Origin of the sequence: Pseudoalteromonas sp. GW168-MNA-CIBAN-0100 (genome assembly GCF_040309225.1) — a bacterium.
GTDB lineage: Bacteria > Pseudomonadota > Gammaproteobacteria > Enterobacterales > Alteromonadaceae > Pseudoalteromonas > Pseudoalteromonas arctica.
In genome coordinates this window covers 1-57,671 of record NZ_JBEOOL010000022.1, presented here as the reverse complement: position 1 = coordinate 57,671, position 57,671 = coordinate 1, and the positions used below count along the sequence as shown (strand labels likewise).

Genomic DNA, 57,671 nt, shown 5'->3' with positions numbered 1-57,671 from the left:
TCTTCGCCCTCTTTTAGCGATATTGAGTTAACAATTGCCTTGCCTTGAATACACTTTAAGCCTGCTTCTATTACTTCCCATTTTGAGGAGTCGACCATAATTGGTACGCGAGAAATATCAGGCTCTGAGGCTATTAAGTTTAAAAACTTAACCATGGCGGCTTTTGAGTCCAACATGGCTTCGTCCATGTTTATATCAATAACCTGTGCGCCGTTTTCTACTTGTTCACGTGCCACTGTTAGCGCGGCTTCAAAGTCTTCTTCCATGATTAAACGTTTAAACATGGCAGAACCCGTTACATTGGTACGTTCGCCGACATTAGTAAATACTGCTATTTGTTGGGTCATGCTGGCTCCTTAATTTAAGTTACAGGCTTCAAGGCCTGATAAACGCATGCGTACTTCAAGCTCTGGTAGTTGGCGTGGTTTAACGCCCGCTAAACCTTTTGCAAAAGCGCGAATATGCGCAGGCGTGGTGCCACAGCATCCGCCTACTATATTAATAAAGCCCGATTTACCCCAATCGATAATTTCGGTTGCCATATCGTCCGCTTCTAAGTCGTATTCACCAAACTCATTTGGTAAGCCCGCATTAGGGTGTACCGATGTAAACGTTTCGCACACGCGCGACAACTCTTCTACATACTGGCGCAGTAAATCAGGACCAAGCGCACAGTTTAAACCAATCGAAATAGGCTTAATATGGCGAATAGAGTTATAAAATGCTTCGGTTGTTTGCCCCGAAAGCGTACGGCCTGAGGCATCGGTAATAGTCCCCGAAATCATAACTGGTAATTTACGCCCTGCTTGCTCAAAGGCTTCTTCTACGCCAAACGAGGCGGCTTTTGCGTTAAGAGTGTCGAATATAGTTTCGATTAGTATTAAATCGGCGCCGCCTTCCATTAATGCAAGTGTTGATTCAATATACGCAGTAACCAGCTTATCAAAGGTGACATTTCGGTAACCCGGATCGTTTACGTCTGGCGAAATTGAACACGTTTTAGATGTCGGCCCTAATACACCCGCTACATAGCGCGGTTTTTCTGGCGTTTTAGCCGTAAATTCATCACAAATGGCGCGCGCTAATTTAGCCGACTCTAGGTTTATTTCACGGCTTAGGTTTGCCATGTCGTAATCTTCCATCGAAATAGTGGTCGAGTTAAACGTGTTGGTTTCGATAATATCGGCGCCCGCTGATAAAAAACCACGATGAATATCAGTGATTAAATTGGGCTTGGTTAGGCTTAATAAATCGTTATTGCCTTTAATTAATACATGCCAGTCTTTAAAACGCTCTCCGCGATAGTCTTCTTCTTCTAGCTTATGATCTTGGATCATGGTGCCCATAGCGCCATCTAAAATTAAAATGCGTTCTTGTAATGCAGCGCTTATTTCGGCTTGCTTATTATTTGTAGGAGCGTTATTCGGCATAGTTGTTAGTCCTCACGTCTTGGCTAACTAAATTAATATCATACGGTGTGGTTTGGTACACGTAGTAATTTAACCAGTTCGAAAAAAGTAAAAAAGCATGGCTTTGCCATGTTTTTGAAGGTTGTTTGGTTGCATCGTCATCCGGAAAGTAATTTTCGGGCTTTGGTGCATTAGGGCTTTTTTTACAATCGCGCTCGTATTCTGCTTTTAGCGAGTCGGCGTCGTACTCTGGGTGGCCGGTTATAAACACTTGGCTACCTGATTTATTTTTAAGTAAGTAAGCCCCTACTCGCTCAGAACCTGCCAGTACAACTAGCTCGTCGCAGGCGTTTATTTTATTTATATCAATGTGGCCATAACGTGAGTGCGGTACTAAAAAGGTGTCGTCGAATCCGCGAGTCAGTGCACCGTGATCAAAGTAACATTGGTGAGTAAATACGCCACACAGTTTGTCGTCTTTTAAATCACGCTTTAAATTGTAACGGTGATATAGCGCTGCATGTGCTGCCCAGCACGAAAATAACGTAGAGGTAACATGTTGCTCAGCCCAATCAATAATAACCTTTAGCTCATCCCAATACGCTACATCGTCGTATTCTAAATGGGCAAGTGGCGCACCGGTTACAATTAACGCATCGTAATTGTTGTCTTTAACCTCAGAAAAATAACGATAAAAGGTATCAAGGTGCTCTTCTGAATTACTGCTACTGCGGTGAGTGTCGAGACGCAGTAGCTCTACGTTTACTTGCAAAGGCGAGTTGGCAAGCAAGCGAATAAACTGAACTTCGGTTTCTACTTTATTAGGCATTAAATTTAAAATAGCCAAACGCATTGGGCGTATTTCTTGCGTTTTTGCACGTGTTTTAGGCATTACAAATACGTTTTCTTGACGTAAACGCGCAATTGCCGGCAACTCGTCTTTTACTGTAATTGGCATATTTTTACTCCTGCTCATAAAAACCGAAGTTAATTATGAACTGAAAGTAAAAAATATCAACCTCTAGATGTATAGATGTCTAAATGAAATTTATTCATTCTATTAAATTAGGATTTACCGAGGTGGTATGTATGAGGAAAAACGCCTCTATTATAAAATAACCTGCTTTAATATTTTGAAGTAGCGCTACTAAAAACGAGTAGCACATATACAGTTAAAAACGGTAAACCACAGATAAATTAAGTGCGTAAATATCGCCTTCATCTGTATCAAAATATTGGTATTCAGCGCTTAATTGCCAGCGTTGAGTTAACCTAAAGTCAACGCCAGTTCCGTACGTTACGCCGCCTTCGTCGTAGTTTTGCTCAGTTATTAACGTAGAATTTGTATCTGTACCAGTTATTGATTCTGCAAGGTTTTTTAAGTCGCCTTCATTGTAACTTAATTTATTTCTACCATAGCCACCAAATAAAAACACATCAGCTCGAGATGAAATTGGATAATTAGCTTTTACAAATATACTTGTTTGCAAATCAAGGCTTGAATCGATTTCGCTCTTAATGAATTCTGAGCTAAGCGAACCGTCCTGTGGGTTCTGAGTGTAAACAATTCCGTTTAGAGGAGTTGACTCATCATTTAACCCAAAACCTATACGCCCTTCTAATGCAAAGTATCGCGAAAACTGATATCCAAACCGGCCGTAAAGCGTTGTAAACTGTATGCTATCACTCTCGTATACATCAATTTGCGTAGACCCTATCCCTATTCCTTGGTAATAACCATTTACATGGAGTATGTCTGCTTGGCTCGAAAATGAGTATAAACCTAAAAGTAATGCCCCTAACTTTGTAACTATTTTCATGTTCATTCCTTTAAATCTTTGTAATATTTAATAATATGATGTCTAACAACAAACTAAGTGTGGCCTGCCTATATAACTTGCTTATACTTTACAGCTTGTAAATATACTGTACCACTTTTGTTAAAAATGGAATGTATTTGAACAATATAAAACAATAGATTACAGAATTTTACATAATAGAAATCCTGTAATAGTAGTGTTTTAAACGAGCAATCAAAACAAAGTACCGCTTAGGTAAGCGTATTGTTCTATACAGCATTCGTTGACTGTTTCACCCGTCAGCCACTACAATACAACATTGAAATTTTTATTATTATTTGAAGGCTTTCCTCCATGGTTTTACCTGATAAATTTATATTCTCGATGAGTCGAGTATCTAAGGTTGTGCCACCTAAGCGCACTATCTTAAAAGATATTTCGTTACACTTTTTTCCTGGCGCTAAAATTGGTGTGCTTGGTTTAAACGGTTCTGGTAAATCTACGTTACTACGTATTATGGCCGGTGTTGACCAAGATTTTGAAGGTGATGCACATCCTCAGCCTGGTACAAAAATTGGTTATTTACCGCAAGAGCCTGTTTTAGACGAAAGCAAAACAGTTCGTGAAATTGTTGAAGAAGCTGTTGGCGAAGTTAAACACGCACTTAAACGTCTTGACGAAGTGTATAACGAATACGCCATGGAAGACGCTGACTTTGATGCACTTGCAAAAGAACAAGGCGAGCTTGAAGCTGTTATTCAGGCGCACGATGGTCATAACATCGACAACGTTTTAGAACGCGCAGCTGATGCACTTCGCCTGCCAGAGTGGGATGCTAAAATTGAGCACCTTTCAGGTGGTGAGCGTCGTCGTGTTGCTATATGTCGATTATTGCTTGAAAAACCAGACATGCTTATTCTCGATGAACCAACTAACCACTTGGATGCTGAGTCGGTTGCATGGTTAGAGCGCTTCTTACACGATTACGAAGGCACTGTTGTGGCGGTAACGCATGACCGTTACTTCCTTGATAATGTAGCGGGTTGGATATTGGAGCTTGACCGTGGTGAAGGTATTCCATGGGAAGGTAACTACTCTTCTTGGCTTGAACAAAAAGATGCGCGCTTACAGCAAGAACAAAAATCTGAAAAAGCACGTCAAAAATCAATTGCACAAGAACTTGAATGGGTTCGTTCAAATCCTAAAGGTCGTCAAGCTAAGTCAAAAGCACGTATGGCTCAGTTTACTGAAATGCAGCAGTCTGATTACCAAAAACGTAACGAAACTAACGAGATGTTTATTCCACCTGGCCCGCGTTTAGGCGACCAAGTACTTGAAGTAACAAATCTTCGTAAGAGTTTTGGCGATCGCGTTTTAATTGACGATTTAAGCTTTAGTATGCCAAAAGGTGCCATTGTGGGCATTATTGGTGCTAATGGTGCGGGTAAATCAACGCTGTTTAAAATGATCAGTGGTGAGCAAAAGCAAGACAGCGGTAGCATTACCGTTGGCGAAAGCGTACACCTTGCTACTGTTGATCAGTTCCGAGACGGTATGGACGAAAGCAAAACTGTTTTCCAAGAAATATCAGACGGCCAAGACGTACTAAAAATTGGTAACTTTGAGTTCCAAAGCCGTGCGTATGTAAGTCGCTTTAACTTTAAAGGTAACGATCAGCAAAAGTTTGTTAAAGACCTATCAGGTGGTGAGCGTAACCGTTTACACCTTGCTAAGTTATTAAAAGCTGGCGGCAATGTGTTACTACTCGATGAGCCAACCAATGACTTGGACGTTGAAACACTACGTGCACTAGAGAACGCTATTTTAGAGTTTCCTGGTTGTGTAATGTGTATCTCGCATGACCGTTGGTTCCTTGACCGTATTGCTACGCACATTTTAGATTACCGCGACGAAGGTCAAATTAACTTCTTTGATGGTAACTATACTGAATACGAAGAGTGGCTTAAAAAGACACTAGGTGCAGCAGCAACTGAACCTAAACGTATTAAGTACAAAAAAATTGGTTAATATTTACTGTAGCTAATTTATTACAGTAATACTAAGCCCTGCATTTATGCGGGGCTTTTTTATGCCACCAGCATTACAGGAGCATATCCTGCTAGCATGTAGAGAATTACCCGCTATGCTTAATTTATTATAAAAACAGTAAGGCTAAATTAGGTTATGCAAAATCGTCGTCAGTTTTCTCGTGTTTTATTTTCAACCGATGCACAAGTGATTTTTAATGATCACCAATACCCATGTAAATTACTTGATGTATCTTTGCATGGCGCATTAATCACTAAATGTGATGCTTTTATTGGCAACCAAAATAGCCAAGCTGTTCTGCGTTTTTCGCTGCCTCAAAGCGAAATAGAAATAAAAATGGAGGTTGTGGTGTGCCATATAGAAGCGGATCATATTGGTTTAAAATGCCACCATATTGATATAGACAGCATTACTTATTTAAAGCGTTTAATAGAGCTAAACTTAGCTGATGACGAACTATTACATCGCGAACTCGCTATGTTGATTCACGACACGCAAGAATAGACTCATTTGGATTAGTTGATTACCATAGTGCAAACTTTTTAACTTGTGCAAACATGACTTTAAATCCACATTTACCTTTGGTGTATCACCCTAACTACTCGTTTAATTTCGATCCAAAGCATCGTTTTGCAATGAGTAAGTTTGCACATTTATATCAGCATGTAGCAGAGCTGGGTTTGATTAGCGATAACCTGGTTGAGCCAATATTAGGCACGCCAGAGCCACTTGAGCTAATACACTGCGAAAATTACATACACGATTTGTGGAATAACCGCTTAGATGAAAAAGCAATGCGTCGCATTGGCCTACCTTGGTCAAAAGAGCTTATGGCACGTACCTTTACAGCACCTCAAGGTACGCTGCAAACAGCTCGTTTAGCACTTAAACATGGTATAGCGTGCCACTTAGCTGGTGGTACACACCATGCGCATACCGATTTTGGCTCAGGCTACTGCATGGTTAACGATTTAGCCTTTACTACGCAAACTTTAATTGAATCGCGTGAAGTAACTAACGTACTTATTTTTGATTTAGACGTGCACCAAGGTGATGGCACAGCCGCAATGTTAGAGCATCAAGCATACGCTTATACTTGTTCTATCCATTGTGAAAAAAACTTCCCCTTTAGAAAGTCCGCTAGCGATTTAGATATTGGCTTAGCCGATAACATGAAAGACGACGAATACCTTGCCATAGTTGACGACACCTTGAGTTATTTACTTAAAGAGCTAAACCCAAGCTTGGTACTTTACGATGCTGGTGTTGATATTTGGCAAGGCGATGGCTTGGGTAAATTAGATATCAGCTGGGATGGCATAGTTAAGCGCGACCATTTAGTGCTAAAACGCTGCCTTGAACACAACACACCCGTTGCTACAGTAATAGGTGGTGGCTACGATAAAGACCATCTTCGCCTCGCTAAACGCCATGCTATTGTTGTTGAGCAAGCCGCTCGCTTTTAGTTTGAAATAAAAATGTTAAATTCTCGTTCTTATTTAATATGTAAAATAAGAACGAACATATTATGAAGCAACTATTTATTGCCATCGCACTAATTTTTATAAGCTTTACAAGCCATTCGCAAGAAGAAAGTACGCAAGAAACATACCCTAAGCTACCTACATTAAATTTACAAATGGCTGATGGGTCGCCGCTCAATACTCAAGATTTATTAGGTCAACCTTACGTTTTACACTTTTGGGCAACGTGGTGTCCGTACTGTAAAAAGCTGCAGCCAGCACTTCAAAAAATTGATGATATGGGCTTAAAAGTTATTGCCGTGAGCTTTAAAGAAGATGACGATGCTACTCCCGCTAAAGCACTTAGCGAAAGAGGTTATACTTTTAAAACAGCTGTAAAAGCCGATGCAATAGCACAGCAATTAGGTATACGAGGCACACCTACTACATTGTTTGTAAATAAAGAAGGCAATGTAATTTGGCTGACTAATACGTCAAACCCAGAGGACGCAAACCTACATTTAAAGGCACGAACATTGTTGCACTCCATATCTGAGTAATAATATAGGTCTAAATTTAGTTTAAAAATATAAGTAATATAAACTTTATACTACAATTTAAGCTCATAAATTAATTGAGATTATAATGCGCCTACTACTTACTTTATTACTAATCACTTTAAGTGGCTTTGCCGCAGCTAAAGAAGAAAAAGCAGAACTTCCACCGGTAGACCCCGCTTACAATGCTGAGCATCCTATGGCTTTGGTTAATCAAGGCTCGTCTATTATTGCAATGAATTTACCCACCTATAATTTACCCAATGATGTGCAAGTTGTTTATAAAATAGGAAACCCCGATGTTCCATTTTTAGGCTTTGTTAGAAATGCCGAGTTAATCACCGTAAAGCCACAAGCGTTTAATATTCAGCATTTAATGCGTGGTGAAGAAATTACGATTATTGCCGATATTTACGAGGGTGATTATCAACAAGGTGGTAGTTTAATTTATTCAAAAAAAGAGTTGGTCTTGAGTAAGCAGCTGTATGCCAGAGAACTAAAAGATTTAAGTGAATCATCGCAATGGCAAGACTACGACATGATTACACTAAGCGGCACTGAGCGTATTTATATTCATAAAATTCAAAAAGCACCGAGCTATAACCATCTTATTTTTGTCGATTTAGTTAATGCGTGTATGCAAAAGCTTCGTACCTCAAAACGTGTCCCAGCTGAAAATGAGCTTACTTATAAATTTATTAATTGCGGCACCCTTAAACCACTTTATTACAATGCTGATGATTTTATGAAATAGTCATTTATATTCAGTTATTAGTTTGAGCCCTTGCTTCATTGCCTCAACTGATTGTCCTGCAAAGCCTAAGCGAACATAACTATATTGCTTAGGCATTAAACTTCTCACTGAATCAGCAAAGTAAAACTCATATTCTGCTTGTAAATATACGCTTTTACTTTGCATTGCTTGTTTTATATTACTCGTATTTTTATTTAAGTTAACCCACATTGCCATGCCGCCATCTGGCTTTTTATACTCTATTGGTAACCCCTGTGATTGCAGCAACGCCAACGTGTTGTCCATTGCTTCATAACGTTGTTTATAGTGTTTAGTCATGCGCTTTAAGTGTCGCTCAAATCCACCTTCTTGCATAAAGTGCGCAACGGCTAGCTGCATAACCACATCATTTTTATGATTCATTAACTGCTTCCATGCGGTTAACTGTGCTAATACTTCAGGAGCTGCACAAATGTAGCCAATTCTAGCGCCTGAGAACATGATTTTAGAAAATGTAGATAAGTAAATAATAATCCCAGCGGGATCGTCCCCAGCCATAGGCTGTAATGGCTGACAGCGATAATGAAACTCGTGATCGTAATCATCCTCTACAATCATTACGCCATACTCATAACATAATTGATAAATTTGCATGCGCCTTGTAGGCGAAAGCGTAACGGTAGTTGGGTATTGATGTAGCGGGGTTAAGTACAGCATTTTTATTGGATATCGTTTAAGTTGCGCTTTTAAATCATCAACACATAAACCATATTCATCTTGTTTTATATCTATTAATTGCGCGCCACAAGCAGCAAACGCTTTACGTGCTGGCGGGTAGCCTAAAGTTTCAACGGCTACGAAGTCATCTTTACTTATAAATGCCTTTGAAATTAAAAATAAAGCTTCTTGTGAGCCATTACATACAAGTAAGTCTGATGCTTTTAAATTTCTAGTTTTATGTAAGTAATCACTTATCTGAGCTTTTAGCTCACTCACTCCACCTATATCACCATAATGAAGTTTACTGGTATCTAAATGATTAAATACATGGCTCATAGAGCGTTTAAATTCTTTATAGGGAAAGCTATTTAAATCAGGAAGTCCACCTGCGAAATTATATACGTAGTCTTTTAAATTCATTGCTGGAACAGGCACGGCTAACTCTGTAGCAAATTTATAAGGTTTTGGTGTTAAAACTGGCGTGTGCTCACAGTTAACACTGCTTTGAATTGGCAGTGTTTGAGTGACGCTATACCCAGAGCGTTCATGGGACTCTAGCCATCCTTCGGCTACTAATAACTGCAATGCGTTCATTATTGTATGACGGTTTAACTGATACGTTTGCGCCATAACTCGAGCAGAACTTAGTTTTGTACCAGGTGCAATATCTCCCTTTACGATAGAACCGCGCAAAGCATCTGCAACTTGTAAGTACTTAGCTTTGTTTGAGTTATTAAATTCAATATTAAGCGGTTGCATGTTATTCCTTTATAACTGGTATAGCTAAAAAGCCAATTCTGGTTGTTTTTACCAAACCAAATTAGCGTACATTTGTTGTTCGTAAATAGCAAAGCTTAGAGGCTACATGTTTACTCAACAGATACATAAAACAAATAAGGTCATATTAGAGCCATTAAATTATGAGCATTTAAACGGCCTATATAAAGCTGGGCAACATCCAAAAATATGGGAATGGGTATTAAGCAACTTTACAAAAACACCCGAACAGTTAAAGGAATGGTTTACTACAAGTGCACAATTTAATAAAAAAGAACAAATTGTATTTGCCATAATAGACATAGCCAGCAAAGAGGTTGTAGGCACTACACGACTATTTAGATTAGATGCACATAACTTAAGTGCTGAAATTGGTCATACATTTATAAGCCATCACTGGCAGCAAACTTATATTAATACTCACACTAAATATTTACTGCTTAGCTATGCTTTTGACGCGTTGAATTTAGTGCGAATAACATTTAATACTCACGAACAAAATCAAAAATCTCGAAATGCAATTACTCGACTAGGATCCCAATTTGAAGGTATAGCTTATAAAGACAGACTCCTTAGTGATGGGAGTTACAGAAGCACTGCAAAATTTAGCATTATTGACGAGCATTGGCAGAGTATTAAATTACAGTTAAAGGAGAAGCTTTAATGTACCCACCAATACATTTTCAAGAACATAATATTGAACGTTTGCAGGCTTTAGTTGAGCAATTCCCTCTAGCGAGTATTTTAATGCCCTGCTCGCAAAGTGACTTAAATAATATATGCCAAGTCCCTGTATTATATGAGCACTCACGTAATGTATTTATTGCTCACGTAGCAAAACATAACCCGCTAGCGCAATGTAATAAACAGTCAGTAAAATTACTATTTAGTGGCGATAACTGTTATCTATCTCCCTCGTATAGTAATAATAAAACACTGCCGAGCTGGCTTTACTCATCTGTACAAGTAACCGCAAAGGTAGTGATTATTAAGAGCGACATTGAGAAAGAAAAAATAATGAGGCAATTAACAACCTATTTTGAGCAACCCTTTAAGCCAATGTGGGATGTTACTGACGTGCCCAAAAGCAGTCGCCAAGCAATGTATCAACAATTAAGCTTTATAGAATTTACTCCCACTCATTGGAGTGGAAACTTTAAGCTAAGCCAAAATAAATCACCAGAGGTAAGAGCACGTATAAAACAAAGCCTAGAACTTGCCAATAAGCGCTCTATTGCACAGCTATTTTAGGCATAAAAAAAGGCTCTTTCGAGCCTTTGGATTAACTTTGGAATAGTTAAAAAATTTTAAATTAGGTAAGCGTTAATAGCTGTGGAGCAACACTATGATAATCAACAGCCATAGCAATGCTTAACGCTGTAATATTAATAATTGAAAATGCGAACACTTTACGTGCCCAGCTACTCATATCAATATTACGACGATAACCACGTAGCGCCATTAGCAACCACCAAAAGCTGGTAATACAAGCAACAGCCATAAAAGCAGCACCTGTGTAGCCAGTAATTGGCAGTAACATCACCACTAATGCGTATACAGCAATATAAAGCACAATGTGGCGTTTTGCTTTGTCGATACCTTGCGCTACAGGTAATACTGGAATACCTGCAGCTTGGTAATCTTTAAAGCGAAAAATAGCGATGGCGTAAGAGTGCGGCATTTGCCACAAGCTAAACATAACTAGCAGTATTAATGCGCCCATATCGAACTGCCCTGTTACGGCGCAGTAACCTACTACTGGCGGTACAGCGCCAGAAAGGCTGCCTACAAAAGTGCCATATACTGAGTTGCGTTTCATGTAGAGGCTATAAATCCCCACATAAATTACGTAGCCAAAGGCTGCAAAAAATACCGCGGCTTGAGTGGTATAGGCGATAAGTAAACCAAAGCCAATAACGCCTAATAAAACACCGTGGCTAAGTGCAGCAAAGGCCGACATTTCGCCAGTTACTGTTACCCGCGTACGAGTACGTGCCATGGCTACATCAATGTCTCTATCTATAACATTGTTGATAGCACAACCTGATGCAACCACTAGCGACAAACCAATTAATGTGGCAATCATTAACCATGGGTCTATATCACCGCGCGAGGCAAGTAAAAACCCGCCCGCTACGCTGATCAAATTGCCCATAATAATACCCGGCTTTGTCACTGATAAATAACGACGAAACATCTTCAACTCCTAGTACATCATCATTGCGTTAGATTCATAAATGATCCAAACAGATAACCCAACAACCATTACGATGATCAGAGCACTGAATAGGAATGAGAAAGTACTTGCACGGCCATTTTCGGTCGTAAAATTAAGGTGTAAAAAGTACTTTAAATGCACCCAAATTTGTACGATTGCAAAAGTAACAATGCTCCAAAGCGTTGTTGCTTTTGAGAAGTCACCTTCCATAACCATATAAAACGGTATAGCAGTTAAAATTACCGATAGCACAAAGCCAATTAAGTAAGTTTTAACACTGCCATGAGATTCATCATGATGATCACTTTGCGTTTGTTTTAACGCATGCGTTTCGCTGTGGCTCATTACATTGCTCCCATCAAATAAACAACGGTAAATACACAAATCCAAACAATGTCTAAGAAGTGCCAAAATAGGCTTAAACAGCTTAAGCGAGTTACGGTTGCTTTACCCAGACCGCGTTTAGCAACTTCAATCATCATTATGGTCATCCAAATTAGTCCAGCCGTTACATGTAATCCATGCAAGCCAACTAATGAGAAAAACGATGTTAAAAAGGCACTTTGTTGTGGGCCATTACCATGCACAATTAGGTGATGAAATTCGTATACTTCCATACCAATAAACACAGCACCTAAACAAAACGTAACAAATAACCAAGTCAGTGTTAGTGCCTTTTTTTGCCCTTGAGCGGCAATCATGGCAAAGCCAAAGGTAATACTACTAATAAGTAGTGCAGCAGTTTCTACTGCTACAAAGTCGAGTTCAAAAATATCTTTACCCGATACACCACCCGCTGTGTTCATAAATAACACAGCGTAAGTGGCAAAAAACGAGGCAAACAATAGGCAATCGGTCATTAGGTATAACCAAAAACCGAATATGGTGTCACCCGATGTATCGTGATGATCATGCGCGTGGGCATGGTCATCGTGCGATACTGATTCTAAATTTGCAGAAAGTGTACTCACGCTTTTAGCTCCTTAATGCCACTTGAATTATACGCAGCTTCAGTGCGTGCAATTTCATCAGGTTGAATATAGTAATCAACATCGCTGGTGTAACAACGTTTGATAAAGATGGCAATTGCGCCTACTAGCCCAACAACAGCTAACCACCAAATATGCCAAATCATTGCAAAACAAAATACTGTTAAGCTTGCTGCCATTAACACGCCAGCTGATGTGTTTTTAGGCATATGAATAGGGCTATAGTTTGCTTTATCTTGGTATGCTTGGCCTTTTTCTTTCATGTCGGTCCATGCATCAATATCATCGATGTGTGGAATTGTTGCAAAGTTATAAATTTGCGGAGGTGAACTTGTAGCCCACTCAAGTGTGTGGCCGTTCCATGGATCGCCTGTTGTATCGTCGAGCGCTTCACGGTCTCTAAAGCTCACATATAATTGAATTACTTGGCTAACAATACCAAACATAATAATTACAGCACCGCCTGCGGCAATGTATAACCAAATGTTCCAATCTGGGTTGTTAGTGTGGTTTAAACGACGTGTCATACCTAAGAAACCAAGTACGTACAACGGCATAAATGCAACGAAGAAACCGATAATCCAACACCAGAATGATGCTTTGCCCCATTTTTCGTTAAGTTTAAAGCCCATTGCTTTAGGGAACCAAAATACAAAACCAGCAAGGTAGCCAAATACAGCACCACCAATAATGGTATTATGAAAATGTGCAATTAAGAATAAGCTGTTATGCAGTACGTAATCGGCACCAGGAATAGCAAGTAATACACCGGTCATACCGCCTACGGTAAAGGTAACCATAAAGCCAAGTGTCCAAAGTACCGGTACGCTAATACGTAAGCGACCTCGGTAAATGGTAAATAACCAGTTAAACAACTTAACCCCAGTTGGTACAGCAATAACCATGGTCATTACCCCAAAGAACGCGTTAACGTTAGCACTCGACCCCATCGTAAAGAAGTGATGTAACCAAACAATAAAGCCTAAAATTGAGATTGCACCGCTGGCGTAAACCATCGATTTGTAACCAAATAAACGTTTACCGGCAAAGGTAGAAATAATCTCAGAGAAAATACCAAACGCTGGTAATACTAATATGTATACCTCAGGATGACCCCATGCCCAAAACAGGTTGATGTACATCATGGCGTTACCGCCCAATTCATTGGTAAAGAAGTGGAAATCGAGATAACGGTCAAGCGTTAGCATTGCAAGTACAGCAGTTAAAATTGGGAATGATGCTGCAATTAAGATGTTTGCCCACGTACATGTCCATGTGAAAATTGGCATTTTCATTAGGGTCATACCTGGTGCACGCATTTTAAACACGGTTGCTAAAAAGTTTACTGCTGTTAGAAGTGTACCGAGCCCGGATATTTGCAAGGCCCAAATATAATAATCCACCCCCACCCCAGGGCTAAAGGTCAACTCCGAAAGCGGTGGATAGGCCACCCAACCTGTTTTAGCAAACTCACCAAACACTAGCGACATATTAATTAAAATGGCACCGCTGGCTGTAAACCAAAAGCTTAAGTTATTTAAAAATGGGAATGCAACATCGCGAGCACCAATTTGCAGTGGTAAAACAATGTTCATTAAACCAATCATAAATGGCATAGCCATAAATATGATCATAATTACGCCGTGGGCAGTAAATATTTGGTCGTAGTGTTCAGGTGGTAAATAACCGGGCGCACCACTGGTAGCAAGCGCTAACTGAGCACGCATCATAATGGCATCAGAAAAACCACGGAACAGCATTATTAGTGCTAAAAGAATATACATTACGCCTAAGCGTTTATGATCAACAGACGTGATCCAGTCGCGCCAAAGCACGCCCCATTTTTTATACTTTGTAATAAGCCCGGCAATAATAAGCCCAGCTATAGCAATAACCGACATCGTGAACACAAGAATTGGCTCATGAAACGGAATTGCGTCTATTGTTAGTTTACCTAATAACGACATTATTATTCCTCGCCCTGGCTGTGAGATGATGGCATTGGGTGTTCATCCATTACTTGATGCTTCTTACTCATTTGCCCATGTTCGCCCATCGCATGTTGCTTTTTGTTCATATCGCCATGTGCCTGCATGTATTTCATAACGATGGTATGAAATAAGCCGTCATCAACTTTACCGTAATAAGCAACTGGGTTATTTTCGCTTGCTTTTGCAAGCTCAACATAATTTGCATGAGTAAGATTATTAGCACTTGAATTCGCTTTTACATCACTCACCCACTTATCAAAACCAGCTTGAGTAGGTGTAGCAATGGCATTAAACTTCATACCAGTAAAGCCTGCACCACTGTAGTTTGCCGAAAAGCCTTTAAATGTACCTGGCTCATTAGCAATTAAGTGAAGCTTGGTTTCCATACCGGCCATTGAGTATATTTGACTACCCAATTGCGGAATGAAAAACGAGTTCATTGTGCTCTCTGAAGTGATTTTGTATTCAACAGGTACATTAGCCGGAAACACTAATTCATTAACCGTAGCAATACCTTGCTTAGGATAAATAAATAGCCACTTCCAGTTTAATGAAACCACTTCAACAGTAAGATGCTTACCTTTACCTTCAATTGGTTTGTAAGGGTCTAGCTCTTGGGTAGACACCCAGGTAATAACACCTAAAATAATCACAATAACAATAGGGACAGCCCAAACTGCGGCTTCAATTTTATTTGAATGAGCCCATTTTGGAGCGTAAATTTCATGAGTTTGCGTGTCTCTATATTTCCATGCGAAATACAAAGTCATCACAATAACGGGAACGACTACAAGCAACATAAGCACGGTTGCGATGATGATTAAATTTTTCTCATCTATGCCTATCTGCCCTTTTGGATCGAGTATCCCGCCTTTACAGCCTGACAACGCCAGCACTGTACTAGCTAAAGCAATATTACAAAGGTTACGAATTAACAAGGGAGTATCCTACAAACCTAAAAGTTCTAATTTGCTGCTTTAAATAAAAAACAAAGCAACGATTTTTCGGTAAAAACCCAAGTTAACTGGAATTAAATTATAAAAAATAAGGGGGCTATTCAAAACCTAAAGCTCATGCCAATAATGACCTAGCAACAAACCCAGCTTTCTAAACGCATTTATATAACGTAATAAAAGTTAACTTGGGTGAGTGGTGGTTGGCTGAAATGTGTTTAAAAAACACTGAGCTACTTTGTTTTAGCTAACCTTAATTATTTACAGCAAGAACAAATAATTAAAACCAGCAACAAAATGCAGCCTTACAGACAACCTGTAAAGCTAGGTGGAGCACGACAACCGTGTGCAACTTGCACTGGCTGAAGAACTTTAGCCTCGCTAAAAGCAAAGGCTGCTTTACGGAGGATAATTCCAGCACGACGCGCTGGAAAAATATGGAACAATAGCCAGCAAAGGCCAATAAGTAACTGACTTGATATGATCGGATGAGCTAAAAATTGCACAATAGTAAGTAACAGCGGCTCTACAATAAACCCATCACTTAATAGCGCTTCAAGCTTGAAGGCATCCTCTAGTGCACCGCTTAGCAACATTACAGTATTAAACACTAATAAAGTTATAGCTACACACACGCCCTTGCCTGCTTTATTCAAGCGCTCACACGTCTGCGGCTCGCCAGAGGCAAGATCCGTATTTGTATGATGCAAAGAAAGTGTGTTCAAAAACATTAACCTACTAAAATGACTATAACAAAATTAGAGGAATACAGTTTGCAATGGAAAAATTTAAAAAACATTGCTGTTGTAAGCCCTAAAACCAGGTGCTAAATACAATCAAATCCAGCTAGCACATATTTACCTAGCGAAAATTGATCCGTATCAATCAAACTTTCAAAACTTACTGAAAGTTCGAACGTGAGTATAACAAAGAGAATTTTCTGTTCAACTAAAAATCAATTAATTTGGGTTAAGCTTTCGAAGCTATTTTGTTAATAAAAAATAACAATATAAAAAACATTGAGTTGGCTTGAATTAAAAATGATTTAAAGCAGAATATTTAATAAAACTATAGGTTTTTTGGAAGGAATAATAATTGTGTGGCACAAATAAAAACAGCTCAAATTCAGTCACCACCGAAATTGAGCCGCCTTTCACACTGACAACATCTTCACACACAATATAAAGATTTTTGGTTTACATTACGTGGCATTGAAAGGAAATAAAAACAACTCAAACTCGTTCTTTATGGAAGTGAATCCACCGGATTTGAGCTGCCTTTCACACTGACAACATCTTCACACACAATATAAAGATTTTTTGTTTACACTGCGTGGCATTGTAGGAAAATAAAAACAACTCAAATGCAGTCACCACCGGATTTGAGTTGCCTTTCACACTGACAACATCTTCACACACAATATAAAGATTCTTGGTTTACATTACGTGGCATTGAAAGGAAATAAAAACAACTCAAACTCGTTCTTTATGGAAGTGAATCCACCGAACTTGAGTTGCCTTTCACACTGACAACATCTTCACACACAATATAAAGATTCTTTTAAGCGAGGCTAACTTGCCTCAAGCTTATGACGAGAGCCTTGCTCTGTGTCTATGGTTAAACTTTAGAGTGTTAGCTCCAATTTGACAAACGAGAAAAATAAACCTAATAGGTGAAAAAAACTAAACTATAGACGTTTGTCTAATACATTAAGATTGGATTACTTTAGAAGCTATCGAGTTAAGCAGTTTTACAGACACAAAAAAAGCGCTATAAAGCGCTTTTTAATATTTAAGGCGGGCTTAAATAATTTGGTTTTCTTTCCAGGCTTGCTCTTTTGCTAAACGGTTTTTGCGTTTATCACATGGATCATCGCAATCACAGGCTTTATCAATACCAACCGAACCTAAACCACCACAGCTGCTTGCCATAGATTTTTTTTGCACGATCATACCAACGGCCATAGCCGAAACTATCAAAATTAGTAAGCCAAAAGTAAGAAGAAAAAGTGACATTGCTTAGCCCCTATTGATCAGCAATTAATTAAACTCAAACATTTTTGAGCGACTGCTATTATATACCCAAATAACGCGAAAATAAACAAGCCAGCACCATACTACAAATAAGGTTTAAATGCAGGGCTTGAATAAGTAACTAAACCCTCATTTGATTTACCTATTAAGTATACCGGTAAATCGTGCTGCTGAGCGTATGCTTGCGCTTTTTCCATACCCATCACAGTAAGTGCAGTCGCTAAACCATCTGCCGTCATAGCGCTTGGATGAAGCACAGTTACCGACACTAAGTCGTGCTTAATAGGCATGCCGGTCACGGGATCAATTAAATGAGTATAGATCTCGCCATCCATTTTATAAAAAATACGGTAATCACCTGACGTAGCAATACCGTTTGTACCTGGCGATAAAACACGGTGTACCTTTCGCTCTCCAGGTTGCGCATCTGGTTGCTCAATCGCAATTTTCCAATCCTGATTATTTGGCTTTTCACCTGCTATACGCAGCTCTCCACCAATCTCAACCATGTAATTGGTAATACTGTGGCTTTCTAATAACTGCGCTACTTTATCAATACCATAGCCTTTAGCCGTTGCCGAAAACGAAAGCTCTAACCCATTAACTGTTTTAGACAGTCCTTGCTCATCTAAAATAAGTTTATCAATACCTATTTTTTCGACCATAGTTGCAAGCGCTTGATCACTTGGGCGATTTGTTGGTTTTTTATCAGGACCAAAGCCCCATAAATCAATTAAAGGCCCCATAGTGACATCGAGTGTTTTAGTTGATTCGCCTAAGCGAATAGACTCGCTGATAACAGCCCTAAAATCTTCGCTAATTGGCATAACTTGATTTGCTGGTAATCTGTTAAATATATTTATTTCAGAGTCTTCTATGTAAGTAGACATAGACTGATTCACATCTTTTAAAACAGCGTCTATTTGCAGCTGTAATTGTGAAGCTGATAGCTGGCCCTGCTCATCGTAATATTTAATATGATAAGTGGTGCCCATAGTCTTACCTTCTAAAAAGGTTTCCCTCGACTCTGGTTTTTCACCACACCCAGACAGTAATAAGGTCAGTGTGATTAGTAAAAAGGCCATTATGCCTTGTGAAGTACTTACTCGATTCATAACAGCTCTACTTAATAGATTGATAAAATTAAAGAATAAAAAAAGCCTCGTAACACAAGTGCTACGAGGCTGGTATTTTAACCAAAACTAAACTGTTTTGGTATTAGTGTTAGCCACCGAAGTCATCTAGTAAGATATTTTCGTCTTCAACACCTAAATCTTTAAGCATAGTAATAACTGCCGCGTTCATCATTGGAGGACCACACATATAGTACTCACAATCTTCCGGCGCTTCGTGGTCTTTAAGATAGTTCTCAAATAACACGTTATGGATAAAGCCAGTATAGCCTTCCCAGTTATCTTCAGGTTGTGGATCTGAAAGTGCTGTATGCCATACGAAATTAGGATTTTCAGCGGCTAGGCCGTCAAAATCTTCTACGTAGAACATTTCACGTTCAGAACGTGCACCATACCAAAAGCTCATCTTACGTTTAGAGTTCAAACGTTTAAGTTGGTCAAAGATATGTGAACGCATTGGCGCCATACCAGCACCACCGCCAACAAAGATCATTTCTGCATCTGTGTCTTTAGCAAAGAACTCACCAAATGGACCTGAAATAGTTACCTTGTCGCCTTTTGTAAGTGACCAAATGTACGAAGACATTTTACCACATGGCAAGCTTAGGTTTCTTGGAGGCGGAGCAGCAATACGCACGTTAAGCATAATGATGCCTTCTTCTTCTGGGTAGTTAGCCATTGAGTATGCACGAATTGTTTCTTCGTCTACTTTTGACTCCAGATCGAAGAAACCAAAATGGTTCCAATCGCCACGATATTCTTCAGGAACATCGAAATCTGCATATTTAACATGGTGAGGTGGCGCTTCGATTTGGATGTAACCACCCGCACGGAAAGGCACTGACTCATCACCAGGGATTTGCAGTTTAAGTTCTTTAATGAAGGTTGCTTTGTTATCGTTAGAGATAACTTCACAGTCCCACTTCTTAACACCGAAAATTGACTCTTCAAGTTCAATTTCCATGTCGTTTTTAACATTTACCTGACACGCTAAACGACAGCCTTCACGGGCTTCACCTTTAGAAATGTGATCAAGCTCAGTTGGCAGAATATCACCACCACCTTCTTTAATGTGTACACGACATTGACCACAAGAGCCACCGCCACCACAAGCAGATGATACAAATATACCTGACTCAGATAATGCACTTAAAAGCTTATTACCTGCTGATGTAGTAATGGCTTTGTCTTTATCGCCATTAATACCGATGATGATGTCACCGCTTGCAACTAACTGAGATTTAGCACCAATGATCACTAAAACTAGTAGTACAACGATAGCGATAAAAACACCAACGCCTAAGAAAATCTGATAATCCATGATTTATCCTCGCTACCCTTTACAGTGAAATACCAGAGAATGACATAAAGCCAAGTCCCATTAAACCAACAGTGATGAAGGTAATACCTAAACCACGTAAGCCATCTGGTACGTCTGAATATTTCAGTTTCTCACGGATACCTGCAAGTAATGTAATTGCAAGCGCCCAACCAACACCAGCGCCTATACCATAGACAACAGACTCGCCGAAGTCATAGTTACGCTCAACCATGAAAGATACCGCACCAAATATTGCACAGTTAACTGTGATAAGTGGCAAGAAGATACCTAATGCGTTGTATAGTGCAGGGAAAAACTTATCCAATGCCATTTCAAGAATTTGCACAAGTGCTGCAATAACACCAATGAAAGTTAAGAAACGTAAAAAGCTAAGATCCGCATCTGGATAACCTAACCAAGTAAGTGAACCTGGTGCAAGTACCGCATGGTAAACCAAGTTGTTAACAGGTACAGAAATACCCAATACAACTATAACCGCTATACCTAGGCCAATTGATGTAGTTACTTTTTTAGATACTGCTAAAAAAGTACACATGCCTAAGAAGAATGACAACGCTAAGTTCTCAATAAAAACGGCTTTTACAAATAAACTAATATAATGTTCCACTATTTGCCCCTTACGCTTTAGCTTCTACTTGGTCTTTCTTATAAGTACGAAGTACCCATATGAATAAACCAATGATGAAGAATGCACTCGGTGGTAAGATCAATAGACCCATAGGCTGATACCAACCGCCATCTTGTACTAATGGGATAATATCAACACCGAATAGTGAACCCTTACCGAATAGCTCACGAATGAAACCAACAGTAAGTAGTACTACAGAGTAACCTAAGCCATTACCAATACCGTCAAGGAAAGACATAATTGGTGGCGACTTCATCGCATATGCTTCAGCACGACCCATTACAATACAGTTAGTAATAATTAGACCAACGAATACAGAAAGCTCTTTTGCCGTAGCGTAAGAGAATGCCTGTAATACTTGGTCAACAACGATTACCAACGATGCAATAATTGTCATTTGTACGATGATACGAACAGATGATGGGATCTGGTTACGAATAAGCGAGATAAAGAAGCTCGAAAATGCAGTTACTAATGTCAATGCGATTGACATGATTAACGCATTTTTTAAGCTAGACGTTACCGCTAGCGCAGAACAAATACCAAGTACTTGTAGTGCGATTGGGTTGTTAGCTAAAACCGGACCAAATAGGACCGCCTTCATTTCTTTAGTATCAGCCATTATTTCAATGCTCCTTTACGTACTTTCGCAAGGAAAGGGCCAAAGCCATTTTCGCCAGTCCAAAAGTCAACTGCATGATCAACACCGTTAGACGTTAATGTAGCACCTGAAAGACCATCGATCTTATGCTCATCATTGCCCGCAGTACCTTTAACAATTTGAATTGGAAGTTCTTTACCTTCCCATGTAGCAGTCCACTGTGGATTTTGGATTTCGCCACCTAGACCTGGGGTTTCATTATGCTTATAAAAGATAATGCTCTTAACTGTTTCAGCGTCGCTTTCAAGCGAGATAAAACCGTACATTAAGCCCCATAAGCCGTAGCCTTGGATAGGAAGAATAATTGCATCAACTGAGCCATCTTCTTTTTTAGAGATATACACCGGCGACTCTTTAGTCACACGTTGAATACCAGCAATATCTTTAACGCCTTTCTCTTGAAGAGAAACACTTAGCGCTGCATCATATTTGCTTTTTTCAAAATCAAAAATTGTTGGGTCTGTATCTACAAACTCACCTGTAGTCATGTTTACAACGCGCGCTTCGATTTTTGCATCAAATGTTTCTAAAACATTTTCAACTTTATCGATACCCGCAGCAGCCAAGATATTGCTTTGAATATCTTTGTTTTTATTAGCTTGCTGTAAAGGACGAAGCTGTACAGAAGCAAACGATACAATGATTGCACACACTAAACATAGTGCTACAACAACTGATAACGTTTTACCGATTGATTCGTTATTACTAGACATTACGTGCCAACCTCCGCTTAATATTAGCCTGCACTACAAAGTGATCGAACAGTGGAGCGAATAAGTTAGCAAATAAGATTGCTAGCATCATACCTTCTGGGAAAGCAGGATTCACAACACGTATCATAACCACCATAAAGCCAATTAATAGACCATATGCCAATTTACCTTTGTCAGTAAATGCAGCTGATACAGGGTCAGTAGCCATAAAGAACATACCAAACGCAAAGCCACCTAGTACTAAATGCCAATACCAAGGCATTGCAAATACAGGGTTAGTTTCTGAGCCAACAGCATTTAGTAAAAATGCAGTTGCTACCATACCTAGGAATACACCTAGTACGATGCGCCAAGAAGCGATACGAACGTAAATTAAGAACAAACCACCTACTAACAATGCAAGTGTAGATGTTTCACCTACAGAACCTTGAATGAAACCGTAAAACGCATTCCACCATAATTCCATGTTTGCAAAGTCTAGTTGCCCAATGAAAGCTTGGCCTAGCATAGTTGCACCAGAGAAAGAATCTACTGCTGTCCATACTGTGTCACCCGAGATTTGAGCTGGGTATGCGAAGAATAAGAACGCACGACCGGCTAAAGCAGGGTTTAAGAAGTTACGGCCAGTACCACCAAAGATTTCTTTAGCGATTACTACACCAAACGTAATACCTAATGCAACTTGCCATAAAGGAATCGTTGCAGGCAAAATAAGTGCGAATAATACTGAAGTAACGAAGAAACCTTCGTTAATTTCATGCTTACGCACAGAAGCAAATATTACTTCCCAAAAACCACCTACTGCAAATGTTACCGCGTAGATAGGTAGGAAGAAACATGCTCCATAGAACATCTTAGCGCCCCAGCCTGCATCAGCGGTTAATTCACCACCGAATAACTGGAACAAACCAACTTGCCACGTGTTTGCTAGTTCAAAACCTTGTGCTAAAGCACCTGCGGCCTGATGACCGATATTGAACATACCAAAAAACATAGCTGGGAACGTCGCCATCCACACTAAAATCATCATGCGTTTTAGGTCGATATTATCGCGTACGTGTGTCGCGCCTTTATTTACGTAGCCTGGTGTATAAAAAATAGTTGCAGCTGCTTCATACAGTGCATAAAACTTCTCATATTTACCACCGGCTTCAAAATTCGGCTCGATATCTTCTAGATATTTTTTTAAACCCATCTCTCTAGCCTTCCTTCTCGATCGTAGTTAAGCAATCGCGTAGGATAGAACCATACTCGTATTTGCCTGGACAAACGAAGGTACATAACGCTAAATCTTCTTCATCAAGTTCAAGCGCGCCCAATGAAATTGCACTGTCTAAATCGCGTGCAATTAAGTCACGTAATAATAGAGTAGGCAAAATATCTAGCGGCATTACGCGCTCGTAGCTACCAATTGGTACCATGGCACGTTTTGAACCACCTGTTGACGTTGTCATTTTAAATAAACGACTCGGCGCAAGGTGAGAAAGGAATGTACGCGTTACAGAGAATTTATCACTACCTGGTGCAATCCAGCCAAACAATTCTTTTTCGCGACCCTCAAGTAAAACAGATACTTGAACGTGGTAACGACCTAAGAATGCATGAACACCGTTTGAAATAGAACCTGATAGAACAGAACCAGAAATAACGCGGTTATCTCCGTCTTCTAGCTCACCAGCCACTAAATCATCCAATGAAGCACCTAATTGTGTTTTCACTAAACGTGGGTTTTTAACGCGAGGACCTGCAAGCGAAATAACACGATCTGTGTAAATTTCACCAGTAAGGAATAGGTGACCATACGCAATAACGTCTTGGTAACCAATATGCCAAACTTGTTTGCTAACAGAAACTGCATCAAGATGATGGATATGAGTGCCAACGAGGCCAGCCGGATGCACACCACCAAACTCATGTACTTCTACTTGAGCTATAGATGAGCTAGGAACTTGGCTACCTGCTTTTTTACACACAAATACTTTGCCATCGGTCAAACGCGAAATAACAGCAAGACCCGCTTCAAATGCTTGCGCATTTTCGGCAATTATCACTGCAGGATCTGCAGCTAATGGGTTTGTGTCAGTTGCGGTCACGAAAATAGAACTAGGATTTGCATCCACAGCCGCTACTTTACTGAATGGGCGAACACGAAGTGCTGTCCACTGACCAGACTGGATAAGTACTTCTTTGGCTTTTTCACGCTCTAAGCTCGCAAGCTCGTCTGCTTTGAAAGAGTCAAAGGTGATTTGCTCACTGCCTGTTACTTCAATAACAACAGATTGCAGCACACGTTTAGCACCACGATTTATTTCTTTTACTGTGCCAGAAGCTGGAGCAGTAAATAGGACGCCTGGGTTCTTTTTATCTTCAAAAAGTACCTGGCCTTTTTTGACTTGGTCATCCACACGAACATGCATGGTTGGACGCATACCGATAAACTCTTCGCCAAGCACAGCTACACGTTTGACAGCAGAACCGTCATGTATAACTTGCTGTGGCGCGCCCTCTAAGGGTAAATCCAGACCTTTTTTTATATTGATCATACGCACTTGCATTACATTAAAGGAAAGAAACTGAAAAATCGTATCAACCACGTCGCCATTTGAGTTATTCCAAGTTATATCAAGGTACAAAAGAGCAGCTTGCTAGAAATATCAAACAAGCAACGTAGTAAAACTCATCACATATTGTCGAGATTTTAACATCATTTTAGATGACTATGCGAGTGTATTTATGAAAATTATACGACAGAAACACTTATTTAGTTTTGTTAAGTGATTTAAATAAAAATCAAGGTAGACCAAAGTGGTAGCCTAAGCAATTATCGTTCCTGATTTCATCGCAAATTAAACAAATCGCATAATACAAAAAAAGCCGCTATTGCGGCTTTTTATAACTAAATTCTGTTAGTCAATCATATTAGCAATTGGCTTAACTGAATCTATGTCTTGATCGTAGTCAACACCGTCTATACCAAAACCAAATAAGCGTAAAAACTCATTATGGTAACCAACATAGTCTGTTAGCTCATCAATGCTGCTTGTATCAACACTATCCCATACAGCTTGAACGCGTGCTTGCACATCGTCTTCTAGCTCTTTATAGTTTTGGAATAAATGTCCACCGTCGTCAAAGCGAGGCGATTCACCATATAGGTTTTCACTAAATAATGCGTGAATTTGCTCAATGGTGCCTTCATACGTGCCATCTGCTTTCATAACTTTAAATAAAGCAGAAATATATAACGGCATAATAGGAATAGCAGAACTTGCTTGTGTCACTACTGCATTAAGTGATGAAACATACGCCTCACCATTTAAATCTTTTGTCGATTCTTTAATAGCAGCCGTTGCACGGTCTAAATCTTCTTTAGCTTTACCAATAGTAGCGTGTCCGTATATTGGCCATGTTAGCTCTTTACCAATATAAGTATACGCTGTAGTTTTAAAGTTATCGGCTAATACATCCGCTTCTTTTAATGCGTCAATCCACATTTCCCAATCTTCACCACCCATTACTTTAATAGTGTTGTCGATATCGTCTTGATTTGCAGCTTCAACCGTAATTTCATCAATTTCACGCTTTGATGTATTTAAGTTTTTAGTGGTTACTGCATTACCTATTGGCTTAAGTGTAGATGAGAACACTTCGCCTGTATTTGGATCAGTACGACGAGGAGACGCTAGGCTGTAAATAATACAATCTACTTTACCCAAATCTGCTTTAATAGTGTCGATTGCTTTTTGCTTGATTTCGTTAGAAAACGCATCGCCATTAATATTTTTAGACCAAAGACCCGCTTCATCTGCAGCTTCTTGAAAAGCAGCGGTATTGTACCAACCAGCAGAGCCTGTTTTACGATCTGTACCTTCTTTTTCAAAGAAAATACCTAATGTTTTAGCACCACCACCAAACGCAGCAGTAATGCGCGATGCCAAGCCGTAGCCTGTTGATGCGCCAATAACTAATACATTTTTTGGTGCACTTTTTAATGCGCCTTGTTGTTTTACATAGTTAATTTGTTCTTGAACATGCTCTGCACAACCAGCTGGGTGTGCATTTGTGCAGATAAATCCACGAATTTTAGGCTTAATGACCATTGATCATCCTATATCTTTTACAATAAAAATTAGCGCTAGTTTAAAGGCTAATACTAAAAACACTGATCTGATCAGTTAAACACTCATCAAATACTCTAAAACATTACTTAGCTAATTTTAGAGCCACCCATACAATTAGGTGAATCAGGCGCTTCGCCGCCCTGCTCTGCATACTCATCGGGTGTATATGTATGAATAGCGAGTGCATGAATATGATTTGCTAACTCATCTTTTAAAATTTCATTAATTTCGCGATGACGTTGTAATAAACGCTTACCTGCAAAATCTTCGCTAACCACTACTACTTTAAAGTGTGATTCAGTGCCAGCACTGTGCATATGGCTTTCGTTAATCACGTTTAAATGTTTACACGCAATGGCGTTGCTTATTTTTTCTTGGATCTGTTGCTGCATTGACATAAAAGACCGTTTTAATTAGCTAATTTATACACTTACTATAACAATTTAACGCAGCGATTGGCTAACTAAATTGCTTTTGCTTAATGTGCTTTATAAATCGGTAAGTTAAACTTATTCGCGGATGCGCAAGCGTGGTTTGCTTAGGTATTGCATGTTGATAATCTCGTTGGCTATGTCCATTCATTATTAAACAGCTGCCACTTTGTAATTTTAAGTCGGTTACTTTATTGCTCGCCTTGTGCTTTAACTTTAAAACCCGATCAGCTCCTAGAGAGACACACACAATTGTTGGTTTATCACCAAGCTCTATTTCATCATCACTGTGCCATCCCATCGTATCATTACCATCTCGGTAATAATTAACGAGCAATGAGTTTAGAGGCTGGTTTAAATGTGCTTCTAAACGCTTTCGCATATTGAGTAACAATTCATCCCATGGTTCTACTATTTGCTTACTACTTGAATAGCCGTATTCAATATTTAAATCGCTCATGAAACATTGCAGCCGAGGAATAGGCCCCGTTTTGCCATAAACGGTTACATCGGGTTGCTGCCAACGTAGGTTTTTTTGCAAATAATAAAATAGATCGAGGCTTTTTTGTGCACTAAGTGCCCTAGTTTGATAAGAAAAGCCATTTGGTAACTGTTGGGGGTTGGCGTTTTGCCGTTGCATGTTAGAATTTACCTACATTAGATTACTGATCAACGAACCATTATGACGACGCAAGCCCAGCTAGGCGATAAAACCTTTACTCTTGAACGCTTTCCATTGGATCAAAAAAACCGCAGCTTACAAGCGTGGGATTCGGCAGATGAGTACCTTATCAATTATGTTAACGAACATCACCCAGATTGTCGCTCATTGCTTATTTTAAACGATAGCTTTGGTGCACTTGCTTGTTATTTTAATAAGTTAACGGTTTGTTCAGTTAATGATTCTTATATTAGCCACCAAGCTGCGGCTTATAACTTACAAGAAAACAAGCTGCCAACAGCAGAGTTTACGCAAGTAGATAGTTTGTCGGCATTACCAGAGGATGTAGATTTAGTACTTATTAAAATCCCTCGTAATGTGGGTTTTTTACAGTTCCAATTAAGTGAACTTAGTGAAGTACTTGCACCTGGTACACCAGTAATTGCCGCAGGTAAAACAAAAGAAATTCATAATTCAACAATAAAATCATTTGAGCAATTTATTGGTGAAACAACAACAAGCCTAGCAGTTAAAAAGTCTCGTCTTATATTAAGTACAGCTAAAGGCGGATATAAAGCAGCAGACTTCCCTATAACATGGGAGCTTGAAGGTACTGAGTTTAATATAACAAATCATGCAAATGTGTTTTCGCGTGATTCGTTAGATATTGGTGCTCGCTTCTTTTTTAACTACTTACCAGAAACACCTAAAGCTAAAAGCATTATTGATTTAGGTTGTGGTAACGGTGTTGTTGGATTAATGACGCTTGCTCGTTGCCCTAATGCATCAGTTACCTTTGTTGATGAGTCTTACATGGCAGTAGAATCGGCTCGGTTAAATGTAGAAATTAACCTTGGCGATAAGTTTGATAATTGTGAGTTCATCGAAAACGATTGTTTAACAGGCTTTGAAAGAGACAGTGTGGATATGGTGCTTTGTAATCCTCCATTTCACCAAGCTCAAGCTGTTACCGATCACATTGCTTGGCAAATGTTTAAACAAGCAAAAGATACTTTAAAAGAAGGCGGCGAGCTGCGTATTATTGGTAATCGTCATTTAGATTATCACGATAAATTAAACCGTATGTTCGGAAACTGTAAGTTGTTAGGCTCAAACAAAAAGTTTGTCGTTCTAAGTGCAACTAAAAATAGTGGAATGCTATAAATGAAATTAACAAACATTATAATTGGGTGTTGTGTATTGCTACTACTTGGTGGCTGCGCTAATCAGCCTAGCCAAGTAATACTCAATCCTGTTTATAAAAGTGGTCAAATAAGCACTATAAATAGTAGCTTAAGCACCAGTGTAATTGATTTACGTGGCGACTCATCAACACTTAAACTTATTGAATCAGACAAAACTAAAACCTTTGCAAGCCAAGGTCTTACTGAATCTGTTAAAAGTGTTTTAGACAGCGCCCTTAGCCGCAATGGCGCCAGCATTTCTAATTTAGCGTCTGTACGCTTTGAAGTAGATATTCATGCACTACAAGCGGTGGTAACCGAAAAACTAGTGAGCCATACCAGTGATGCGCATATAGAGCTTGGTGTAAGAGTTATTCGCGCCTCAAGCAATTTTAGTAAAGTGTATAGAGGCAGTGCGAATTTAGAAGGCCCGTTTAGTCACGAGCGAGCAAAAATAGAAGGTCAGCTCAATAAGTTGACTGAGCAAATTATTACCCGCATTGTATCTGACCCTGAATTAATAGAATTTTTAGAAGGTTAACTATGAAACGACTTTTTTTAATCTGCTTAGGCCTATTTTTTAGTGTAAGTAGCTTGGCAGCCCAAGAAGGCCGCTTTGTTCAAAAAGATAATATTTTTCCACGCGTCGAAATCGTAACGACAATGGGCAGTATTGTTGTTGAACTCGACCGTTCGAGAGCGCCTATTACGGTCAATAACTTTTTAACTTACGTGTCAGATAAAAGCTATCAAGGCAGTGTTTTTCATCGTATTGAGCGCGATGTGGAAAATGACCGCGACTTTGTTATTCAAGGTGGTGGCTACGATAAAGATTACGACGGCTTACACGAAAACGATCCTATTTTTAATGAAAGCGGTAACGGTATGAAAAACGATATGTATAGCATTGCTATGGCGTATCAAGACCGTGAACCGCACTCTGGTACTCGTCAGTTCTTTTTTAATATGGATAACAACGATCACTTAAACCCAGGTAAAGATTGGGGTTTTGCTGTTTTTGGTAATGTGATGGAAGGCTACGAAACATTAGATAAAATTATGGCGGTTGAAACAGGGTTTAATGAAAAGATTGGTTACGATTTTGTTCCTAAAAAACCAGTGGTCATCTTAAATATTAAAATGCTTGAACAAGTTCCACTGTAATTTTTTTAAGAGCAGCTTAGCTGCTCTGCATCTAAGCCAATGAAGGCCCTATGAGCAAATCTCTCTCTATTAGCGAATATTTTTCTTACTTTAAAGACAAACGCTTAATCCATATTTTTATATTTGGTATGAGTAGCGGTTTTCCGTGGGTATTAATTGGCTCTGTTATGTCGGCTTGGCTAAAGGATGAAGGGCTAAGCCGCAGTATGATTGGCCTATTCGGCATTGTATTTGGCGCTTACAGTATCAATTTTTTATGGTCACCGCTCATTGACCGTACAAAACTCCCTATTTTATATAAATGGCTAGGCCAACGTCGTAGTTGGATACTATTTTGCCAGAGCTTTATTTTTATTGGCACCTTATTATTAGCTGGGCTTGATTTAAAAGCTAATTTAGCAATTGTTGCTGCAATTTGTTTGTTAATCGCCATTGCTTCTGCAACGCAAGACATTGCTATTGATGCATTCAGAATAGACACACTTAAAGCAAACGAATCTCACAAAGCAACAGCGGCAGCCGCTATGGCAACATCTGGTTGGTGGACAGGTTATGCGCTTTTAGGTGCAATTCCATTTTATATGGCTGATATCCCCTCGCTCGACTGGCCACAAATTTATTACTTTTTAGCTGCTGTAATGCTGCTGCTAATGAGTGGAGCATTGTTTGCAAAAGAACCTGAATCAAATAGAGAAGCGGTACATGCCGAGCTTGAACGTGTGTACCTTGAAAAACTGTCCTCTACAAAACAAACCCCTCTTACAAAAACTGTTGCGTGGCTCGCGGTAACCGTTATTGATCCCTTTAGAGCTTTTTTTACTAAAAATGGCGTTAAAACGGCACTGGCATTACTTGCGTTTATTTTCTTATTTAAAATAGGCGAAGCGTTTTTAGGGCGAATGTCGATTGTTTTTTATAAAGAAATTGGTTTTAGCAATAGCGATATAGCTACATTTTCAAAGGTAGGTACTGCCGTACTTACAATCATATTTACCTTTGTTGGCAGTTTATTTAATCAAAAATATGGCATTGTTAAGGGTTTATTTGTTAGTGGCATTGCGATGGCGGCCTCAAACTTAGCCTTTTCATGGATTGCTTTAGTTGGCCCAGATTTAAGACTGTATGCCTTTGCTATTGTTATTGATGGGTTTACGCAAGCATGGTCGCTGGTCGCTATGGTGGCCTTTATATCGATGTTATGCGATAGAGCATTTAGTGCAACACACTATGCATTACTGGCGTCATTAGGGAATTTAGGACGAACGTTACTTTCGAGCTACAGTGGTGTAGTAATTGATGATTGGTTAATGGGAAATTGGTCGCTGTTCTTTGTTTTAACAGCCTTGATGGTTATACCTTCGCTGATATTTTTATACCTGATTAGGCATAAATTATATGAGCTTGAGAAAAATTATCATAAAAATATTTAATGCATCCCTGCATTAACGTATTGCTTAGCACTATCAAGTGCCCCTTAAAGTGTACTAAGCAATGTTTGAGTTAATCTACTTTTAGCAAGCTAAGTGCTTCATGTGGATCAACTTCTAGAGCTGTACAATAACGAACAAACTCAATCACATCTAAACGGCGTTCTTGATTTTCAATCTTGCCGATAAACGAATGAGGCGTTCCCAGCACTTGTGCTAGGCTTCGCATTGTATGACCCTTTTCGTGGCGCTTACTTTTAAGCCACTTTGTTAGCTTTGCATTTTCTTCAGAAGAAACTGTTTTGCCCATCATTTTACATCTCCTACTAGATGATTTGACGTACCTATTAAAGCAGTAGTCTCTATCAATAGCTGTAGGTAGGCAAGTAAGCAGTCATACCATATTTTCAATAGCAAGCTATTGCTTAACAAAGCATGTGTTGCTACTCACTCCACCAATATAGCTAAAAAACTACGCTAATAATGTGGTAAAGATTTGTTTTTATTGAGAATGAAATTTTGCCCGTCTCATTCTTGGATACATTATATACTATTAACACTTTGGTTAAATAACTAATTACATACTCGGTACAAATATGAACACGAGTGAATATTTATAAACGCTGAATATTGACCTAAGTACTCAAAAAGTATTAATAAATTAATTTCTAGTTATAAAATATTTAAATGAATTTTTATAACAATTTTGTTCCAATTTATCGTCACATGTTTATGATTAAGCAATAATTAGCACCAAAAAGGCCGAATAATGTTCAGACTTCTTTTTTTATTACCGATTGTGTTGTGCTTGGGTTGGTACTTTTTTTTGCGCCACAACGGCGTACCAATTAAACAAGGCAAAAAAGGCTTCATATACATTTTAGCGTTTTCTGCTTTTGTACTTGGCTTTTTTGTATTGATAATGCAAATAACCGAATACGCCCCAACCGATTTGTAGGCATTAAAAAAGCCGCAAAAGCGGCTTCATTCTATTTAGCGTTTGGCTGTTAAACGCTAAAGCTTGCACCACAACCACAGGTTGTTGTTGCATTAGGATTAGATACAAAAAAGCGTGCGCCTTCTAATCCTTCAGTGTAATCAACTTCACCGTCAACCAAATATTGAATGCTCATTGGATCGATAACGAGTGTTACACCATTTTTTACAATTTCTAAATCGCCAGGATTCGCTTTTTCATCAAAAGTAAAACCATATTGAAAACCAGAACAACCACCACCTGTTACATAAACACGCAGTTTTAAATCTGGATTTTCTTCTTCGTCGATTAACTGTTTAACGCGAACAGCAGCTGCATCGCTGAACTTAATTGGTAATTCTTCAGACATTTTAAAACCCTCAATATCGCAATGGCGTGATTATCTAATACCCGAGTGTTTTAATCAAGTATAGTAAAACAACTCTTTACTCTAAGTTATACCTATAAATTAGTAAAAAAGTGGCTAAACATTAGCTCACTAAAATAATACTTAAGCAAACTAAAAGCGACCCTTGTAAACTATAAATTCATTAAAAATTTTAGTTATAAAAAATAGGTCTTAATCTTTACTGCAAATTGTTAATATAAGTTACGAAAAATTCAAAATCACAAGGACTTAACTAAACTCTTTTGCTAAAATGCTGCTGAAAAATGCGGCGAGGAAATAATGCATGTGGCTTGAGCAACTCAGGCGTCGACTGGCAAAACCTAAAACATCTGTACAATTATGCTTATTAGGCGTAGTTGCCGGATTAATTGCTGCATTTTTTATTATTTTATTTCGCTTAACTATTTTGTTTTTTCAAAGCTTATTTTTGGAAACACCTGACGACTTTACTACCCTACCCACTCTTGAACGCGTTTTAATGCCATTAATAGCCGCATTTTTAATTGCGTGCTTTGCTGCATTTACTGGCTTTAAACATTACCGTTTAGGCATTCCTTTTGTTATTCATCGTATTAAACGCCATTACGGGCAAATGCCTTTATACAATACGGTTAATCAATTTGTTGGTGGCGCACTTGCACTCATTAGCGGTTTTTCGGTTGGCCGAGAAGGGCCTTCCGTACATATGGGCGCAACAGGTGCGAGTATTTTAGCGGATAAACTACATTTACCGCATAACGCCATGCGTACTTTAAGTGGTTGCGGCGTTGCAGCAGGTATAGCCGCTTCGTTTAATACCCCACTTGCAGCCGTTATTTTTGTAATGGAAGTGGTACTTCGAGAATATAAAGTACACATATTTGTGCCAATCATGCTTGCTGCTGTTACTGGTGCACTCGCTACGCAGTTTGTTTTTGGTGAAGGCTCTGAACTTGCACTCATTACAATAGCGCCATTAAGTGGTTGGCATTACCCTTATTTAATATTATGCGGTATGGCGCTGGGCGCTATAGCATTTAGCTTTAATCAAAACTTAATGCTAATTATTAAAACATTTAAACCTTTAAGTATGTTTCCTCGTTTACTAATCGCAGGCTGTATTGCCAGCTTGATAGCTTACGCGGTGCCTCATGCTATGGGTTCTGGTATGAGTGCGATTACTATCGCGGTTGAATCGCCTGATAACGTAAAGCTGCTTACTACCATTTTAATCGCTAAACTACTTGCCACATTGTTTGCTATTGGTTTGGGTATTCCGGGCGGTTTAATTGGTCCGGTAATTGGACTTGGCGTATTAATTGGTACATTAATGGCCTTTTTTGCTCAATATATTAGCCCGGGTACTGATATTGCGGGTACGTATGGGGTTTTAGGTATGGCTGGATTATTAGCGGCTACACTGCATGCACCACTTGCTGCATTAACAACAGTAATGGAGCTTACATCATCACCTGAAATAATCGTTCCTGCGATGATAGTTATAACCACTGCATATGTAACTGCATTACAATTTTTTGGAAATCGCTCCATATTTTTGCAGCAATTAGATTTTCAGGGATTGCCGTACCATGTATCTCCCGCTACCGAAGCATTACAAAAAGTGGGAATAATGGATGATATGGATGAAGACTTTAAATTGCTTTACTCAGACGATAAAGAGCAAATAAAAAATACGCTTGATGCCATGGATAGCCAAACACCCTTGATTGTTTTTGACGAAGAAAATGGCTATCGCCTTGCTGAATACGATTTAACGCTAATGTCTGATGAAGCAATAAATATAAATTACATTAGCTTGCAGGGCATCAGCAGCCAAGCCACCCTAGCCGATGCATTCGATATACTAAAAGATAAAAGAAGTGGCGCGCTTTACGTTTATAACCTTTTAGATAATCAACAAATTATGGGGCTATTACGCTGGGATCAAATTCATCATATTTTAACCATTCGTAACAGCTTACTTTAAGCAATAAGGACTATTATGAGCGCATTATTGATTTATAAAACACTCCACATATTTTTTATGATTGCGTGGTTTGCTGGTATTTTTTACTTGCCTCGATTATTTGTATATCACGCAATGAGCGAAGAAAGATCATGTAACTCTATGCTTAAAGTTATGGAGCGCAGGCTACTTTATTTTGTAACCCCATTTGCTGTTTTAACGGCTGTATTTGGTGTGTTAACCATTGTTGAATATGGTCGTGATTGGTTTAAATACAGTATGTGGCTACATTACAAACTTGTACTGGTAATTATTTTATACCTATACCACGGCTACTGTTTTAAGTTATTGAGTGACTTTAAACATGACCGAAACACTAAAACAGACCGCTTTTACCGTATTTTTAATGAGCTCCCTGTTATTGCGCTGCTCATCATAGTGGCACTTGCGGTAATAAAACCTAATTTATAATACCAATCGGCTTATATATGGGGTCTATTTAACGCTAAGAAAATTACGCTAGAACTAGGCAAAAACTTTTGTATCTAGTTGTTCTAAATTAAAAATTTTTAACGACGTTATAGTGAAATTTAGTGCGTTAAATTGCTCAAATATTTATGCCGGTTGGTACAAGCTTTGTAGCGCATGTTAAACTGCGCTGCAATTTACAATACTTGCTATAACACGCGCGATTGCGTGCTCCATTTATGGATTATCGCGCCCATTTGATTGATTAGGAATTACCCCATGTTAAGTTTCCAAGGCGAACATATACTGTCTGTAAATCAGCTAGACAGAGACTGCATTGAACGTATTTTTGCAGTAGCTAAAAAAATGGAGCCTTATGCTAAAAAACAAAAGCAAACAACGGTGCTTAAAGGCGCTATTTTAGCTAATTTGTTTTTTGAACCAAGTACTCGCACGCGAGTTAGCTTTGGTACAGCCTTTAACTTACTAGGCGGTGGTGTACGTGAAACTACAGGTATGCAAAGCTCAGCGCTTGCAAAAGGTGAATCACTTTACGATACCGCTCGCGTTATTTCAGCTTACGCCGATGCTGTTGCTATGCGTCACCCTGACGCAGGCTCAGTAAGTGAATTTGCTGATGGCTGTACTGTGCCGGTTATTAATGGCGGCGACGGTCCAAATGAGCACCCCACTCAAGCATTACTTGACTTATTAACCATTGAGCGTGAATTACACCGTTTTGATCAAAATATTGATGGCATGCATATAGCGCTTGTGGGTGATTTAAAATATGGTCGCACAGTGCATTCTCTTTCAAAGCTATTGTGCCATTATAAAAACGTAAAGTTTTCGATGGTCGCACCTGATGGCCTACAAATGCCAACGAGCATTTTAGATGCCGTAGAAAATGCAGGACACAAAATTGAGCTAGTAAATAAGATGGAAGGTAATTTAGCAGCCGATATTGTTTACCAAACACGTATTCAAGAAGAGCGTTTTCCTTCACAAGAAGAAGCAAATAAATACCGTGGCGGTTTTAGAATTAGCCAATCTATTTACAGCGCTCATTGCAAACCTAACTCTGTATTAATGCATCCGTTACCACGCGATAGTCGCTTAGAAGCCAACGAGCTTGATAACGACTTAAACAGTAACGACAATTTAGCAATATTCCGCCAGGTACAAAATGGCGTATTAATTCGTATGGCACTGTTTGCTTTAACACTCGGCGTAGAAAATAAAGTCGATAAGTATGAAGTGGACGTGCCTTGGTTTAGCCGCAAACGTGACAGCTAAACCCTCTTTAAGTGACAATTTATAGGATTTTTCATGACAATTAGCCAAGACTTATTTGAACGCGCTCAAGCCTCAATTCCAGGTGGCGTAAACTCGCCAGTTCGTGCTTTTAATGGTGTAGGCGGTACGCCGCTATTTATTACAAAAGCAGAAGGCGCGTTTACATTTGATGCCGACGGTAATCGTTACATTGATTATGTTGGCTCTTGGGGGCCTATGATCATGGGCCATAACCACCCTGCAATTAAACAAGCCGTGCACGAAGCCGTAGAAAATGGCCTTAGCTATGGTGCGCCAACTGAAGCCGAAATATTAATGGCTGAAAAAGTAAAAGAGCTGGTTCCATCAATCGAAAAAGTACGCATGGTTAGCTCAGGCACTGAAGCAACAATGAGTGCAATTCGTTTAGCACGTGGCTTTACCGGCCGCGATAAAATATTAAAATTTGAAGGTTGTTACCACGGCCATGCTGACTCGTTATTAGTTAAGGCAGGCTCTGGTGCACTAACAATGGGCGTACCTAATTCTCCTGGTATTCCTGAGGACTTTGCTAAGCATACACTTACTGTATCGTTTAATAACCTAGATGAAGTAAAAGCTATTTTTGCAAAATACGCTGACGAAATTGCCTGTATTATTGTAGAGCCAGTAGCCGGTAACATGAACTGCATTCCACCAGTGCCAGGCTTTTTAGAAGGTTTGCGTGATGTGTGTGACGAATATAAATCAGTACTTATTTTTGATGAAGTAATGACGGGTTTTCGTGTTGCACTTGGCGGCGCTCAAGCGTATTACAACATTAAACCAGACCTTACGTGTTTAGGTAAAGTCATTGGCGGCGGCATGCCCGTTGGCGCGTTTGGTGGTAAAACCGAAATAATGGATTACATTGCGCCTGTGGGCCCTGTTTACCAAGCGGGTACTCTTTCTGGTAACCCTATTGCGATGGCTGCAGGTTTAAAATCACTTGAGCTATTATGTGAGCCAGGTCTACACGATAAGTTAGAAGCAACGTCTAAAGCAATTTGTGAAGGCTTTGAAGCTGGCGCTAAAAAAGCAGGCATTGCATTAACAACTAATTATGCTGGCGGCATGTATGGATTCTTTTTTACTGATGCTGAAAAAGTAACGACATACAAACAAGCTACTGAATGCGACCTAGAGCGCTTCAAACGTTTTTTCCACCTTATGCTTGAAGAAGGTGTGTACCTTGCTCCATCAGCATTTGAAGCTGGTTTTGTATGTGCTGCGCATACTGAGCAAGAAGTAAAAGAAACAATAGCGGCAGCAGAACGCTCGTTTGCTAAACTTTAAGTTAAAATTACTTTTTATATTTTATAAGCGCTTGTTTTTACAGTGTGTAATTAAGACTAAAGATTGAAAAAAGCCCGAAAGGGCTTTTTTTATTTGTAAAGTACTATAAATGAATGATAATTAAGCATAACAAGGTCTATTCACCTTTACCCTAATTACAAAAATACAAGAGAGCCTTATGTCAGGATTACGCCAATTTTCTTTTCCCGCTATCCAGCTAATGGCAAATTTAAAATACAAAACTAAAATCAGCTTAATGTTTGGAATTTTACTCGTTCCTCTCGCACTTAGCTTGTTTTTTTTAGTCTCATTATTAAGTGAAAGTATCGCTGTTTCAAAAATGCAGCAACAAGGTTTAAAAGGCTACAGGTCAATACTCTCAAATCAAATGCAGGGGGAAGCAAATCAAAATATAAAAATAGCTCGCTCACTCGGTTTTGATATAAAAGACGATCAAGCAAATGATGTACTTGAACTTGTTTCTATTCAGTCTAACTTAGCATTAGATAGCCAGTTAGCTAGTGCTTACGTAAACCGCTCTTTAGTCACGCCAATTCCTGCACTTATAATGCAAATAAACTCGACAGCGCAAAGCGCAAATACTGTTTTGGCAAGTAATCGTTTTACGCCAGATACGTTTATAGCACTTTCAAATTTTAGTAAGTCACTTCCTTTATACGAAAAACAACTCGATAAAATACTCAATGTAGCCACCAATGCAGACAAATCAGTAAATAAAGCGCTCATGCCCTCGTTAGATAATTTACACAGTGCTGTTGGCGCATTTAAAAAAGCGATAGATGAAAAACTACTTGAGCCAGACGATATTTTATTAACTCAATCAGAATTTACTAAACTAACAAACAATGTTCACAGCAGTATTAATCAACTTGTTAGTAAGAGTATTCCAACGCTTGAGAGCCTTATTGAAGCAAAACTGCAAACTCAACAGTGGACTCGAAATCTTGTTTTAGCCGCTTCATTGATTAGTTTGTTATTTGCATTTTATTTAATGATTGGTTTTTATTTTGCAGTTGTTGATACTATTAATCGCTTTGCTGATGCCGCTAACAGAGCCGCGAATGGCGACTTAAATGCCACTATCGATTCGAGTACTAATGATGAAATGGGAATTATTGCATCGCGCTACAATGCATTACTTAATGCATTTTCACATTTATTATTTGATGTTAAAGCAAGTACAGAAGAGCTATGCGGCGCAACTAAATCGCTATCACATGCGAGTAGCCAAACAAGCAATGATGTTTCAAAACAGCAAATTCGAGTAAATGCCATTTATAATGCACTCAGCGAAATGGCTCAAAACGCACTTGCTGTTGAAGAGTCAGCGCATCAAGCAACGCTTACTGCGCAAGATGCTGCTGCGCATGTAAAGCAAGGTTCTGACAATACAATGGAGCTTGCTAAATATATGCAAGATCTACAAATTGAATTTGCAGAGAGCCAACAAGCGCTCGATAAGCTAGCACAAGATAGCCAAGAAATTAGCAAAGTAAGTAAAGGTATTAGTGAGATAGCCGATCAAACAAACTTGCTTGCACTCAATGCCGCTATTGAAGCTGCACGAGCTGGCGAACATGGTCGAGGCTTTGCCGTTGTAGCTGATGAAGTAAGAACTCTTGCTCAGCGTACACAAACACAAACCCAAGAAATACATCAAATTATTAGCTCCTTACAACAAGCATCTGACGACACTCAGCAAAAAATGCGCTCAAGTGTTGAAAAAATGGAGCAATCAGTAAAAGCAGCCAATCAAACCAATGAAGTATTGCAAAGCGCAGAGCAAAGTATGGGCGACATTAAACATCAAGGTGAAGTTATTGCAGAGCGTGTTAAACAGCAGTCAAATGCGACAACACAGGCATTGAATGATTCGCAAGAGGTGAGCAATTTAGCAGATCAAACGCTAACATCAGCTCAATCAACGCTGCAAGATGCACAACAGCTAAGTCGCTTATCTAATGATTTAACCAAATCAATGCAGTTTTTTAAATCTTAAGCGTTAACTACAACTTACAACAAAGCCGCTAAATAAGCGGCTTTGTTGTTTAAAGTAATCTTAAATTAACGAATACATTGTGGTCTTGGCTCGAACTCACTCGCTCTAAGCGGTAGCTGAATCACCTTGCCACATCCTGGTGGTGCCTGCTTACCCGTTTGCTCATTTACAAATGCCCAGCGTATTGATGGAGGACGCGTATCAGCTATTGCTTGTGGATTAAGTGGCTTTAAGTAACGAATATACGCTTCTAATGCGCCCACGCTGCCTGTTAAACCCGTGCTTTTGTTGTCGTCTCGACCAAGCCACGCAACAGTCACAGTATTTTGATCAAAGCCTGCAAACCAACTATCACGTAAATCGTTACTAGTTCCTGTTTTACCTGCTAGTTGGATTGATGGGAAGTGTAAATTTAAGCGTTTAGCAGTGCCGTCTTTCGTTACGCGTTTCATCGCGTATTTAGTCATATACATTGCAGATTTATCAAAACGAGGCTCTGCATTTACTTTATGCTTATAAAGTACTTTACCAACCGAGTCAGTTAATGCCGAAATTGCAGTGAGCTTTTTATATTCGCCATCTGCAGCAATTGTCGTATAAAGCTGAGCAACTTCAAAACTCGACATTTCAACAGCCCCTAAAAGCAACGATGGGTATTCGTTTATCGCCCCTTTAGCGCCTAATCCTTTTAGTGTTTTCGCGACTTTATCAACACCTACATCGAGGCCTAAATTAACCGCTGGAATATTAATACTGTTACTAAATGCTTTATAAAGAGGGATTGCTCCACGGTATTTATGATCAAAATTTTCTGGTTGCCACACTTTTCCCTGCTCATTTGTAACCTGTACTGGCGAGTCATCAAGTAAAGTAGCTAAATTATAATGTGGTAATTGCAGTGCGGTTAAATACACAGCAGGTTTTACCAGCGAGCCAATATTACGTTTTGTATCTAAAACACGGTTAAATCCTGAATAACGAACATCGCGCCCTGCAACAAGTGCAGATACACCGCCCTTTTCTACATTAACAGAGATCATGGCTGCTTCTAGTTTTTCGGTTCTAGGACGATTCTCCAGGTACGGTAAGCTCTTTTCAATAGACTCTTCCATTGCTGTTTGCTTTTGTAAGTCAAAATAAGTAAATACTCTTACGCCTGCATCAAGTGTTTGCTGATCTGGCAATAATTCATTTAGTTCTCTGTTTACTAACTCTAAATAACCTGGATATGATTTTTGTAAACTCGCTTTCATTGGCGCAATATCAATTGGGCGATTAAGCGATGCACGGTACTCTTTTGTGCTAAGTAGCTTGTTTTCAACCATAAGGCGAAGCACTAAGTCTCGGCGCTCCATTGTGCGCTCTTTATAGCGACGTGGGTTGTAATAAGATGGACCTTTAACCATTGCCACCAGCAAAGCAATCTGATCGTACTCAAGCTCATCTACCGGCTTTGAAAAGTAAAAGTCAGCAGCAAGCCCCATACCGTGCACACCTTGGTTGTATGACTGCCCTAGGTATACTTCATTTAAGTAAGCTTCTAATATCTGATCTTTTGAATAACGATAATCTAAAATAAGGGCAATAAATGCCTCATTTATTTTTCGTACTAAAGAGCGCTCACGCGTTAGGTAAATATTTTTAGCTAATTGTTGAGTAAGCGTACTACCACCTTGAACGGTGCGCCCTGCTTTAATATTAGAATAAAGCGCGCGTAAAATAGAAAACACTGATACACCATGATGTTCGTAAAAATCACGGTCTTCAACCACCAATAGCGTATCTTTTAGCATTGCTGGAAACTTATCTAGTGGTACAAATTCTCTATCTTGTTTAGAGTCATTACCAATACGCGCTATTTGCACAGGCTCTAGACGAGCAGAATTTAAACGCCTACCAAACTTATCTTTAATGGTCGCAACTTTTTGCCCTGCAAAGCGAAGTTCAATAATATGTGATTCTTCAAGGCCATCATAAAATTCAAAATCACGACGATAAATCTTGATGCTATCTGCTGTTTTAACAAACTGTCCTGTGCGGCTTAATCTATTAACCGATGAATAATTTAAACGCTCTAGCTCAAACACTACTTCCTGGCTTGATAAAAATTGCCCCGGATAAAACTCCATAGAACGAGCATACACTTGCGCTGGAAGTTGCCATTTATTACCTTCAAATATACGCGTTGTTTTTGAATCTAAATAAATGAAATACATTGCCATTGCAATAAAAACAGCCAAGCTTAGTTTCCAAAACACTGACCATGTTTTTCTCATAAAAGAGCGTTTAACAGTGGTTTGCACTGTTTTTTTACTGCCCTTTGAGGTGCTTTTTTTTGTCTTGCTTGACGATTTACTTGCACGTTTAACTGCAGGTTTACTGGTAGGTGTTTTTTTATTGTCGGCCATTTAAGTGTAATTTATTCCAAGGGTTATTCACGAGTGTGAGCTTAGCATATTGGATATATCGTAACATCCGAAAAGTTAACCCCCCCTGAAACAAAAAAAGCCCTACCGAAGTAGGGCTTTGTGTAAACACACTATTATTTAAATAAACTATTAGCTATTTCGAACAGAAACAAACTCTGGGTAGGCTTCAATACCACAATCGTGTTGATCCATACCGTTTAGTTCTTCTTCTTCGGTTACTCGTATACCCATTGTTTTGTTAAGCACAGTCCAAACAATAAATGATGCTACAAATACAAAGGCAAGAATACATACTAGACCCGTTAACTGATTAACAAAGCTTGCGTCACCATTGGTTAGCGGTACTAACATAATACCTAATGCGCCACACGTACCATGAACAGAGATAGCACCCACTGGATCGTCAATCTTAACTTTATCAAGTGCTATGATACTAAATATAACAAGTGCACCACCAAGTAGACCAAGTAGACATGCCATTAATGGTGATGGAGATAGAGGGTCTGCTGTTATAACAACTAAGCCAGCTAATGCACCATTTAAAACCATGGTTAAATCTGATTTACCCCAAAGTACTTTACATACAAACAGTGCTGCAATAGCACCCATTGCAGCTGCTGCATTGGTGTTAAGTAATATTTGGCCTACTGCAGTTGCGTTTTCTTTATCCGAAAGTAGTAATTGAGAACCACCGTTAAAGCCAAACCAACCCATCCATAAAATAAATGTACCTAGTGTAGCAAGTGGTAAGTTTGAACCTGGAATTGGGTATATTTCACCGTTCTTACCATATTTACCTTTACGAGCACCTAAGATTAATACACCAGCTAGTGCAGCCGCTGCACCTGCGCCATGCACAATTGCAGAACCTGCAAAATCAACAAAGCCCATTTCAGATAAGAAACCACCACCCCATGTCCAGTAACCTTCAATAGGGTAAATAAAACCAGTTAGTACTACAGCAAAACCTAGGAAAGCCCACAGTTTCATACGCTCAGCAACAGCACCCGATACAATCGACATAGCGGTTGCAACAAATACTACTTGGAAGAAAAAGTCAGATTCTAAAGAATGGTCAGCATCGGCAGCTTGTGTACCAATTAAAGCGCCTATTGAAGGAATAAAACCACCTTCGGCATTGTCTACATACATAATGTTGTAGCCAACTAATAAAAACATCGTACATGCAATTGAATATAGCGCGACATTTTTAGTTAAAATTTCAGCTGTGTTTTTAGAGCGAACTAAGCCCGCCTCTAACATGGCAAAACCTGCTGCCATCCACATTACTAATATACCTGATATTAAAAAATAGAAGGTATCGAGTGAAAACTTTAGTTCTATTATTGTATTTTCCATGAGACCCCCTTAAATTGCTTCTTCGTCTAGTTCGCCAGTACGGATACGAACAATTTGATCCAAGTCGTACACGAAAATTTTACCGTCACCAATTTTACCTGTTGATGCAATTTTAGTGATTGCTTCAACAACGCGTTGACAATTTTCAGTACGAGTTGCAATTTCAAGTTTGATCTTAGGAATAAAATCTACTTGGTATTCTGCACCACGATATAACTCAGTATGACCTCGTTGACGTCCAAAACCTTTAACATCAACTACTGTCATCCCCTCAATTCCTAAATCAGCGAGTGCTTCACGCACGTCGTCTAATTTAAATGGTTTTATGATTGCACTAATCATTTTCATAGCGGCCCCCTCGGACTCTTTATTGTTATCCTATTGGGTTAAACAATCCAACCTTTGTGCCACTATTTTATATCAATTAAAAACAGCCACTTAGTAAAAAATACAAACTCAAGATCAAAAAAAACGCACCAATTAGGTGCGTTAATTTAACAAGTCAGCTACATTGGTGCGTGCTATATCTCTATATATTTATCACGTACCTAGTTTTGTTTAAGAAGGGTTATACCACGCAGTTTCTGCCTTGGTTTTTAGCTTCGTATAATGCTTTGTCAGCAACACGCATAGCCTGCGTTAGACTAGTGTCTTGAAAGTCAGCCAAGCCTATACTGGTGGTAATTTTAATTGATTTATCGCTAATAGAAAAATCGTAACTAGCCATCTTTTTCCTAAATGCTTCAAAGTATTCACGACCGCGTTCTAGCTCTATTTCAGGTAATATTATGGCAAACTCTTCCCCGCCAACCCGTGCAACCGTAAACTTTGAAAACGTAGATCGTATTAATGAACCAACCTGCTTTAAAGCCTGATCGCCGCCTTCATGGCCTAATGTATCGTTAATGTTTTTGAAAAAATCGATATCAAGCAATGCCAAAGTATTTTTCTGGTTTTTACTTTTAAGGAGCTTTTCTGCATATTGATAAAAGTAGCGTCGGTTATGAAGCCCTGTTAAGTGATCCCTATGTGCGCTTTCTTTAATATCTGAAATTAACGACAGTTGCTCCATTGTTTGAAGTACTCGACAATGAAACTCTTCATTCATAAATGGCTTTGTTAAAAAGTCATTGGCGCCATATTTAATAAATCGTGCTGATAGGCCATGCTTTCCCGCGCCCGACAAGCCAATAATTGCTAAGTCGTCTCGTCCTCTAAAATTACGTACCGCTTTGACTAGTTCAAAGCCATCCATAGAGGGCATAGCATAATCGGTCATAAGTAGCTTTATATCAGGGTTAGCTTTTAATATTTCGAGTGCTTGTTGTCCATCATGGGCATCTGTTACATCAAACAATTGCTTTTCTAGCATTTGCTTCATTAACGAGCGGCTAAGTAATGAGTCATCTGCTATTAGTGCTTTACAGCCTTGATTTCTGAGTAATTGCGCAACGAGCTTAACGGCATAATGGTAAGAATCGCGATTATCTTTAATAACATAATCAACTACGCCCAATTCAAGCATTTGTTGGCGCTTGTACTCATCTATTTTTGAGGTTAAAACAACCGTAGGAATTTTTTTAGATAAAGTATATTTTGCAACTTCACCGTGCGGAGCATCTGGCAAAGTTAAATCAACTAACGCAAGCGTATAATCGTGCTTTTCTACGAACGTAGCGCATTCTGCTAAAGACCAAGCAAAATCAATTGCTACATCAAGGTATTGTGCAGTTAAGTGGCGAAGCACCTGCTGCACTACTTTACTGTCTTCAACCACTAATACTCTTTGCATAAAGCTTCTCTTTACCTTTAATTAATTTTGTAACAAAACGACAAATACAACGCTATTACTGCAATAGCATTAGTCATAAACATCCGGTGTAGAGTGCACTTATGTGCTTGAAAGCGTAATCCATTAGATTTTTTTGGTGATAGCCTGTATATAAAATCAATACAAGTAGGCCCGCAATATACCTGAATTCTGTGATTAACTAAATAAAGAAACCAAATCCCAAATAACTATAAAAGTGGTTAGCGTGCGTCTCTAAGCGCATTAATACCTTACTTAACTAGTATTATCGGCCACTAGTCTCAATACTTTTGTTATTTAACTCATTAATGTCTTTAATGGTGTATCAACAATAATAAGGACACCTAATGAAGCTTAGTCGTATTATCAGTTTACCGATAACTGTTATTGCATTAATAATCAGTACAAGCACGCTTGCCGATAACCAACGTCGTATTGATGTAGACAGCAAAGTTGTTACTCAACATAAAGCTAAAATCAACGGTCAACGCTTTAATTACACCGTTGCCACAGGCACACAACCTGTATGGGATGATAAAGGCGACGCGGTTGCGACATTGCAATACACCTACTATACACGCGACAAAGTTGACGACAGGACAACTCGCCCATTACTTATTTCATTTAATGGCGGGCCAGGTTCGGCTTCTGTATGGATGCACCTTGCTTATACTGGCCCTCGCGTATTAAAAATTGATGACGAAGGCTATCCAATTCAACCTTATGGCGTAAAAGACAACCCATATTCTGTACTTGATATTGCCGATATTGTTTACGTAAACCCTGTAAATACAGGCTACTCTCGCGTACTTGAAAACGAAAAAGGCGAACTTCCTTCTAAAGCAAAACAAAAAGAGATATTTTTTGGTGTTAATGCCGATATTAAATACCTTGCTGAGTGGTTAAATACTTTTGTAAATAGAGCTGAGCGCTGGCGATCGCCTAAATTTTTAATTGGTGAAAGCTACGGTACAACACGTGTATCAGGTCTTGCTCATGAGCTTCAAAATAGTCAATGGATGTACATAAACGGTGTTGTTCTCGTATCACCTACTGATATTGGTATTAAGCGCGACGGCCCGATTAAAGCCGCTAACCGCCTACCTTACTTTGCAGCGACTGCTTGGTATCACAAAGCACTTAACGCCGATTTACAAGCTAAAGATCTTGATGAGTTATTACCTGAAGTTGAAGAGTTTACTGTAAATGAGTTAATCCCTGCGCTTGCTAAAGGTGGCTTTATTAATGCTGATGAAAAGCGACGCATAATTACAAAAATGGCGCACTACGCTGGCTTATCAGAAAAATTTGTTGAACAAAATAACTTAGATATTCCAACTCAGTTTTTCTGGAAAGAGCTACTACGTGAACGTGGTCAAACTATAGGTCGCTTAGATTCTCGTTATTTAGGAATGGATAAACGCGACGCAGGTGAGTCCCCAGACTACTGGGCTGAACTTACCTCTTGGTTACACTCTTTCACTCCTGCAATTAATCACTACTTACGTGAAGAGTTAAACTATAAAACTGATGTAAAATATAACTTATTTGGTAATGTCCATCCATGGGATAGAACCGGTAATAATACAGGCGAAAATCTACGTTTAGCAATGGCGCAAAACCCTTACTTAAACGTGATGATCCAATCAGGATACTTTGATGGCGCAACCAATTACTTTGACGCTAAATATACGTTATGGCAATTAGACCCAAGCGGTAAAATGAAAGACCGTTTGAGCTTTAAAGGCTACAGAAGCGGACACATGATGTACCTTCGCCACGCTGATTTAGAAAGCTCTAATAACGATTTACGTGACTTTATACAGCACGCTTTACCCAAAAAAGGGCAAGCGGCTAAATACTAATATACCTAAAACAAAAAATGGCTCTTTAAGAGCCATTTTTTATGTGCGTTTTTCATATCGTAAACAATAGCTTTTAAGTTGTGTGACTACATCGTTAAAGCGCTCTTCCAGCTGCTGTATATATTCATTTTTGACTGTTTCGTTTTCTGCCTGTGTTTCTATCTGCTGGCATATATTTGCCAACTCAATAGCCCCCACAGACTTTGAAGACGACTTTAATGCATGAGCCTGAAAAGCTAAATCAACATAGTTTTTACTCTTAGCATACGCGTTAGCTAATTTAATTTGCTCCCCTGCTGTTTGTAAAAACGCATTAAATACCATGCAATGTACGCTAGGATCATCACCAAGCATTGCTTTTAGTAGCGTAATATCTAATTGATCAAAACTATCTGAAGCTATATTTTCACCATCTGATTTTTCTGAACGTGTATTGACCATAGTTTGAGAATGCTCCATCAATAACGACTTTAATTTAACAAGCTCAATGGGCTTTGTTAAAAAGCCATTCATTCCACAAGCATAACAATTATCTATGTTGTTTTTGGTAATGTTGGCCGTAATTGCAATTATAATCAGTTCATCAAAATGAGTGTTTTCGCGTATTTTTTTGGCTAACCCTAACCCATCGAGTAAGGGCATTTGAATGTCGGTTAGTAAAAAATCAAAGCGTTTATTTTGTATGGCCTCCCAAGCTTGCTCACCGTTACTTACAAAAGTAGAGCACACTCCAAGCATAGTTAATTGCTGTTTTAACACTTGCTGATTTGTAACTTGATCTTCTGCCACTAAAACCTCAAGCGTAGGAAGCGTTACCGCATTTAAGCTTTGCTGTGTTATTTGAGGGGCTTGCACTTGTGCTGGCAAGTCAGTTTGATCAAAACTGTTAAAGTTTAGCGTAAAACAAGAACCTTTGTGCTGCTCGCTTTGTGCGCTCAAAGACCCTTGCATACGCTCTACCAGCTGCTTAGTTATCACTAAACCAATACCGGTTCCATTTACTTTACTGGTTTCAGCGCCTAAGCGGTCAAAAGGTTTAAATAGGCGAGAAATGTCATCTGGAGAAAATCCACATCCGGTATCTATTACATCTATTTCGCATTGTTTATTACTTAACACCCGACAATTAATATTAATGCTGCCATTTGGTTTGTTGTATTTAATCGCATTTGAAAGCAAGTTAAGCATCACTTGTTTAAAGCGGCGCTGATCAATATAAATACTCAATCCTTCTAAGGACTCAAAACCGTGAGTTTGCAGTGTTATTGATTGCCCTTTAATAAGCTCAGTGACAAGCTCTACTGACTCTTCTAATATGCTTTTAATAGGCACATAAGAAAAACTAAACTGCATATTACCCGACTCAATAGCCGTTAAATCAAGCACATCGTCTATGAGTAATAGTAAATGCTCTCCAGCTTGATAAATGCTTTTCGCGTTTTCTTTTTGTACTTTATTAGCATTCTCATCATATCCATACAGCTGGGCTAAGCCTAAAATTGCATTTAATGGAGTTCTTAATTCGTGGCTCATACTGGCCATAAAATCTGACTTTGCTTTACTTGCAGACTCAGCTTGAATTCGTAATGCATTTAATTTTTGATGGTTATTCGCAACCTCATCAACCATATTATTAAATGCATTTATTACACTGCCCACTTCATTTTGTTGTTGTTTGTCTATATGGCAATCAAAGTCGCCTTTGGCTAAACGTGAAAACCCAAGTTTTAGCGTCCTCAAAGGCGATGTAACCCTGTAATCCACCAGCCAAGCTAAACCTATAAAAACGATAACTAAAATAATAAATTGTATATATATTAAGGTGTAATGAAGTTTTGAAGATTCGTTAATTTCATTCGTAAAATTAACAACCAAGCTAATATTAGCCAGCGGTTTGTCTAAAAACTCCACCTGTTGAGATAACAGCATGTCGCCGTTTTCATTTGCTCCAACCCAATTCTCAAGCGGATACAATTGGTTTTTTGAATCAACATCAACAATTTTAATACTTTTCCAATTAGGGCGAGTTTGAAGTTGACTGTCTATTTCTTCATATAGCTCTGCATATTGCCTAGTTAACAACGGAGTCGTTATAGAAGTCGACAACTGCGCTAAAGAACGCTGAGCAGCCTTTGAAAGGCCATCGTTTACCCAACGCGCTTGCTCAGGTAAGGCGTAAAACATAAAAAGACAGGCCATAAGCAAGCCACAAAGCAATACCACAATAAAGCTTTGCGCCCTTAGGCTACGAAACCCTCTAATTTTCAACATAAAAAGAGCGTAAGCCCCACTGAGTTAACTGCTGATACTCAGCTAAAGTTGCAATATTAGGTTTAATAATTGGGATACCTGCAAGCAAATGTTTATGCTCTGGGCTTTGCCCTATATCTAAAATAGCTTGTTGCACTTTTAACTGTATTGCAGCATCAACCCTTGGGTGGGCGACAATTGGGTGGCGACTAATTTCACGCGTTTTATAAAGAATTTTGAGTTTATTTTGTAAGCTTTCTGGTTGTTGTTTAAATGTGCCCATTACACCACCGCCCGCCATTGTTGAGTGCAGTGCAACATTTAAATATACTGATGGATGAGTTTGGACATATACAGGCTTTATTGTTAGCCCGTATAACAATGCTAAATCAGCTCTCATTAATAATGACGCACCTAATGCGTTAGGTGCAGGGAATGCTATTTCGGCGCCCTCTAGTTGACTTAAATTATCAATATCACTGTCTTTGTTTACGAGCAAAATACCTTGCAGCTTTCGCCCTGCATCTTTTATTAATGGTAAATATCCCTGTTTTTCGTATGCTACAACACTATGCCATGGGTTCATGTATGCAAAGTCGTACTCGCCATTAGCAAAGGCTTTTTCAAATACAGGAATAGACTCAACTGTAATTAGCTTTATTGTTACTCCCGTTTGCTTACTTACTTGCTTTAACAAAGGTTGCCAAATAGTATTTAGCTTTTGCGGCTCGTATTGCGGCACTACACCAAAGGTATATTCTTGAGCTAATAAGAATGAGCTGTGTATCAAACATAATATAGCCACTAAATACTTCATCAATTCTCCAAATAATAGCGTGTCATTATTGCTTAAGCGTAGTTAAAGACTACTCAACACACCATTAAATTATTATATATTCGATATTTAGCATTGACCTGCTTTGATTACAGGTAGTTTTGGAGTGTATTTTTTATCTGTGAGCATATGATGCAAGTTCATAAATGTGGTGTAAGTACTTTTCAATCCGACCTTATTGCTTAGCCAAGTAGGTATTGCCCCATCAGGCAAAGCATATACTTGGTACTCAATATCAAGGCGGCCTTTGTCCTCACTCAGTAGCCAGCGTGCATTTAAAGTAGTAATTCTTATAACGCCATTATTTCTGGGCAGCTTATTAGGGCGAGCATTAATAAGCAATTGGCTTTTATTTGCAGTTAACTGTGAATAACAAGAATAAGTAATGCTATCTCTATCTCTAACAGGCCAAGGAGAATTAAAATAACTGTACACTAAATTTTCTGATGGGCTTATGTGCTTAATAACCTTTACCTGAGATATATTTTCGAGCCATTGGGGTGCGGCATCGGTATCACTAAGTAATTCTAAAAACTCATTGGTGGATACGCCTGTCACGCTCATCTGCGCTTTTACTTCAAAGGTATTATCACTGTGGCTTTGATAATACACACTTACGCCATTTTTGTTTTTATACAAATGCCACATGGGCTCAGCGTAAGTGTTAAAACTAACTAATAAAAAAATAACGAATAAACACTTTTGCAATTGAATTTTATTACAAAAGCGCATCATTTATTTTTGCCAGTAAGGTTCTATGTCAAGTGAAGCAAGGCGACTTTGCTCCATGGCACTGACCAAATATTCAGACTTTTGTTCAAGCCATGACTGGATTTTAGCAAGCTGTTCGTCTTCTTGCCCTGCACATAATTGCTTTAAATACTCAAGCGTACTTAATTCATAAATACCATGAGAAATATCAAGCCAAGGCAATCTAAACTCTAGGCGTTCTTCTTTATCAAATAACGATCCTAAACAGTTACCGCTCAGTAGGCTATTTTCAAGTTGAGTGCGCAGGTTTAAATACGAAGCGACATCGAGTGTTTGTTCTTTAGGGAGTAATTCGTGCAGATTTTTCCAGTCTTTATTAAAAAGCCTACTCGCAATGGACGACACGTTTTGCTCAGCCGCTTGAAGCTCTATTTGCCCCCAATCTTTACGCCACTGTTTATCAATTAACCACGTAGTTAACGACAGTAATAAACGATTATAACGCGCGCTATGAAACAGTGCATTTATATCGTCAATGCTTGGCTGTAACTCTTTTAAATCACCAATGACTTGAGTAAGTGCTGGAGCAGCATTAATTTTTTTATAAAAAGCATGGCGTTTAGACGTGTACGTTTTTAATTGAATCGCGTTTTCTACCCACGCTAATTCGCTTAATAACCATTTAAGCTCTGTACGTAAATGTTCTGTACTTTCTTTGGATACTATATCGTCGTACAGCCAAAAAGTATGGCGTATTAAGCTAATGCCGTCAGTTACGCGTTTAAGCGTTTTTAAACTTGGCTTATCGAAATAGCATTGCTCATGCTTTTGCACAAAGCGAATGCCAAAGTTCATGGCTTCAACTAAAGCACGCTCTTGGGTAGTCGACTTTGGTAATTGAACAAAACCAATAGATTTGCTTGGTGTTAAAGGTTTTTCATCTGCAAGGCGATAACCACGCGCGGCCTTAGAGTATAATCCTAAACGGATACAGTTCTGGCTAACCAGTACATCTGCAAACGCAAACAACTCATTACGACTGCCCTCAACAAGCTCAATTTCAAGCTCGCTAATAATTTCAATTTTACCCGAAGCCGCAATTTCACCTTTATCGAGTACAACTTCAATTTTAGCGCCACTTTCGGTTTCAATTAACCAAGTACGACGAATAAAGTTAGTGCTAAATATTGGATACAAGTTTTTTGAGATTGCGCTTATTTGCATGCCATGAGGCCAAATATCAGCATCAAACGCCATTAAATTAGGGCGACTTGATTCAATTGGTAAATTGTACTCTGGACGTTGGTGTAAACCACCTACAACTTCACCTGCAAGCTTTATAGTTTGCTCGCATTCGCTGTCAGAACAGCGAGTTCTAAAGCCTATGTCAAGCGCTCTAAGCTCTCGGCTTGGCGTGTCGTAGTATGCATTTTGTAAGCTGCGTGACGGTTTATTCTTCACCGTTTTTGCAAATTGAGTAATTAACGAGGGGATCAGTGGAATAACGGCATCTGATACCAAAAATTTCAGTTCTATCTCAGTATCCATTCGGTTTGCGGATTACCTTTAAAATAAATAAGTGCTCAAAATAAACAAAGCACACTAACAATGCAAATTTTTTAGCCTTATTTTAGTGCCTGTTGACCTTTGTGGATTAAAATTCGTTCTATCTAGAGGCAATTTAATCGCGGGGCGAGATTTGTAACCTAGTGGGCTAGGTAACTGCTACTGGGTTACAATATCAGTCTTGCTATTGAGCTATTTAATCCATACTATCTAACTACTTATGTGAAATGAAAATCACGTTCATAACGGACGCAGTTAGATCAACAAGGTAGATAAATGCTAAAACATTGTTTATTAGGGCTACTTTTAACAGCCACCACATTTATGAGTTATGCAGAAGAAGCAAAACCTGCAAATTCAACTAATGCAAACACCGCTTATATTATCGATAATTTATATACTTTTATGCGCTCTGGTGCGAGTAAGAATTATCGACTACTCGGCTCTGTAGATGCTGGAACAAAGTTAACCTTGTTATCTGCTGAAGAAAACGGCTTTATAAAAATTAAAGATGATAAAGACCGCGAAGGTTGGATAGAAACTAAGTTTGTTACCAAAACGGCAGGCTTACACCAACAGTACAAAACACTAAGTAGCGAAATGAGTACTATGCAAGAAAACCTGCGCCAAGCTCAAATAGAACTTCCGCAGCTACAAGAGCAAAACCAAACTTTAACTGATCAAAACCTGCAGTTATCGGCCCAAATTACTAAGCTTAAAACAACGCTAGAGCAAGAGCGCACCCAAAAAGAAGCTGCTAGCTCAAAAGAGAAACGTCAGCTACTTACTTACGGTGGTGCTATTGCGTTTTTAGGCCTGTTTTTAGGTATTATATTAACGATAGTGTTGTCGCGTCGTAAGCGCTATGAAGGTTGGGCATAACCTTCCTTTCTATAGAATACAAAAAGCCGCTTTATAGCGGCTTTTTATTCTCTGTATTTTCATGCAGTTCGAGTTTTGGTGCACTCATACCTTTGAGTAACCGACCAAATATATCAGCGCCGGTAATAATGCGCTTCACATCACTCCACACTAACACCACGTCGTGATCAATGGCCCCATCAAACGATTTATCTAAAGAATGACTAGCCCGTATTTTTAAAATAACTTCACTCAGGCGCATCGCTTCATCAGCAACAATAATAGGTCTGTGACAATAATGATAAGGGTCGAACGTCTCTGGTTCAAACAAGGCCGAACGTAAAAAGCCGTCAGCATCTACCACTAATAAAGGCCAACCGTCTTCATTGGTAATGATCACCCAGTTATAACCTGACTTATGTAATTTTCGTAAAAACTCATTATTAGTCGTTAATGTAAGGTCTGGGAAAATAGGCAAATCAAGCTTAGTAGGCAAAGCAATAATAGAGTCTGGATCAATTACCTCACCCTCTTTGGTTACGCTTATTTCATCTAAGCTAAAAAAGTTAAGCGCGCCTATTCCCTCAACGTGCTGAACATCAGCCTCTTCTGCTTCTATGTGTTTGCGAATAATACCTCTGAGCTCACTTTCAGCAAAGTACGTAATCCCCTCTTTACCTAACCATGCATCGAGAATTAAAGCCGTTGGCTTAGCAACTACATAAAACAGAATCTGATAAAACTTAATTAGCGGCGAAAGTAGGCTCGCCATTTTTAGCGCATTACGCGAAAAATAAGCCTGCGGTGTTATTTCACCAATAATAGTAATTGCGATAGTTGAGAATAAAAACGAACTTGCACCCATTAATACCGAATCAGAAAGTAGTGTAAGTAGTACGTTAATACCTACGTTGCCCCACAAAATAGTCGATAATAAAAAGTTAGAGTCGTTTCGAAGGGCCATCACTTTTATGGCCGCCTCGTTCCCTTTTGCACTTTCCATTTCGAGCTGAAGCCTACTTAGTGAAAAAAACGCTAAGTTTAAGCCCGAAAATATTGCCGATTGTGAAATACACAAAGCAATTGCACACCAAATCATGACTTCAAAGGTCATTGTATTTTCCTGTTAGTAATACCAATTCACTTAATTAAGCGAATTGGTATAAGGCTTATAAAAGCAATAAACTGCCTAAACCTAAAAAGGTAACAAACCCAACAATATCGGTAACGGTAGTTAAAATTACCGAGCCAGATAACGCAGGATCAATTTTCATTTTGTCTAAAATAGACGGAATAACAACACCAGCTAGTGACGCGGCCACTAAATTCAATAATATGGCTACCGTAATCGTAATACTAAGCATTAAGTCGTTAAACCATAAAAAGGTAAGCAGGCCGATTACAAACGCCCATACCAAGCCATTTACAGCGCCAACACGCAGCTCTTTTTTAAGCAACGCATTACGGTTTGAATCTGTAACCTGTCCAAGCGCTAAACCTCGCACAATAACGGTTAATGTTTGACTACCTGCGATCCCGCCCATAGAAGCAACCACTGGCATTAATACAGCGAGTGCTACAACCTGTTCTATAGTTGCGCCAAATAAACCGATGAACCAGGACGCTAAAAAGGCAGTAGCTAAGTTAATACCTAACCATATACCACGGTTTTTAGCACTTTTTCGCACACTTGCGAACAGGTCTTCGTCTTCACGTAAACCACCGGCTTTAGCGGCTGCTTCATCAGCAATTTCTTGTCGTAATTCATAAGCAGAGGCAATGGTTAATCGCCCAAGTAATTTGTTATCAGCATTAACCACTGGCAGTGCCATTTTTTCACTGTGGATCACCACCTCTGCCGCTTCATATAAATCATCATCAGCATGGAGCAATGAAAAGTCATGATTTGCCAATGTCATTAAGTTATCGGTGTCGCTGGCTTTTATTAAATCATTTACCGCAACCTCACCTATTAAACTACCCTTGCGGCTTACTAAATAAATAACTTCACTGTATTGCGGTAAACCTTTGTGTAGCAATTTTTTAGCACCACCGGCTGTTAGCTTCTCCGATACTTTTAAAAAGTCAAAACCTAACCAGTGACCTAATTGTTCTGGCGGGTATTGCTGCGCTAAATCATATTGTTTGGTTTGCGCTTCATCGAGTTGCTTTTTTGCATACTCAACAAATCGCTCTGGTATAACTTCTTCAAGTTCCAGTAGCTCTTCTACATTAACTTCATCAAGAAGTTTAAAAGCCTCAGTGTCTTCTAGCGTTTGCAGCAACCACAAACAACTATCTTCACTTAAATTAACAAAAATTTCGTGTTGCGTGTCTTCATCAAGCAACTGCCAAATTTCAAGTCGTTGTTCTTTTGGTATCGCCTCAAAAAGTAATGACAGGTGCTCTGTTGAAAGCGTTAACTGCGCATCTGCTAATAATTTATTTTTGCGTTCTGTTGTATCGCATTGCAATAAATCATTTATGAGCTGTGGAAGTTGGTCTACCGGATACTCAATCATCTTAAAACCTTAAAATTTAAAAGCGCACATTATTTATAGTCTACTTGAACAATAAAAAATTGCAGAAAAAACGTGAACTTATTAAGCATGCGCAAGCTATTTTTGCGCATTGTATGGGCAAACTAAATGCAGTACTAATATTTATTTTAAAAAATTAAAAAAACAGTAAAAGGAATTGTTTTTGAGGGATTAAACAACAAGTAAGCAAACCAAAGGGATTACTTATAATAAAAAAAATCCCATATTAGCTAGGCTAATATGGGCAAAATCACACAATGAATTAGGTGTTTTTAAATTACGGTTTATGCTTTAAATTAAAGTCTATCAGTAATATTTCGTACTAAGTCAGAATCTACAAATTGAGTAATAAGTGCAGCGCCCCACGCATAGCCTCGCTGTATTGGGTAACCTTTAAAAATCCAGCGTTTACGCACGTGATTAAAGCGCTCTAAATAGTCTTGTTTTTTTGTGGCAGAGGTTGCTCACCCAATTTATTCCATGCTTTATATACGCCTGACATGTCAGATCCTCGCATAAAGCGTTGCAACCAACGTGGAAAACGAGAAAAGCTAATAGTGGACTGAAAATCAATAAAATAAGGTTTACCGTCTGCGCCGCATAAAATATTACCCATATTACGCAAGTCTAAATGCACGATGCCTTTGCGATGCATTTTTGCTACTTGACGCTCAAGCTCACTAAAAAAGTTAACAGGTAGTGTTTTGTCTTCATGAATTAAAGCGCGCAGTGGCGTGCCTTCAATATAGTTATAAGCAACCGCTATCGGCGACAATCTACAAAAGCGGTTAGCAACTGCATCAAGCTCAGCTAAACGGCTCAACCCCTTGTACTCTTGATTTACCGACATTCGTGCAAATGTTTTGCGGATAAACCACGGGCTTTGGCTAAAATCTTTAACAATTAAATCAAATTCATTATCTTTATATCGATACACAATCGCGTTAGCAAAACGTCCCTTATGGACAACACTTAAGTGATGTTGCATAAAAGTATGTTCTGGATATTGCTGCTGTAATTGTACTAACAAATTATTTTCAATCATAACAAACCTAACAAGATGATAACTTTAATTGCCTAGGCAACTATATTATCAAAGTTAGATTCTGCGCACAATCAGATCAACTAATTAGCACGCTAACTTTCTATTGAAACAGTATCGCTATTTTATTGATAATCTACTTTTGGGGCGAGTCTGGCAGTGAATCAAGATTATTTATAGCTTTGAATAGTAAGTCGATTATTTGGTTTTTTTCTGGCTCTGAAAAACCACTTAATGCTTGCGCATAGACTTCGTTCACTACAGGCATAATTTCAGGACAAAGAGCTTTACCTTTTTCACTTAAACACAAAATAGTTGAGCGCTTATCAAGCTCACATTGCGTTTTAATAATGAGTCCTTTTTCTTCAAGTCGGTTTAGTAAGCGGCTCATAGCGCCACGATCATAAACCATATACTCGCAAAGTCCTGCAAGCGTATTAACCGACTCTCTCGCAAGTAGTACAACCACAATATATTGCGCAGAAGTTAAGTCCATAGGAAGTAACTTGGCATCAACATGAATGGCTAATCTCGAACGTAAAAAAGAGACTAAACGCCCCAAATCTTGCTCTGGCGCTAACTCTTCTCGAGTACAACGTTTAATTGATGGCATGTTTTGCATGGTTATTCCACTGTATAGGTATATTTGCATGCTGATAGACCTTAACACATACAAAAAATTCAATAATTTTTATAAAAACTAAGCAGCTAAAACTAAGCCACAAAAATAAAGCCGCTATTAGCTAACACCATTCAGTTAAGCATGCTTTGACTTAATGGTGTACCGAGTTTTTGAAATTCGAACGGTCCTACTTTTGG

55 protein-coding genes (1 of these 55 running past the window's edge) are annotated in these 57,671 nt (G+C 39.0%); 19 read left to right on the top strand and 36 right to left on the bottom strand.

Annotated elements, in window-relative coordinates:
- The 4 genes from metH to AAEY62_RS14160 all read right to left on the bottom strand — a co-directional run.
- A protein-coding gene (gene metH, locus AAEY62_RS14175) for a methionine synthase (protein ID WP_350635158.1) crosses the window boundary here: on the bottom strand, window positions 1–347 show its start. The gene continues 2,284 nt to the left of window position 1, outside the view; 347 of the gene's 2,631 nt are visible here — the first part of the coding sequence; its start codon is at window positions 345–347; the stop codon falls past the left edge of the window.
- Window positions 348–356: 9 nt separating this feature from the next.
- A complete protein-coding gene (locus AAEY62_RS14170) occupies window positions 357–1,430 on the bottom strand; it encodes a homocysteine S-methyltransferase family protein (RefSeq protein ID WP_350635156.1) in 1,074 nt (357 codons plus the stop codon).
- The gene (locus tag AAEY62_RS14165; RefSeq protein WP_007376156.1) at window positions 1,420–2,367 is read right to left on the bottom strand and encodes a homoserine O-succinyltransferase; all 948 of its coding nucleotides are present in this window, start codon (window positions 2,365–2,367) and stop codon (window positions 1,420–1,422) included. Before AAEY62_RS14165 ends, AAEY62_RS14170 begins: the two co-directional genes overlap by 11 nt.
- A gap of 214 nt (window positions 2,368–2,581) precedes the next feature.
- Entirely contained in the window at window positions 2,582–3,229 is a 648-nt protein-coding gene (locus tag AAEY62_RS14160; RefSeq protein WP_024608776.1) for a porin family protein, read from the bottom strand.
- 333 nt (window positions 3,230–3,562) lie between these two features.
- Between AAEY62_RS14160 and ettA the strand changes: the two genes are divergently transcribed.
- The 5 genes from ettA (at window position 3,563) to AAEY62_RS14135 (ending at window position 8,031) form a co-directional block, all read left to right on the top strand.
- Window positions 3,563–5,236 carry an energy-dependent translational throttle protein EttA gene (gene ettA / locus AAEY62_RS14155; protein ID WP_007581203.1) on the top strand — a complete coding sequence of 558 codons (1,674 nt, stop codon included), beginning with the start codon at window positions 3,563–3,565 and terminating at the stop codon, window positions 5,234–5,236.
- Between the two features lie 156 nt (window positions 5,237–5,392).
- On the top strand, window positions 5,393–5,761 hold the full coding sequence (locus AAEY62_RS14150) for a PilZ domain-containing protein (RefSeq protein ID WP_007581201.1): 369 nt from the start codon (window positions 5,393–5,395) through the stop codon (window positions 5,759–5,761).
- Between the two features lie 53 nt (window positions 5,762–5,814).
- Entirely contained in the window at window positions 5,815–6,723 is a 909-nt protein-coding gene (locus tag AAEY62_RS14145) for a histone deacetylase family protein (RefSeq protein ID WP_350635154.1), read from the top strand.
- Between the two features lie 62 nt (window positions 6,724–6,785).
- Entirely contained in the window at window positions 6,786–7,280 is a 495-nt protein-coding gene (locus tag AAEY62_RS14140; protein ID WP_350635152.1) for a TlpA family protein disulfide reductase, read from the top strand.
- 85 nt (window positions 7,281–7,365) lie between these two features.
- On the top strand, window positions 7,366–8,031 hold the full coding sequence (locus tag AAEY62_RS14135) for a hypothetical protein (protein WP_024589272.1): 666 nt from the start codon (window positions 7,366–7,368) through the stop codon (window positions 8,029–8,031).
- Here the strand turns inward: AAEY62_RS14135 and pdxR are convergent, their stop codons facing one another.
- Window positions 8,032–9,489, bottom strand: coding sequence for a MocR-like pyridoxine biosynthesis transcription factor PdxR (pdxR, locus tag AAEY62_RS14130; RefSeq protein WP_350635150.1), 1,458 nt, complete (start codon window positions 9,487–9,489; stop codon window positions 8,032–8,034).
- Window positions 9,490–9,595: 106 nt separating this feature from the next.
- Between pdxR and AAEY62_RS14125 the strand changes: the two genes are divergently transcribed.
- On the top strand, window positions 9,596–10,171 hold the full coding sequence (locus tag AAEY62_RS14125; RefSeq protein WP_350635148.1) for a GNAT family N-acetyltransferase: 576 nt from the start codon (window positions 9,596–9,598) through the stop codon (window positions 10,169–10,171).
- Window positions 10,171–10,758, top strand: a complete 588-nt coding sequence (locus AAEY62_RS14120) for an FMN-binding negative transcriptional regulator (protein WP_101217748.1) — start codon at window positions 10,171–10,173, stop codon at window positions 10,756–10,758. The genes AAEY62_RS14125 and AAEY62_RS14120 overlap by 1 nt, the downstream gene beginning before the upstream one ends.
- Window positions 10,759–10,819: 61 nt before the next feature.
- Here the strand turns inward: AAEY62_RS14120 and cyoE are convergent, their stop codons facing one another.
- From cyoE to AAEY62_RS14035, 17 genes are all read right to left on the bottom strand, one after another.
- Window positions 10,820–11,704 (bottom strand): heme o synthase, encoded by an 885-nt coding sequence (cyoE, locus tag AAEY62_RS14115; protein WP_350635146.1) that lies wholly within the window; start codon window positions 11,702–11,704, stop codon window positions 10,820–10,822.
- A gap of 9 nt (window positions 11,705–11,713) precedes the next feature.
- Window positions 11,714–12,070, bottom strand: a complete 357-nt coding sequence (cyoD, locus tag AAEY62_RS14110; protein WP_010555185.1) for a cytochrome o ubiquinol oxidase subunit IV — start codon at window positions 12,068–12,070, stop codon at window positions 11,714–11,716.
- Complete coding sequence (gene cyoC, locus AAEY62_RS14105; RefSeq protein ID WP_007581168.1) at window positions 12,070–12,696, bottom strand: cytochrome o ubiquinol oxidase subunit III; 627 nt, start codon at window positions 12,694–12,696, stop codon at window positions 12,070–12,072. The genes cyoD and cyoC overlap by 1 nt, the downstream gene beginning before the upstream one ends.
- A complete protein-coding gene (gene cyoB, locus AAEY62_RS14100; protein ID WP_007581166.1) occupies window positions 12,693–14,681 on the bottom strand; it encodes a cytochrome o ubiquinol oxidase subunit I in 1,989 nt (662 codons plus the stop codon). Before cyoB ends, cyoC begins: the two co-directional genes overlap by 4 nt.
- A 2-nt stretch (window positions 14,682–14,683) precedes the next feature.
- Window positions 14,684–15,643: a ubiquinol oxidase subunit II gene (gene cyoA / locus AAEY62_RS14095; RefSeq protein ID WP_350635144.1), complete on the bottom strand. Its 960-nt coding sequence runs from the start codon at window positions 15,641–15,643 to the stop codon at window positions 14,684–14,686.
- Window positions 15,644–15,963: 320 nt separating this feature from the next.
- Window positions 15,964–16,383: a hypothetical protein gene (locus tag AAEY62_RS14090; RefSeq protein ID WP_007581161.1), complete on the bottom strand. Its 420-nt coding sequence runs from the start codon at window positions 16,381–16,383 to the stop codon at window positions 15,964–15,966.
- A gap of 1,077 nt (window positions 16,384–17,460) precedes the next feature.
- Window positions 17,461–17,673 carry a (Na+)-NQR maturation NqrM gene (gene nqrM / locus AAEY62_RS14085; RefSeq protein WP_007376137.1) on the bottom strand — a complete coding sequence of 71 codons (213 nt, stop codon included), beginning with the start codon at window positions 17,671–17,673 and terminating at the stop codon, window positions 17,461–17,463.
- Between the two features lie 101 nt (window positions 17,674–17,774).
- Entirely contained in the window at window positions 17,775–18,806 is a 1,032-nt protein-coding gene (locus tag AAEY62_RS14080; protein WP_282113934.1) for an FAD:protein FMN transferase, read from the bottom strand.
- 109 nt (window positions 18,807–18,915) lie between these two features.
- Entirely contained in the window at window positions 18,916–20,145 is a 1,230-nt protein-coding gene (gene nqrF, locus AAEY62_RS14075) for an NADH:ubiquinone reductase (Na(+)-transporting) subunit F (protein ID WP_007584893.1), read from the bottom strand.
- A 19-nt stretch (window positions 20,146–20,164) separates the two neighbouring features.
- The gene (nqrE, locus tag AAEY62_RS14070; protein ID WP_007584892.1) at window positions 20,165–20,773 is read right to left on the bottom strand and encodes an NADH:ubiquinone reductase (Na(+)-transporting) subunit E; all 609 of its coding nucleotides are present in this window, start codon (window positions 20,771–20,773) and stop codon (window positions 20,165–20,167) included.
- Window positions 20,774–20,783: 10 nt separating this feature from the next.
- Window positions 20,784–21,416: an NADH:ubiquinone reductase (Na(+)-transporting) subunit D gene (locus tag AAEY62_RS14065; RefSeq protein WP_007584891.1), complete on the bottom strand. Its 633-nt coding sequence runs from the start codon at window positions 21,414–21,416 to the stop codon at window positions 20,784–20,786.
- Window positions 21,416–22,168, bottom strand: coding sequence for a Na(+)-translocating NADH-quinone reductase subunit C (locus AAEY62_RS14060; RefSeq protein ID WP_007584890.1), 753 nt, complete (start codon window positions 22,166–22,168; stop codon window positions 21,416–21,418). The genes AAEY62_RS14065 and AAEY62_RS14060 overlap by 1 nt, the downstream gene beginning before the upstream one ends.
- Window positions 22,161–23,363: an NADH:ubiquinone reductase (Na(+)-transporting) subunit B gene (locus AAEY62_RS14055; protein WP_007584889.1), complete on the bottom strand. Its 1,203-nt coding sequence runs from the start codon at window positions 23,361–23,363 to the stop codon at window positions 22,161–22,163. Before AAEY62_RS14055 ends, AAEY62_RS14060 begins: the two co-directional genes overlap by 8 nt.
- Window positions 23,364–23,367: 4 nt before the next feature.
- Window positions 23,368–24,711 (bottom strand): Na(+)-translocating NADH-quinone reductase subunit A, encoded by a 1,344-nt coding sequence (locus tag AAEY62_RS14050; RefSeq protein ID WP_197188590.1) that lies wholly within the window; start codon window positions 24,709–24,711, stop codon window positions 23,368–23,370.
- A gap of 363 nt (window positions 24,712–25,074) precedes the next feature.
- Window positions 25,075–26,268, bottom strand: coding sequence for an enoyl-ACP reductase FabV (gene fabV / locus AAEY62_RS14045; RefSeq protein WP_165726552.1), 1,194 nt, complete (start codon window positions 26,266–26,268; stop codon window positions 25,075–25,077).
- A gap of 107 nt (window positions 26,269–26,375) precedes the next feature.
- Window positions 26,376–26,687 (bottom strand): BolA family protein, encoded by a 312-nt coding sequence (locus tag AAEY62_RS14040; RefSeq protein ID WP_024589282.1) that lies wholly within the window; start codon window positions 26,685–26,687, stop codon window positions 26,376–26,378.
- Between the two features lie 61 nt (window positions 26,688–26,748).
- The gene (locus tag AAEY62_RS14035; protein ID WP_350635141.1) at window positions 26,749–27,360 is read right to left on the bottom strand and encodes an alpha-ketoglutarate-dependent dioxygenase AlkB family protein; all 612 of its coding nucleotides are present in this window, start codon (window positions 27,358–27,360) and stop codon (window positions 26,749–26,751) included.
- A 42-nt stretch (window positions 27,361–27,402) separates the two neighbouring features.
- Between AAEY62_RS14035 and AAEY62_RS14030 the strand changes: the two genes are divergently transcribed.
- The 4 genes from AAEY62_RS14030 to AAEY62_RS14015 are packed head-to-tail and all read left to right on the top strand — an operon-like array spanning window position 27,403 to window position 31,159.
- A complete protein-coding gene (locus AAEY62_RS14030; protein WP_350635139.1) occupies window positions 27,403–28,545 on the top strand; it encodes a methyltransferase in 1,143 nt (380 codons plus the stop codon).
- A complete protein-coding gene (locus AAEY62_RS14025) occupies window positions 28,546–29,106 on the top strand; it encodes a YajG family lipoprotein (RefSeq protein WP_350635137.1) in 561 nt (186 codons plus the stop codon).
- A 2-nt stretch (window positions 29,107–29,108) separates the two neighbouring features.
- Window positions 29,109–29,729: a peptidylprolyl isomerase gene (locus AAEY62_RS14020; RefSeq protein ID WP_165721273.1), complete on the top strand. Its 621-nt coding sequence runs from the start codon at window positions 29,109–29,111 to the stop codon at window positions 29,727–29,729.
- Window positions 29,730–29,779: 50 nt separating this feature from the next.
- On the top strand, window positions 29,780–31,159 hold the full coding sequence (locus tag AAEY62_RS14015; RefSeq protein ID WP_007584875.1) for an AmpG family muropeptide MFS transporter: 1,380 nt from the start codon (window positions 29,780–29,782) through the stop codon (window positions 31,157–31,159).
- Window positions 31,160–31,229: 70 nt separating this feature from the next.
- On the opposite strand, the gene AAEY62_RS14010 is transcribed toward AAEY62_RS14015, so the two are convergent.
- Window positions 31,230–31,469: a helix-turn-helix domain-containing protein gene (locus AAEY62_RS14010; RefSeq protein WP_007584874.1), complete on the bottom strand. Its 240-nt coding sequence runs from the start codon at window positions 31,467–31,469 to the stop codon at window positions 31,230–31,232.
- 456 nt (window positions 31,470–31,925) lie between these two features.
- Between AAEY62_RS14010 and AAEY62_RS14005 the strand changes: the two genes are divergently transcribed.
- Window positions 31,926–32,114 (top strand): hypothetical protein, encoded by a 189-nt coding sequence (locus AAEY62_RS14005; RefSeq protein WP_010555198.1) that lies wholly within the window; start codon window positions 31,926–31,928, stop codon window positions 32,112–32,114.
- Between the two features lie 49 nt (window positions 32,115–32,163).
- On the opposite strand, the gene erpA is transcribed toward AAEY62_RS14005, so the two are convergent.
- On the bottom strand, window positions 32,164–32,502 hold the full coding sequence (gene erpA, locus AAEY62_RS14000; protein WP_002958911.1) for an iron-sulfur cluster insertion protein ErpA: 339 nt from the start codon (window positions 32,500–32,502) through the stop codon (window positions 32,164–32,166).
- Window positions 32,503–32,824: 322 nt separating this feature from the next.
- On the opposite strand from erpA, the gene AAEY62_RS13995 reads away from it, so the two are divergent.
- From AAEY62_RS13995 to AAEY62_RS13975, 5 genes are all read left to right on the top strand, one after another.
- Window positions 32,825–34,507 (top strand): chloride channel protein, encoded by a 1,683-nt coding sequence (locus AAEY62_RS13995; RefSeq protein ID WP_007584866.1) that lies wholly within the window; start codon window positions 32,825–32,827, stop codon window positions 34,505–34,507.
- Window positions 34,508–34,522: 15 nt separating this feature from the next.
- The gene (locus AAEY62_RS13990; RefSeq protein WP_007584864.1) at window positions 34,523–34,957 is read left to right on the top strand and encodes a CopD family protein; all 435 of its coding nucleotides are present in this window, start codon (window positions 34,523–34,525) and stop codon (window positions 34,955–34,957) included.
- 276 nt (window positions 34,958–35,233) lie between these two features.
- Window positions 35,234–36,250: an aspartate carbamoyltransferase gene (locus tag AAEY62_RS13985; RefSeq protein WP_007584862.1), complete on the top strand. Its 1,017-nt coding sequence runs from the start codon at window positions 35,234–35,236 to the stop codon at window positions 36,248–36,250.
- A 33-nt stretch (window positions 36,251–36,283) separates the two neighbouring features.
- On the top strand, window positions 36,284–37,564 hold the full coding sequence (gene hemL / locus AAEY62_RS13980) for a glutamate-1-semialdehyde 2,1-aminomutase (RefSeq protein ID WP_024589288.1): 1,281 nt from the start codon (window positions 36,284–36,286) through the stop codon (window positions 37,562–37,564).
- 178 nt (window positions 37,565–37,742) lie between these two features.
- A complete protein-coding gene (locus tag AAEY62_RS13975; RefSeq protein ID WP_007584858.1) occupies window positions 37,743–39,584 on the top strand; it encodes a methyl-accepting chemotaxis protein in 1,842 nt (613 codons plus the stop codon).
- 65 nt (window positions 39,585–39,649) lie between these two features.
- Here AAEY62_RS13975 and mrcB read toward each other — a convergent pair whose 3' ends face one another.
- The 4 genes from mrcB to AAEY62_RS13955 all read right to left on the bottom strand — a co-directional run bounded on the left by mrcB (window position 39,650) and on the right by AAEY62_RS13955 (window position 45,164).
- Entirely contained in the window at window positions 39,650–41,992 is a 2,343-nt protein-coding gene (mrcB, locus tag AAEY62_RS13970) for a penicillin-binding protein 1B (protein ID WP_350635134.1), read from the bottom strand.
- Between the two features lie 150 nt (window positions 41,993–42,142).
- Window positions 42,143–43,372, bottom strand: a complete 1,230-nt coding sequence (locus tag AAEY62_RS13965) for an ammonium transporter AmtB (protein ID WP_010555509.1) — start codon at window positions 43,370–43,372, stop codon at window positions 42,143–42,145.
- Window positions 43,373–43,381: 9 nt separating this feature from the next.
- Complete coding sequence (locus AAEY62_RS13960) at window positions 43,382–43,720, bottom strand: P-II family nitrogen regulator (protein ID WP_004587162.1); 339 nt, start codon at window positions 43,718–43,720, stop codon at window positions 43,382–43,384.
- Window positions 43,721–43,940: 220 nt separating this feature from the next.
- Window positions 43,941–45,164 carry a response regulator gene (locus tag AAEY62_RS13955; RefSeq protein WP_024589291.1) on the bottom strand — a complete coding sequence of 408 codons (1,224 nt, stop codon included), beginning with the start codon at window positions 45,162–45,164 and terminating at the stop codon, window positions 43,941–43,943.
- A 365-nt stretch (window positions 45,165–45,529) separates the two neighbouring features.
- Between AAEY62_RS13955 and AAEY62_RS13950 the strand changes: the two genes are divergently transcribed.
- Window positions 45,530–47,047 carry a S10 family peptidase gene (locus tag AAEY62_RS13950; protein WP_024589292.1) on the top strand — a complete coding sequence of 506 codons (1,518 nt, stop codon included), beginning with the start codon at window positions 45,530–45,532 and terminating at the stop codon, window positions 47,045–47,047.
- Window positions 47,048–47,086: 39 nt separating this feature from the next.
- Here AAEY62_RS13950 and AAEY62_RS13945 read toward each other — a convergent pair whose 3' ends face one another.
- The 4 genes from AAEY62_RS13945 to AAEY62_RS13930 form a co-directional block, all read right to left on the bottom strand.
- Entirely contained in the window at window positions 47,087–49,318 is a 2,232-nt protein-coding gene (locus AAEY62_RS13945; RefSeq protein WP_024589293.1) for an ATP-binding protein, read from the bottom strand.
- Window positions 49,305–50,114 (bottom strand): phosphate/phosphite/phosphonate ABC transporter substrate-binding protein, encoded by an 810-nt coding sequence (locus AAEY62_RS13940; RefSeq protein ID WP_024589294.1) that lies wholly within the window; start codon window positions 50,112–50,114, stop codon window positions 49,305–49,307. Before AAEY62_RS13940 ends, AAEY62_RS13945 begins: the two co-directional genes overlap by 14 nt.
- A gap of 87 nt (window positions 50,115–50,201) precedes the next feature.
- The gene (locus tag AAEY62_RS13935) at window positions 50,202–50,867 is read right to left on the bottom strand and encodes an START domain-containing protein (RefSeq protein ID WP_024589295.1); all 666 of its coding nucleotides are present in this window, start codon (window positions 50,865–50,867) and stop codon (window positions 50,202–50,204) included.
- Window positions 50,868–52,391 (bottom strand): CYTH and CHAD domain-containing protein, encoded by a 1,524-nt coding sequence (locus AAEY62_RS13930; protein ID WP_024589296.1) that lies wholly within the window; start codon window positions 52,389–52,391, stop codon window positions 50,868–50,870.
- A gap of 294 nt (window positions 52,392–52,685) precedes the next feature.
- Here AAEY62_RS13930 and AAEY62_RS13925 point away from each other — a divergent pair, with 294 nt between their 5' ends.
- On the top strand, window positions 52,686–53,291 hold the full coding sequence (locus AAEY62_RS13925) for a TIGR04211 family SH3 domain-containing protein (protein ID WP_007584830.1): 606 nt from the start codon (window positions 52,686–52,688) through the stop codon (window positions 53,289–53,291).
- A 31-nt stretch (window positions 53,292–53,322) separates the two neighbouring features.
- Here the strand turns inward: AAEY62_RS13925 and AAEY62_RS13920 are convergent, their stop codons facing one another.
- The 4 genes from AAEY62_RS13920 to AAEY62_RS13905 form a co-directional block, all read right to left on the bottom strand.
- Entirely contained in the window at window positions 53,323–54,384 is a 1,062-nt protein-coding gene (locus tag AAEY62_RS13920) for a DUF21 domain-containing protein (protein WP_024589297.1), read from the bottom strand.
- A 55-nt stretch (window positions 54,385–54,439) separates the two neighbouring features.
- Window positions 54,440–55,792 carry a magnesium transporter gene (locus AAEY62_RS13915; RefSeq protein WP_024589298.1) on the bottom strand — a complete coding sequence of 451 codons (1,353 nt, stop codon included), beginning with the start codon at window positions 55,790–55,792 and terminating at the stop codon, window positions 54,440–54,442.
- A gap of 448 nt (window positions 55,793–56,240) precedes the next feature.
- Complete coding sequence (locus tag AAEY62_RS13910) at window positions 56,241–56,855, bottom strand: RIO1 family regulatory kinase/ATPase domain-containing protein (protein WP_231388419.1); 615 nt, start codon at window positions 56,853–56,855, stop codon at window positions 56,241–56,243.
- A 133-nt stretch (window positions 56,856–56,988) separates the two neighbouring features.
- A complete protein-coding gene (locus tag AAEY62_RS13905; RefSeq protein WP_231388420.1) occupies window positions 56,989–57,504 on the bottom strand; it encodes a MarR family winged helix-turn-helix transcriptional regulator in 516 nt (171 codons plus the stop codon).
- Window positions 57,505–57,671: the final 167 nt, after the last annotated feature.

Coding starts and splice junctions, on each gene's coding strand:
- AAEY62_RS14170 (WP_350635156.1), bottom strand. CDS start 1,430: ATGCCGAATAACGCTCCTACAAATAATAAGCAAGCCGAAATAAGCGCT.
- AAEY62_RS14165 (WP_007376156.1), bottom strand. CDS start 2,367: ATGCCAATTACAGTAAAAGACGAGTTGCCGGCAATTGCGCGTTTACGT.
- AAEY62_RS14160 (WP_024608776.1), bottom strand. CDS start 3,229: ATGAAAATAGTTACAAAGTTAGGGGCATTACTTTTAGGTTTATACTCA.
- ettA (WP_007581203.1), top strand. CDS start 3,563: ATGGTTTTACCTGATAAATTTATATTCTCGATGAGTCGAGTATCTAAG.
- AAEY62_RS14150 (WP_007581201.1), top strand. CDS start 5,393: ATGCAAAATCGTCGTCAGTTTTCTCGTGTTTTATTTTCAACCGATGCA.
- AAEY62_RS14145 (WP_350635154.1), top strand. CDS start 5,815: ATGACTTTAAATCCACATTTACCTTTGGTGTATCACCCTAACTACTCG.
- AAEY62_RS14140 (WP_350635152.1), top strand. CDS start 6,786: ATGAAGCAACTATTTATTGCCATCGCACTAATTTTTATAAGCTTTACA.
- AAEY62_RS14135 (WP_024589272.1), top strand. CDS start 7,366: ATGCGCCTACTACTTACTTTATTACTAATCACTTTAAGTGGCTTTGCC.
- pdxR (WP_350635150.1), bottom strand. CDS start 9,489: ATGCAACCGCTTAATATTGAATTTAATAACTCAAACAAAGCTAAGTAC.
- AAEY62_RS14125 (WP_350635148.1), top strand. CDS start 9,596: ATGTTTACTCAACAGATACATAAAACAAATAAGGTCATATTAGAGCCA.
- AAEY62_RS14120 (WP_101217748.1), top strand. CDS start 10,171: ATGTACCCACCAATACATTTTCAAGAACATAATATTGAACGTTTGCAG.
- cyoE (WP_350635146.1), bottom strand. CDS start 11,704: ATGTTTCGTCGTTATTTATCAGTGACAAAGCCGGGTATTATTATGGGC.
- cyoD (WP_010555185.1), bottom strand. CDS start 12,070: ATGAGCCACAGCGAAACGCATGCGTTAAAACAAACGCAAAGTGATCAT.
- cyoB (WP_007581166.1), bottom strand. CDS start 14,681: ATGTCGTTATTAGGTAAACTAACAATAGACGCAATTCCGTTTCATGAG.
- nqrM (WP_007376137.1), bottom strand. CDS start 17,673: ATGTCACTTTTTCTTCTTACTTTTGGCTTACTAATTTTGATAGTTTCG.
- AAEY62_RS14080 (WP_282113934.1), bottom strand. CDS start 18,806: ATGAATCGAGTAAGTACTTCACAAGGCATAATGGCCTTTTTACTAATC.
- nqrF (WP_007584893.1), bottom strand. CDS start 20,145: ATGGATTATCAGATTTTCTTAGGCGTTGGTGTTTTTATCGCTATCGTT.
- AAEY62_RS14065 (WP_007584891.1), bottom strand. CDS start 21,416: ATGGCTGATACTAAAGAAATGAAGGCGGTCCTATTTGGTCCGGTTTTA.
- AAEY62_RS14060 (WP_007584890.1), bottom strand. CDS start 22,168: ATGTCTAGTAATAACGAATCAATCGGTAAAACGTTATCAGTTGTTGTA.
- AAEY62_RS14055 (WP_007584889.1), bottom strand. CDS start 23,363: ATGGGTTTAAAAAAATATCTAGAAGATATCGAGCCGAATTTTGAAGCC.
- AAEY62_RS14050 (WP_197188590.1), bottom strand. CDS start 24,711: ATGATCAATATAAAAAAAGGTCTGGATTTACCCTTAGAGGGCGCGCCA.
- fabV (WP_165726552.1), bottom strand. CDS start 26,268: ATGGTCATTAAGCCTAAAATTCGTGGATTTATCTGCACAAATGCACAC.
- AAEY62_RS14040 (WP_024589282.1), bottom strand. CDS start 26,687: ATGTCAATGCAGCAACAGATCCAAGAAAAAATAAGCAACGCCATTGCG.
- AAEY62_RS14035 (WP_350635141.1), bottom strand. CDS start 27,360: ATGCAACGGCAAAACGCCAACCCCCAACAGTTACCAAATGGCTTTTCT.
- AAEY62_RS14030 (WP_350635139.1), top strand. CDS start 27,403: ATGACGACGCAAGCCCAGCTAGGCGATAAAACCTTTACTCTTGAACGC.
- AAEY62_RS14025 (WP_350635137.1), top strand. CDS start 28,546: ATGAAATTAACAAACATTATAATTGGGTGTTGTGTATTGCTACTACTT.
- AAEY62_RS14020 (WP_165721273.1), top strand. CDS start 29,109: ATGAAACGACTTTTTTTAATCTGCTTAGGCCTATTTTTTAGTGTAAGT.
- AAEY62_RS14015 (WP_007584875.1), top strand. CDS start 29,780: ATGAGCAAATCTCTCTCTATTAGCGAATATTTTTCTTACTTTAAAGAC.
- AAEY62_RS14010 (WP_007584874.1), bottom strand. CDS start 31,469: ATGATGGGCAAAACAGTTTCTTCTGAAGAAAATGCAAAGCTAACAAAG.
- AAEY62_RS14005 (WP_010555198.1), top strand. CDS start 31,926: ATGTTCAGACTTCTTTTTTTATTACCGATTGTGTTGTGCTTGGGTTGG.
- erpA (WP_002958911.1), bottom strand. CDS start 32,502: ATGTCTGAAGAATTACCAATTAAGTTCAGCGATGCAGCTGCTGTTCGC.
- AAEY62_RS13995 (WP_007584866.1), top strand. CDS start 32,825: ATGTGGCTTGAGCAACTCAGGCGTCGACTGGCAAAACCTAAAACATCT.
- AAEY62_RS13990 (WP_007584864.1), top strand. CDS start 34,523: ATGAGCGCATTATTGATTTATAAAACACTCCACATATTTTTTATGATT.
- AAEY62_RS13985 (WP_007584862.1), top strand. CDS start 35,234: ATGTTAAGTTTCCAAGGCGAACATATACTGTCTGTAAATCAGCTAGAC.
- hemL (WP_024589288.1), top strand. CDS start 36,284: ATGACAATTAGCCAAGACTTATTTGAACGCGCTCAAGCCTCAATTCCA.
- AAEY62_RS13975 (WP_007584858.1), top strand. CDS start 37,743: ATGTCAGGATTACGCCAATTTTCTTTTCCCGCTATCCAGCTAATGGCA.
- mrcB (WP_350635134.1), bottom strand. CDS start 41,992: ATGGCCGACAATAAAAAAACACCTACCAGTAAACCTGCAGTTAAACGT.
- AAEY62_RS13965 (WP_010555509.1), bottom strand. CDS start 43,372: ATGGAAAATACAATAATAGAACTAAAGTTTTCACTCGATACCTTCTAT.
- AAEY62_RS13960 (WP_004587162.1), bottom strand. CDS start 43,720: ATGAAAATGATTAGTGCAATCATAAAACCATTTAAATTAGACGACGTG.
- AAEY62_RS13955 (WP_024589291.1), bottom strand. CDS start 45,164: ATGCAAAGAGTATTAGTGGTTGAAGACAGTAAAGTAGTGCAGCAGGTG.
- AAEY62_RS13950 (WP_024589292.1), top strand. CDS start 45,530: ATGAAGCTTAGTCGTATTATCAGTTTACCGATAACTGTTATTGCATTA.
- AAEY62_RS13945 (WP_024589293.1), bottom strand. CDS start 49,318: ATGTTGAAAATTAGAGGGTTTCGTAGCCTAAGGGCGCAAAGCTTTATT.
- AAEY62_RS13940 (WP_024589294.1), bottom strand. CDS start 50,114: ATGAAGTATTTAGTGGCTATATTATGTTTGATACACAGCTCATTCTTA.
- AAEY62_RS13935 (WP_024589295.1), bottom strand. CDS start 50,867: ATGATGCGCTTTTGTAATAAAATTCAATTGCAAAAGTGTTTATTCGTT.
- AAEY62_RS13930 (WP_024589296.1), bottom strand. CDS start 52,391: ATGGATACTGAGATAGAACTGAAATTTTTGGTATCAGATGCCGTTATT.
- AAEY62_RS13925 (WP_007584830.1), top strand. CDS start 52,686: ATGCTAAAACATTGTTTATTAGGGCTACTTTTAACAGCCACCACATTT.
- AAEY62_RS13920 (WP_024589297.1), bottom strand. CDS start 54,384: ATGACCTTTGAAGTCATGATTTGGTGTGCAATTGCTTTGTGTATTTCA.
- AAEY62_RS13915 (WP_024589298.1), bottom strand. CDS start 55,792: ATGATTGAGTATCCGGTAGACCAACTTCCACAGCTCATAAATGATTTA.
- AAEY62_RS13910 (WP_231388419.1), bottom strand. CDS start 56,855: ATGATTGAAAATAATTTGTTAGTACAATTACAGCAGCAATATCCAGAA.
- AAEY62_RS13905 (WP_231388420.1), bottom strand. CDS start 57,504: ATGCAAATATACCTATACAGTGGAATAACCATGCAAAACATGCCATCA.